Raw genomic sequence first — 56549 nt, 5'->3', positions numbered from 1 at the left:
GGCCGAGCAGGCCACGACCGCGGCGCCGCCGAGCAGGGCGACGGCGGGCACGGCGAGTCCGGGCAGTCCCCTGCGGGCCACGCGCCGCACGGCTTCGGAGAGCGGACCCGGGTCGGCGAGGTCGGCGAGGGCCTGCGCGGCCCGGTCGGTGCGCCGCGCCTTGCGGGTCACCGAGCGCAGCACCCGGCCCGCCGTGGTGTACGCCGCCGCGAAGGCGCAGCCGACGAGCAGGACGTAGAAGGTGATCCGGGGGGTGGTGACCGCGGTGAGGACCGCGATCATCGCCCAGCGCTCGCCGATCGGCAGCACGATCATCCGCCGCAGCCAGACGGTCCAGCCGACGCTGTCGAGCTTGTCGGAGAGGGCGGCGGTGGGGCTGGTGTTGGCAGTGGCGTCGTGGTTGGCCTCGGTGAAGGAGAAGTCGACCACGTGCCGGCAGGTCTGGAGGATCATCGCGCCGAGGGCGAGGGCCCACACGTCGTCGCCGCCGCGGGCGGCGCCGAGGGCGAGGCCGGCGTAGTAGGCGTACTCCTTGGCCCGGTCGAAGGTGGCGTCGAGCCAGGCGCCGAGGGTGGAGTACTTCAGGGCGTAGCGGGCGAGCTGGCCGTCGGTGCAGTCCAGGACGAAGGAGGCGATCAGCAGCACTCCGGCCGCGACGAAGCCGCCTCGGGTGCCGGTCGCCGCGCAGCCGGCCGCTATCAGGGCGGTGAGCAGCGAGGCCGTGGTGACCTGGTTCGGGGTCAGGCCGCGACGGGCGCACCAGCGGGCGATGTAGCGCGAGTAGGGGCTGATGAAGAACGTGGTGAAGAAGCCGTCCCGGGACTTCACGGCCGACTTCAGGCGGACGGCCTCGTCGTCGACGGCGGAGACGGCCTGCCGGGCCTCGTTGCGGGCCTGCGGGTCGGCGGGCACGGCGGCGACCAGGCTGCCCAGCTCGGGCCGGTGCACCGCGCCGCCGTCGGCGTCGAGGGCGTCGGCGACGCGGTCGGCGAGGCTGTCCACGGCGAGCGCGGGGGCGCCGCCGCCGGCCGTGGCCGTACCGCCGGGCGCGGCGGTCTCGCGGGCCACGGCCCGGGTGAGCGCCGGCCGGGCGTCCGGCTGGGCGGTGACGGCACCGGGGACGGCGGCGACCGGGAAGCGCGGGTCGGTCAGGCCGAGGCGCAGCGCGTGCAGGTGGCCGACGAAACGGGCGTCGACGAGGGCCACGCGCCGGCCGGCCGGCACGGCCGCGAGCAGGGACTCCGTCTCGGCGGCGTCGGCGGCCACGCGCACGTCGAAGCCGAGGGACCGCAGATCGTTCTCCAGTGACGATCCGGGGACCGGCTGACCGGTGACGATGGCGGTCGACAACCGAACTCACTCCCTGGGTGCCGGCGCGCGGGCGCCGGTCTCTTGCGTGGTGGGGCGCCCTGCCTGCGGCACCCGGGCGGCATGTCGGCAGAGGGTATCGGATGGTCCGGAGCCGGTGTTCACCGGCCGTTCACGGTCCGGCCCACGGGGGCTGCCCCGGCCTTTGCCGCGATCATCATCGGGGATGCGGGGGCCGGCCCACAAACCCGTGGGGCAGACCCGGGCAACCGGGACACCGGGCCGTTCGGCATAGGGTGGAGGACCATGACGTGGCTGATCACCGGCGGAGCCGGATACATCGGGGCGCATGTGGCACGCGCCATGGCGGGCGCCGGGGAGAGCGTCGTGGCGCTGGACGACCTGTCGGCCGCCGTGCCCGCGCGACTCCCGGCCGAGGTGCCGCTGGTCCAGGGCTCGACACTGGACGGGGCGCTGCTGAAGCGGGTCTTCGCGGAGTACGGCGTGACGGGCGTCGTCCATCTCGCGGCGCGCAAACAGGTCGCGGAGTCGGTGGCCCAGCCCACCCGCTACTACCGGGAGAACGTGGGCGGTCTGGCCACGCTCCTGGAGGCGGTGGCCGAAGCGGGCATCGGCCGTCTGCTGTTCTCGTCGTCGGCGGCGGTGTACGGCAACCCGGACGTGGACCTGATCACCGAGGACACCCCGTGCGCCCCGGTGAACCCGTACGGCGAGACCAAGCTGGCCGGTGAGTGGCTGGTGCGGGCGGCGGGGCGGGCGCACGGGATCTCCACCGTGTGCCTGCGCTATTTCAACGTGGCGGGCGCGGCGGCGCCGGAGCTGGCGGACACGGGAGTGTTCAACATCGTGCCGATGGTCTTCGACCGGCTCACCCGGGACGAGGCCCCGCGCATCTTCGGCGACGACTACCCGACGCCGGACGGCACCTGTATCAGGGACTACATCCACGTCGCCGATCTGGCGGAGGCCCACCTGGCGGCGGCCCGCCGGCTGGCCGCCGGCGACCTCACCGGTGACCTGACGCTGAACATCGGCCGGGGCGAGGGGGTCTCGGTGCGCGAGCTGATCACGGTCATCGGGGAGGTCAGCGGGGACCGCCGGGCGCCCGTGGTGGAGGGCCGCCGCCCCGGCGACGCGCCGCGCGCGGTGGCCTCGGCCGAGCGTGCCGCCGAGGCGCTGGGCTGGCGGGCCCGGCGCGGGGTGCGGGAGATGATCGAGTCGGCGTGGGCCGGCTGGCGGCTGCACCACGGCGGCTGACCAGGCCCACCGGCCCTGACCTGCGGAACGTTTCCGCAGGTCACAGCACATGACAACGGTGTTCAGTGCCGCGTTGCCCCATACCCCCGCCCCGTAGTTCACTGGCTTACCTGGCAGCCACTTGGAAGGCGGTAGTCATGGGGGCAGGGCACGACCACGGGCACGCGCACTCCCACGCGCCGGCCACGGGTACGGCCACGGCCGCGTACCGGGGCCGGCTGAGGATCGCGCTGGGCATCACGCTCATGGTGATGGTCGTCGAGATCGTCGGCGGCCTGGTCGCGGACTCGCTCGCGCTGATCGCGGACGCGGCGCACATGGCGACCGACGCGGTGGGCCTCGGCATGGCCCTGCTCGCCGTGCACTTCGCGAACCGCCCGGCGAGCACCAACCGCACCTACGGCTACGCCCGCGCCGAGATCCTCGCGGCCCTGGCCAACTGTCTGCTGCTGCTCGGTGTGGGCGGGTACGTCCTGTACGAGGCGGTCCAGCGGTTCATGGAGCCCGCGCAGACCCGGGGCGGCCTGATGGTCGTGTTCGGTCTGATCGGCCTGGTGGCGAACTCCGTCTCGCTGATGCTGCTGATGCGCGGGCAGAAGGAGAGCCTGAACGTGCGCGGTGCCTTCCTGGAGGTGGCCGCGGACGCGCTGGGCTCGGTGGCGGTGCTGATCTCGGCCGCGGTGATCCTGGGCACCGGCTGGCAGGCGGCGGACCCGGTCGCCTCGCTGGTCATCGGGCTGATGATCGTGCCGCGGACGCTGAAGCTGCTGCGCGAGACGCTGGACGTGCTGCTGGAGGCGGCCCCCAAGGGCGTCGACATGTCGGACGTCCGGACGCACATCCTGGCCCTCGACGGCGTGGAGGACGTCCACGACCTGCACGCCTGGACGATCACCTCGGGCATGCCGGTGCTGTCGGCGCACGTGGTGGTCAGCTCCGAGGTGCTGAACGCCATCGGGCACGAGAAGATCCTGCACGAACTCCAGGGCTGCCTGGGCGACCACTTCGACGTGGAGCACTGCACCTTCCAGCTGGAGCCGGGCGGGCACGCGGAGCACGAAGCGCGGCTGTGCCACTGACCGTGCGCACTGCCGTTCGGCGCACCCCCGGACGGTTCCCCGCGACCTGCTCCGGGCACGATGGTCTACCGGGTCCGGCTCCCGGTTCCGCGCCGCGCGCGGACGTGCGCTCGTGCCGGGAGTGCCGGATTCGTACGGCAGACTTGGGGTGCGAAGACCGAGGCGAAGGATGGGTATGCCGATCACACCTGCCACCGCGACGCACAGTTCGTCGGAGGGCACCGCAGAGGCGATTTTGCTGGAACTGGTCGACGAGAAGGGTGTGACGATCGGTACGGCGGAGAAGCTCGCCGCCCATCAGCCGCCGGGGCAGCTGCACCGGGCGTTCTCGGTGTTCCTCTTCGACGAGCAGGGCCGGCTGCTGCTCCAGCAGCGGGCGCTCGGCAAATACCACTCCCCCGGCGTGTGGTCCAACACCTGCTGCGGTCACCCGTACCCGGGCGAGGCGCCGTTCGCGGCGGCGGCCCGGCGCACGTACGAGGAGCTGGGCGTGTCGCCGTCGCTGCTCGCGGAGGCCGGCACGGTCCGTTACAACCACCCGGACCCCGCCTCCGGCCTGGTGGAGCAGGAGTTCAACCATCTGTTCGTCGGCCTGGTGCAGGCGTCGCCCGGGCCGGACTCGGAGGAGGTCGCCGAGGTCGCCTTCGTGACGGCGGCCGAGCTGGCCGAGCGGCACGCCCGGGACCCGTTCTCGTCCTGGTTCATGACCGTCCTGGACGCGGCCCGCCCGGCGATCAGGGAACTGACGGGCCCGGCCGCCGGCTGGTAGCCGCCACGGCGGTGCGGCGGTCCCGTGGCCGGCAGGGGGCGGCCGGCGGGCGCTACGGCAGGGAGGGGGGCTTGAGCGGGAGCGCGGCCCAGATCACCTTGCCGCCGCTCGCGGTGTGCTCCACGTCGACCACCCCGCCCGCCTCCCGCGCCACCTCGCGGACCAGCAGGAGCCCCCGGCCGCCGGTCCGGCCGTGGTCGGCCTCCAGGGCCGTCGGCCGGTAGGGGTGGTTGTCCTCCACGGACACCCGCACCCACTCGGCTCCGACGGCCACCTCCACGGCCAGCACCGGCGACAGCAGCGCAGCGTGCCGGACCGCGTTGGTGACCAGCTCGGAGACGATCAGCAGCAGCCCGTGCACCAGGTCGTCGGAGACCGGCACCCCCTGGCGCAGCAGCAGGTCCCGCACCGCGTGCCGGGCCTGCGGGACCGAGGCGTCCACCGCGGCCGCGGTGAACCGCCAGACGCCTTCGTACGGCAGTGGAGCCGGCGGCCCGTCGCCGCCCCCCGCTGGGCGCGGGCCGTCCTCGCGCCCGTGGTTGTCCATCGTCCGGTCGCCACCCTCGCGCTCGATTGTCACCACACGTCGAGTGTTGGTAACGATTCGCTCCGGTCCGGATGCCTGAACACAAGTCGGCAGGTATCGAACGGTTTCTGACCGACTCCGCATGACCTGGTCCCGGTCGGGACTGTTCCTGCTCCCCGGGCGCCGGTTCGCGAACTAGTCGGGTTGTCGGAGGCCGGCGCTACGATCCCCGCATGGAGCCCCAGCTGTCCCACCAGGTCACCGACTCCGTCGCCACCGTGGTGATCCGTCATCCCGCCAAGCGCAACGCCATGACGACGGCGATGTGGCGGGCCCTCCCCCCGCTGCTGGACACGCTGGCCCGGGAGCCGGGGGTCCGCGCGCTGGTGCTCACCGGTGAGGGCGGGACCTTCTGCGCGGGTGCCGACATCTCCACGCTCCGGGACGCACCGGAGGAGGCACCGGCCCTCGCGGTGGCCGCCGAGGAGGCCCTGGCCGCGTTCCCCAAGCCGACCGTCGCCGCGGTGCGCGGCCACTGCGTGGGCGGCGGGGCGCAGCTCGCGGCGGCCTGTGACCTGCGACTGGCCGAGGAGGGAGCGCTGTTCGGGGTGACGCCGGCGCGGCTCGGCGTCGTCTATCCGGCCTCCTCGACCCGCCGGCTGGTGTCCCTGGTCGGCCCGGCCACGGCCAAGTACCTGCTCTTCACCGCCGAGTTGATCGACGCGGGGCGGGCCCTGCGCACCGGCCTGGTGGACGAGGTGCTGCCCGAGGGGGAACTGGACAAGCGGGTCGCGGAGCTGACCCGGGTCCTGGTGTCCCGTTCGCAGCTCACCCAGGCCGCCGCCAAGGAGTTCGCCGCCGGCCGCACCGACCGTGACGCCCACTGGGCCGCCCAGGCGCGCGGCAGCGGCGATGTGGCGGAGGGAGTCGCCGCGTTCCTGGAACGCCGGCAGCCGCGCTTCACCTGGAGCGTGTCCGCGTCGGGGTGAAGCGGCCCGCGGCACGCCACCCGGAGTCCACGCCCGCCTTTTCCGCCACCGGGGTGCGGGGTTTCCGCGTGCCGCCCCGGGTTTCCCGCGCCGTCCGGAGGTACCCGGGGTGAGGACAGCCCACGACGAGAGGAGACCGTCCCGTGTTCCGTGCCATCGCAGACGTCCTGCGGCAGATCGGCGGCGCCATCGCCACGGTGGTGACGCTGCCGTTCCGGGCGCTCGCCCGGTTGTTCGGCGGAGCTTCGTCCTCCGCACGGGGGAGCCGGGCCTGACGCCGGGCCCGGCGCCCCGCCGGGAGCCGCCCTGATCCCCGGTCGTCCGTGTCACCTGCCACAATTGCCGCGCAACCTCAGTGGAGAAGGCGGTACGGGATCGTGACGACACCCGGGTCCCTCGGAGCAGGGTCCATCGAAGGCAGGATCGCCGAGGAGCTCGGCGTACGGGAGCGGCAGGTGAAGGCCGCGGTGGAACTGCTCGACGGCGGTTCGACCGTGCCCTTCATCGCTCGCTACCGCAAGGAAGCGACCGAGATGCTCGACGACGCGCAGCTGCGCACGATCGAGGAGCGGCTGCGCTACCTGCGGGAGCTGGAGGAGCGGCGGACCGCGATCCTGGAGTCGGTGCGCGAGCAGGGCAAGCTCACCGAGGAGCTCCAGGCGCGGATCCTCGGCGCCGAGACGAAGGCGCGCCTGGAGGACATCTACCTCCCCTACAAGCCCAAGCGGCGCACCAAGGCGCAGATCGCGCGCGAGGCGGGCCTGGAGCCGCTGGCGGAGGGGCTGCTGGGCGACCCGTCGGTCGAACCGCTGGCGGCCGCCGCCGCGTTCGTGGACGCCGACAAGGGCGTCGCCGATCCGCAGGCCGCGCTGGAGGGCGCGCGGGCGATCCTCACCGAGCGGTTCTCCGAGGACGCCGACCTGATCGGCGAGCTGCGCGAGCGCATGTGGGTGCGCGGGCGGCTGGCCGCGAAGGTGCGGGAGGGCAAGGAGGAGGCGGGCGCCAAGTTCGCCGACTACTTCGACTTCGCCGAGCCGTTCACCGAGCTTCCCTCGCACCGGATCCTGGCGATGCTGCGCGGGGAGAAGGAGGAGGTCCTGGACCTCGTCCTGGAGCCGGAGGAGGCCACCGAGGGCCCGTCGTCGTACGAGGGGATCATCGCGTCGAGGTTCGGGATCGCCGACCGGGGCCGCCCGGCCGACAAGTGGCTGACGGACACGGTCCGCTGGGCCTGGCGCACCCGCGTCCTGGTCCACCTCGGGATCGACCTGCGCCTGCGGCTGCGCACGGCCGCCGAGGACGAGGCGGTCAACGTGTTCGCGGCCAACCTGCGGGACCTGCTGCTGGCCGCCCCGGCCGGCACCCGTGCGACGCTCGGCCTGGACCCCGGTTTCCGCACGGGCGTGAAGGTCGCCGTGGTCGACGCGACCGGCAAGGTCGTCGCCACGGACGTGATCTACCCGCACGTCCCGGCCAACAAGTGGGACGAGGCGCTCGCCAAGCTGGCGCGGCTCGCCAAGGAGCACGCGGTCGAGCTGATCGCCATCGGCAACGGCACGGCGTCCCGCGAGACCGACAAGCTCGCCGGTGACCTCATCGCGAAGCACCCGGAGCTGAAGCTCACCAAGGTGATGGTGTCCGAGGCGGGCGCGTCGGTGTACTCCGCGTCGGCGTACGCCTCGCAGGAGCTGCCGGACATGGACGTGTCGCTGCGCGGCGCGGTCTCCATCGCCCGGCGCTTGCAGGACCCGCTGGCCGAGCTGGTGAAGATCGACCCGAAGTCGATCGGCGTCGGCCAGTACCAGCACGACCTGTCCGAGGTGAAGCTGTCCCGGTCGCTGGACGCGGTCGTGGAGGACTGTGTGAACGGCGTCGGCGTGGACGTCAACACGGCGTCCGTGCCACTCCTCGCGCGGGTGTCGGGCATCTCGTCCGGCCTGGCGGAGAACATCGTCGCGCACCGGGACCAGAACGGCCCCTTCACCTCCCGTGCGGAGCTGAAGAAGGTGGCGCGGCTCGGCCCGAAGGCATACGAGCAGTGCGCGGGCTTCCTGCGCATCCGCGGCGGCGACGACCCGCTGGACGCCTCCAGCGTGCACCCCGAGGCGTACCCGGTGGTGCGCCGCATGGTGAAGACCACGGGCCAGGAGGTGGCGTCCCTCATCGGCAACACGGGTGTGCTGCGCTCGCTGCGGCCGGCCGACTTCGTGGACGACACCTTCGGTCTGCCGACGGTCACCGACATCCTCAAGGAGCTGGAGAAGCCGGGCCGCGACCCGCGTCCCGCGTTCCGGACGGCCACCTTCAAGGAGGGCGTGGAGAAGATCTCCGACCTGTCCGCGGGGATGGTCCTGGAGGGCGTGGTCACCAACGTGGCCGCCTTCGGCGCGTTCGTGGACGTCGGTGTCCACCAGGACGGTCTGGTCCACGTGTCGGCGATGTCGAAGTCGTTCGTCAAGGACCCGCGCGATGTCGTGAAGCCCGGCGACATCGTCAAGGTGAAGGTCCTGGACGTCGACATCCCGCGCAAGCGGATCGCGCTGACGCTGCGTCTGGACGACGAGGCCGCCCCGCAGGGCCAGGGCGGCGGCCGGCAGCAGCGCGGCGGTGCCCGTCCGCCGCAGCAGCGGCAGGGCGGCGGCCAGCGGCAGGGCCGCGGCGGCGGCGACCGCGGCGGCCGGCAGGCCCCGGCACCGGCCAACAGCGCGATGGCGGACGCACTGCGCCGCGCGGGCCTGCTGGACCCGAAGAAGCGCTGACGGGCGGGGCGGGACCGGGCGGGCCGAGCCGCCCGGCCCCGCCCCGCAGACCCCGGCCGGCGTCGCGCGCCACCGGTCCTGAGCCCTGTCGTCCCACTCCCGTCGTCCGCGCTCAGGGCGGACGACGGGAGTCTGACGGCGGGGCCTAGCGCTCCGTCACCTTCCCGTCGGCCACCTCCAGGCGGCGGGTCACCCGGACCGCGTCCAGCATGCGCCGGTCGTGGGTGACCAGCAGGAGGGTGCCCGGGTAGCCGTCGAGGGCCGACTCCAGCTGCTCGATGGCCGGCAGGTCGAGGTGGTTCGTCGGCTCGTCCAGGACGAGGAGGTTGACGCCCCGGCCCTGGAGCAGGGCGAGCGCGGCGCGGGTGCGTTCGCCCGGGGAGAGGGTGGCGGCCGGGCGCAGCACGTGGCCGGCCTTCAGGCCGAACTTGGCCAGGAGGGTGCGGACCTCCGCCGGTTCGGTGTCGGGGACGGCGGCGCAGAACGCGTCGAGCAGGGTCTCGGGGCCGTGGAACAGCCCACGGGCCTGGTCGACCTCGCCGACCAGGACCCCGGAGCCGAGGGCCGCGTGCCCGGAGTCGAGCGGGACGCGGCCCAGCAGCGCGCCGAGCAGCGTGGACTTCCCGGATCCGTTGGCCCCCGTCACCGCGATCCGGTCCCCCCAGTCGATCTGCAACGAGACCGGGCCGAAGGTGAAGCCGCCGCGCCGGACCTCGGCGTCCCGCAGCGTCGCCACCACCGCGCCCGAGCGCGGCGCGGACGCGATCTCCATCCGCAGCTCCCACTCCTTGCGCGGCTCCTCCACCACGTCCAGGCGCTCGATCATGCGCTGGGTCTGCCGGGCCTTGGCGGCCTGCTTCTCGCTGGCCTCGCTGCGGAACTTGCGGCCGATCTTGTCGTTGTCGTTGCCGGCCTTGCGGCGGGCGTTCTTCACGCCCTTGTCCATCCAGGCGCGCTGCATCTGGGCGCGGTCCTGCAACGCCGCCTTCTTGTCGGCGTACTCCTCGTACTCCTCGCGGGCGTGCCGGCGGGCCACCTCCCGCTCCTCCAGGTAGGCCGCGTAACCGCCGCCGTAGAGGTTGATCTGCCGCTGGGCGAGGTCGAGTTCGAGCACCTTGGTGACCGTGCGGGTGAGGAACTCGCGGTCGTGGCTGACGACGACCGTGCCCGCGCGCAGTCCGGTGACGAACCGTTCCAGACGCTCCAGGCCGTCGAGGTCGAGGTCGTTGGTGGGCTCGTCCAGGAGGAAGACGTCGTAGCGGGACAGCAGCAGGGAGGCGAGGCCGGCGCGGGCCGCCTGGCCGCCGGAGAGGGCGGTCATCGGCTGGTCCAGGTCCACGGCGAGGCCGAGGGAGTCGGCGACCTCCTCCGCGCGCTCCTCCAGGTCGGCGCCGCCCAGGCCGAGCCAGCGCTCCAGGGCGGCGGCGTAGGCGTCGTCGGCGCCGGGCGCGCCGTCGACCAGCGCCTGGGTGGCCTCGTCCATGGCGCGCTGGGCCTCGGCGACCGCGGTGCGGCGGGCCAGGAACTCCCGGACGGTCTCGCCCGGCCGGCGCTCCGGTTCCTGCGGCAGGTGGCCGACGGTCGCGGCCGGCGGGGACAGCCGCAGTTCGCCCTGCTCGGGCGGGGTGAGTCCGGCGAGCATCCGCAGCAGGGTCGACTTCCCCGCGCCGTTGGCACCGACCAGCCCGATCACGTCGCCGGGCGCGACGACCAGGTCGAGCCCGGAGAACAGGGAGCGGTCGCCATGTCCGGCGGCGAGGTTCTTGGCAACGAGGGTGGCAGTCATCAGGACGCCGATCCTAGTGGCGGTGCGCGCGCGTCCCCGCCAGGTTTTCCGCCGGTCACCGGGGCGGACCCCGGGCTGACGGGGCCGGCCGCGCAGGACCTATCGTCCTGACGTGGACAGTGAGCCGAGTGACGAAGTGATCGTGGTCGGGAGCGGGATCGCCGGGCTGACGACGGCCGTGCTGCTGGCCGAGTCGGGCCGGCGCGTGCGGGTGTGGGCGCGGGAGCCGGCCGAGCGGACGACCTCGGCGGTCGCCGGCGGTCTGTGGTGGCCGTACCGCATCGAACCTGAGCCGCTGGTGGGCGCGTGGGCGCTGGAATCCCTGACGGTGTACGAGGAACTGGCGGACCGGCCGGAGGAGACGGGGGTGCGTCTGGTCGACGGGGTGCACCACGGGGCCCGGCTGGACGAGCTGGGCCCGTGGGCGGGCCGGGTGCCGGGGCTGCGGGCGGTGGCCGAGGGGCTGGCGGCGCGGCTGCCGGTGATCGACATGCCGGTGCATCTGGCCTGGCTGCGGCAGCGCCTGGCGGAGGCGGGGGGCACGGTGGAGGTCCGCGAGGTGACCGACCTGGCCGCCGTGCCCGCCCCCGTGGTGGTCAACTGCACGGGGCTCGGGGCCCGCTCCCTGGTGCCGGACCCGGCGGTGCGGCCGGTGCGCGGGCAACTGGTGGTGGTGGAGAACCCGGGCGTCACGAGCTGGTTCACCTCGGTCGACCACGCCTCGGCCGCGTCCGCCTACTTCATCCCGCAGCCGGGCCGGCTGCTCCTGGGCGGCACGGCCGAGGAGGACGACTGGTCCCTGGCGCCGGACCCGGCCACGGCCGAGGCGATCGTCGCCCGCTGCGCGGCCGTCCGGCCGGAGCTCGCCGGCGCACGGGTCCTCGCGCACCGGGTGGGACTGCGGCCGGCCCGGGAGTCGGTACGGCTGGAGCGGCAGCCCCTCCCGGACGGCCGCGTCCTGGTGCACAACTACGGCCACGGCGGCGCCGGCGTCACGGTGGCGTGGGGCTGCGCGAGGGAGGCGGCCGGGTTGGCGTACCGGACCGCCTGACCTGTCAGCCCCCGGCCCGCGATGGCCCGCGGCCGGACCCGACGGCCAGGCGCCCCGGACCCGTGCCGCAGTGGCGTGGGACGTCAGCCCACCGGAACGTGCCGCACGGTACCCGGTGCCCCGACGCCGTCCAGCGCCCTCGGCGCGGGCGCCCCGGCGCTGCCGGAGGTGGCCCGGGCGAACGCCCCCGCGCCGCCCACCAACGGCACCGTCGCCGTCGTGCGGGACAGGTCCACGGTGAGCGTCGGCCGGCTGGACGGAGGGTCGATGAGGTCCTTGTCCGTCCCGGCGATGATCAGGGCCAGCCGGTGCCCCGCGGGGACGACGTGGTCGGTGGCCGCGAGGTCCAGGGTGATGGTGTACGCCCTGCCCGGCGTCAGCGGCACGCCCCGGGCCGGCCAGGCGTAGTGGCCGAGGTCGGCCCAGCCCCGGCTGACCACGGTGTAGTCGACGGGGGCCGTCTTCGCCGCGGTCTCCTTGAAGCAGGCGCTGTCCCCGGCCGTGCTCCCGCCCCAGCAACTGCGCTCGGCGAGGGTGGTGATGCCCTCGGCGCGGTCGGCGTAGTCGCGGATGGTGTCCGGGCCGACGTCGACCAGCACGGCGGACAGATGGGCGGAGCCGGTCGTCGGGGTCGCGGTGACCGTGACCGTGGAGGAGCCGGACAGGCGCAGGTCCCGGGTGAGCGGCGCCGTGAGGAAGCCGGCCTTCTCGGGTGTGGCCGTGGTGAGGTGCGCGGCCCAGTCGGTCTCGCTCAGCGCCGGGTCGTCCGTGAAGCTCTCGGTGCCGGTGCCCGGACGCGGGCCGAGGGTGCCGACGCCGGCCTGGTCGCCGGCGGCCGGGTGCAGGACGGCGGCGCGGGTGCCGCGCGGGGGCCAGGCGGCTGAGGTGACCCACTGGTCGGGGTGGCGTTCGATGTCGGCCATCGGCTCGCGGTCGATGCCGTTGTCGTAGCCGAGGAGTTCGTGGTCGAACCAGCGGTGCAGGGTGTCGACCCAGGCGCCGCGCCGGTAGTCGAAGGGGTCGACGTGCCCGGTCTGGGAGAGCCAGATCTTGCGCTCCACACCGTGCCGGGCGAGGGCGTCCCACCACTGGCCGAAGTGCTTGGTGCGGACGTTGAGGTCCTGCATGCCGTGCACCAGGAACACGCTGGCGCGCACCTTCGCCGCGTCCTTGACGTAGTCCCGCTCGGTCCACAGCGGGGTCCAGTCGCCGCTGCGCGGGCTGCCGTCGGCGAGCTTTCGCTGCACGGCCGCGCAGTGGGCCTGCGCGTCGGCGCTCTCGACGTAGCCGGCCAGTTCGTCGGGGCCGCCCTCGTAGAGCGGGGCGCCCTGCGCGAAGTAGTAGTCGTACCAGGAGGAGATCGCGCTGATCGGGACGATCGTCCGCAGGCCCTTGACGCCGGTGGCGGCGACGCCGTTGGCGATGGTGCCGTCCCAGCTCTTGCCGATCATGCCGGTTCTGCCGTTGGTCCAGCCGGCCGTCACCGGGGTGCCGCCCGTACGGCTGGTGTAGGCCCGGGCACGGCCGTTCAGCCAGTCGACCACGGCCTTCGCGGACAGGATGTCGGACCGGCCGCCGACGTCGACGCAGCCGTCGGAGCGGTTGGTGCCGGCGAGGTCGACGCCGACGAAGGCGTAACCGCGGGGCACGAAGTAGTTGTCGTAGAACAGCGGCATCTGCACGACGCGGCCCTGGGCGTCGTACGTCTTGCGCTGGCTCTCGTTGCCGCGCCCGCAGCAGGAGTAGTAGGGGCTGGCGTCCATGACGACGGGCACCTTGCGGCCCTCCCGGGCGGGTTCGGCGGGCCGGACGATGTCGGCGGCGACGCGGTCGGTCCGTCCGTCGCCGTCCTCGTCGAGTCCGGTGTCCACCCACACGGACTCGTGCACGGCGTCGGCGTAGGAGTAGACGGGTCTGCTCTCCTGCGGCCCGGCGGCCCGGGCGGCGGCCGGGGTGAGGAAGGCGGCGGTCAGGGCGGCGACGGCAGCGGTGACGAGCGTTCTCCGGATCGTGGAGCGCGTGCGTTTCGGCATGCGCGGACGGTACCCCCGTCAACGCCCGTACAGAAGAAGGCCTTCCGGTGCGCGTGACGACTGAATGGCGATCGTGTGACAGAAGGGGCCATGGACAGGTCAGGGGCCACAGGGACTGAATAGGCTCCGAGGAGATCTCCGAACAGATCTCCGAACGGACGCACCGTCCCTACGACTTGGAGCTGACGTGCACCGCAGAATCATCGCACCGGGCGCGCTCGCGGCGGCCTCCCTCCTGCTGGCGATCCCGGCATCGGCCGCGAGTTACTCCCCCGGCGCACCGGGCATCGGCGACCCCTACTACCCGTACTACGGCAACGGCGGCTACGACGTCTCGCACTACGACCTGAGGCTCCAGTACCAGCCGAAGACGGACGAGTTGCAGGGCACGGCGACGATCCTGGCGAAGACCACCCAGGACCTGTCCAGCTTCGACCTGGACTTCCTGCTGGACGTGAGCGAGGTGCGGGTCAACGGCGCCAAGGCGTCCTTCGCTACGTCCGGCCAGCACGAACTGGTCGTCACCCCCAGGACCCCGCTGGCCAAGGGCACCGCGATCACGGTCGTGGTCCGCTACAGCGGGGTGCCGTCGACGAAGAGCGCCTACGGCTTCTCCACCTGGCACCGCACGCCGGACGGCGCGGTGGCCGCCGACGAGCCCGAGGCCGCCTGGTGGTGGTTCCCGAGCAACGACCACCCGAGCGACAAGGCCACCTACGACGTGTCGGTGGCCGTGCCGGACGGCACCCAGGCCATCTCCAACGGCACGCTCCAGTCGACCAGTTCGAAGCTGGGCTGGACCCGCTACAACTGGCGGCAGAACAAGCCGCAGGCGACCTATCTGACCACGCTCGCGCTCGGCCGGTTCGACATCACCACCAGCACCTCCGACGGCGGCGTGCCCGTCGTCAACGCCTACAGCAAGGACCTCGGCGACAACGACGGGGCCGCTCGGGCCAGCGTGGAGCGCACCGGTGAGATCGTGGACTGGCTGAGCGGCTACTTCGGGCCGTATCCGTTCGGTTCGGCGGGCGGCTACGTGCCGAACACCACCACCGGCTACGCGCTGGAGACCCAGACCCGCGTCTACTACAGCCCGCGTCAGTTCGCGAACGGCTCCAACACCTCGGTGGTCGTGCACGAGCTGGCCCACCAGTGGTACGGCGACGACGTGTCGGTCAAGGGCTGGAAGGACATCTGGATCAACGAGGGCTTCGCCCGGTACGCGCAGTGGCTGTGGTCCGAGCACGAGGGCGAGGGCACCGCGCAGGAACTCGCCGACTACGTCTACGCCTCGCACCCGGCCGACGACGCCTTCTGGACGGTGAAGCCCGGCGACCCGGGTCCGGACGAGCAGTTCGGCGCCGCCGTCTACGACCGGGGCGCCCTCGCCATCCAGGCGCTGCGCAACGAGATCGGTGACGACGCGTTCTTCGCGATCCTGAAGGGCTGGCCGAAGGAGCACGCCTACGGCAACGCCTCGGTCGCCGACTTCCAGAAGTACGCCGAGCGGGTGTCCGGCAAGCCGCTGGCCGCGCTGTTCGACACCTGGCTGTTCCAGCCGGAGAAGCCGGCGTCGCCGGCGGTGCGGGGCCTGGCGAAGACGGGTACGGCGGTGGAGCGGCCGAAGTCCTGGAAGAAGATCGAGGCGACGAACTCCGTCCACGGGCACTGAGCCGGGCCCGCGCCCCGGCACCCCGGTGCCTCAGCGGCCCGGTTCCGACGCCTCTCGCAGCAGCTCGTCCCGGCCTATCGCGTCCGCGCGGGTGGCCGGGACGGTGCACGCGTAGGCGCCCGCGACCGCGCCGTACCGGGCGCATCGCCGAGGTGGCTCGCCGCTCAGCCGGCCGTAGAGGAACGCGGCGGCGAAGGCGTCGCCCGCGCCGTTGGAGTCCACCACCGGCGCGGGCGGGGTCACCGCCGGTATCCGGGTCAGCTCGCCGTCGGCCAGCAGCAGGGCGCCCTCCGCTCCGGCGGTGGCGACGACGGTCCCGGCCCGCCCGCGCTCGGCGATGCGCCGCATGGTCCGCTCGGGGTGGGACAGGTTCGCGGCCGACAGGAAGACGACGTCGGCCGCGAGCGCGAAGGGCTCGTGGTACGGGTTCTCGCCGTCCCAGTCGTGCAGGTCGGTGGAGAGCGGCAGGCCCGTCTCGCGCAGGACCGGCAGGGCGTGGGCGCAGGGCTGGGTGATGGTCACGTGCACATGCCGGCTCGCGGCGGCCAGCGCGCGCAGACGGGCCTCGGGGAAGCGGTCGTCGGGGTGGGCGCGGCTGGTGTCGTACAGGGACAGCCGGCGGCCGTCCGGGCCGACGAGATTGACCGCGCGCTTGGTGCCGGCCGGCTGGGGCAGGGCGGTGAGGGCGATGCCGTGCTCGCGGTGCAGGGCGCGCACGAGGTCGCCCTCGGGGTCGTCGCCGAGCAGGTCGAGGTGGTGGGTGCGCAGTCCGAGCCTGGCCAGTCCCAGGGCGACGAAGTCGCCGGTGTGGCCCGCGCGGGTGCGGATCCCCGAGTCGATCATGTAGCTGTCGGCGTACGGCAGGGGGAGCTCGGGGACCGGGATGATCGTGTCCACACCGGCCCCGCCCAGCACCAGCACGTCCGTCGTGTCCGTTCGCCCGGTCATCCCGCGTCCTCCCCCTCCGCGCGCCCCCTCCGGGAGGGCCCCGGGACGCCCCCGACGGTTCGGTGGCGCCGCACCGGAGCCGCGTGATCTCCGGTACGACGCCACCGTACGCGACGCCACTGACAGTGGCGCCGGACCGCTACTTCGACAGCTCGGTCAGCTCCTGGCCGGTGCTGTCCGCCACCCGGCGGCGGACGCCGAACCAGCCGGCGACCAGCATGACGGCGATCACCGGGAGGAGGAGCAGGGTCTTGCGGCCGACCTCGGCGTCGTTCCACATCATGCCGAGGCAGACCAGCAGGAACACCACGGTGGCGATCTCCGTGACCGGGCTGAACCTCAGCTGGAAGTGCGGACGGGTCACCAGGCCCGCGCGGGCGCGGCGGACGAAGACCAGGTGGCAGATCATGATGATCACCCAGGTGCTGATGATGCCGAGCGAGGCGACGTTGAGCACGATCTCGAAGGCCTGGCTGGGCACCAGGTAGTTCAGGCCGACACCGAGCACGCAGACCGCACAGGTCAGCAGGATGCCGCCGTAGGGCACCTGGCTGCGGTTCATGCGGGCCGTGAACTTCGGCGCCGAGCCGGCCGTGGCCATCGAGCGCAGGATGCGGCCGGTGGAGTACAGGCCGGAGTTGAGCGAGGACATGGCGGCGGTCAGCACGACCAGGTTCATCACGTCGCCGGCCGCCGGGACGCCGATCTTGGACAGCACGGTCACGAACGGGCTCTGGTCGGCGGAGTACACCGAGCCGGGCAGCAGCAGGGCGAGGAGCACGACCGAGCCGACGTAGAACAGACCCACACGCCACATGATCGAGTTCACCGCGCGCGGGACCACCTTCTCCGGCTCGGCGGTCTCGCCGGCGGCCACGCCGACCAGTTCCAGGGCGGCGTACGCGAAGATCACGCCCTGCATGACCAGGACCACCGGCATCAGGCCGTGCGGGAGGACACCGCCGTGGTCGGTGATGACCCCGAGGCCCGGCTTGCTGCCGCCGACGTCGTGCTGGGTCGCCAGCAGGAAGACGCCGATCAGCATGAAGCCCACGAGGGTGGCGACCTTGATGATCGCGAACCAGAACTCCATCTCGCCGAAGATCTTCACCGAGATCAGGTTCACGGCGAGGACGACCGCGAGGGCGATCAGCGCCAGCACCCACTGCGGGATGGACGTGAACATGCTCCAGTAGTGCGTGTAGAGCGCGATCGCGGTGATGTCGGCGATGCCGGTGGTCGACCAGTTCAGGAAGTACATCCAGCCGGCGACATAGGCGCCCTTCTCGCCGAGGAACTCGCGCGCGTACGACACGAAGGAGCCGGAGGAGGGCCGGTACAGGACCAGCTCGCCCAGGGCCCGGACGACGAAGAACGCGAAGACGCCGCAGACCAGGTAGGCCAGGGCGAGTGCCGGGCCCGCGTTGTGCAGGCGTCCGCCGGCGCCCAGGAAGAGGCCGGTGCCGATGGCGCCGCCGATGGCGATCATGTTGATGTGGCGGGCCTTGAGGTCCTTGCTGTAACCGGCGTCGCCCGCGTCCGCGGGCGTCCGGGCCACCTGGGGGTGGGTGGTGACCTGTGCCGGTTCCACGGCTTCCTTGCTCACGGGTGGGATCCACTTCCTGGTGCGCCCGGACCTCATGGGCCGGGGTTCGTGCAGGTCTCGGCCCGCACCACCCTCGTGCCGCGGTACAGACCAAGGCAGCAGTTTCCCAGGAGGACCGTCCGGCATGCGATGGTCCAGGTCACACAGCGGTTCTTCTCACACGGTCCTCACGGCCTCGCCCCGGGTTTCACACCATTGGTGAGACAGCGATACTGCTGCACATGACGACCGACGCCGGCGAGCCCACCCTGACGATCGACGAGCTGGCCGCGCGGGCGGGCGTCACGGTGCGCACGGTCCGCTTCTACGGCACCAAGGGGCTGCTGCCGCCGCCGGTCATCGGCCCGCGCCGGGTGGGCCACTACGGCCGGGAGCACCTGGCCCGGCTGGAGCTGATCGAGGAGATGCAGCACCAGGGCATGACCCTCGCGGCGATCGAACGGCATCTGCGGCAGCTGCCGGCCGACCTCGGTCCGCACGATCTGGCGATCCAGCGGGCGGTGGTCGCCTCCTGGGCGCCGGACACCGTCGAGACCGTGTCCCGCGCGGAGCTGGAGCGGCGGGCGGGGCGCCGGCTGGCCGGCGAGGACGTGGACCGGCTGGCCGCGATGAACGTCGTGACGCAGGACGGGGAGTCCTTCCGCGTGGACTGCGGTCTGCTGCGGCTCGCGGTGCGGCTCCTCGACGTACCGCTGTCGCAGGAGACCATCCTGGCCGCCCGGACCGTTCTGACCGACCACGCGCGTGCGGCGGCCCACGAGCTGTCGGACCTGCTGCGGGAGGCCGTCGCCGAACGCGACACACGGGACGTGAAGTCGCTGTCGGCCCATATGCACCCGCTCGTGGTGCAGGCGCTGCTCACCACCTTCCAGCGGTCGCTGAAGGAGGAGCTGCGCCAGTGGCTGGACGGCGCGGCGGACCGGGAGACCCCGTCCGGGGGCACGGCGGCCCCGGAAGCGGGGTCCCGGGGCACGCCGTCCGGCTGAGGCGCGTCAGCGGGCGTCGGTGAACGTCTCCCCGTTCCCGGCCTTCGCCACGAGCAGCGCGGGCGGGGCGAACCGCTCGCCGTACCGCTCGGCCAGCTCCCGCGCGCGGGCCACGAATCCGGGCAGGCCCCCTTCGTAACCGTTGATGTACTGGAGCACACCGCCGGTCCAGCCGGGGAAGCCGATGCCGAGGATCGAGCCGATGTTGGCGTCGGCGACGGAGGTCAGGACGCCCTCTTCGAGGAGGCGTACGGTGTCGAGCGCCTCGGCGAAGAGCATGCGCTCCTGCATGTCCCGGAACGGGATCTCGTACCCGGGCCTGGTGAAGTGCTCGCGCAGGCCCGGCCAGAGCCCGGCCCGCTTGCCGTCCTCGGTGTAGTCGTAGAAGCCGGCGCCGCCGCTGCGGCCGGTGCGGCCGAACTCGTCGACCATGCGGTCGATGACCGCCTCCGCCGGGTGCGCCGTCCAGGTGCCGCCGGCCTCCTCCACGGCCCGCTTGGTCTCGCCCCGGATCTTGCGCGGGAGGGTGAGGGTCAGCTCGTCCATGAGGGACAGCACCTTGGCCGGGTAGCCGGCCTGGGCGGCGGCCTGCTCCACGGAGGCGGGCTCGATGCCCTCGCCCACCATGGCGACGCCCTCGTTGATGAAGTGGCCGATCACCCGGGAGGTGAAGAAGCCGCGGGAGTCGTTGACGACGATCGGCGTCTTGTTGATCTGCCGGACCAGGTCGAAGGCGCGGGCGAGGGTCTCCTCACCGGTGCGCTCGCCCTTGATGATCTCGACCAGCGGCATCTTGTCGACCGGCGAGAAGAAGTGCAGTCCGATGAAGTCGCTCTGGCGCTGCACGCCCTCGGCGAGGGTGGTGATGGGCAGCGTGGAGGTGTTGGAGCACAGCAGCGCGTCGGGGGCGACGACGGCCTCGATCTCCTGGAACACCTTGTGCTTGAGGGCGGTGTCCTCGAACACGGCCTCGATGACCGCGTCACAGCCGGCGAGGTCGGCCACCTCGGCGGTGGGGGTGATCCGGGCGAGCAGCGCGTCCGCCTTCTCCTGGCTGGTGCGACCCTTGGCGACGGCCTTGGCGCACAGCTGCTCGGAGTAGCCCTTGCCCTTGACGGCCGCTTCCAGGGAGACGTCCTTGAGGACGACGTCGATGCCCGCGCGGGCGCATGCGTAGGCGATGCCGGCGCCCATCATGCCGGCGCCCAGGACGGCCACCCTGCGGACCTGGCGGGGCTCGACGCCCTGGGGGCGGTTGGCGCCGGAGTTGACCGCCTGGAGGTCGAAGAAGAACGCCTGGATCATGTTCTTCGAGGTCTGCCCGGCGGCCAGTTCCACGAAGTAGCGGGCCTCGATGACCTGGGCGGTCTCGAAGTCGACCTGGGAGCCCTCGACGGCGGCGGCGAGGATGTTGCGCGGTGCCGGGTAGGGGGCGCCGCCCGTCTGCTTGCGCAGGTTGGCCGGGAAGGCGGGCAGGTTGGCGGCGAACTTCGGGTTGGCCGGGGTGCCGCCGGGGATCCGGTAGCCCGGCGTGTCCCAGGGCTGCCGGGACTCGGGGTTCGCGTCGATGAAGGCCCGGGCCTTGGCGAGCAGTTCCTCGGGGGTGGCGGCGACCTCGTGGACGAGGCCGTTCTCCTGGGCGCGCCGCGCGTTGTACTGCCGGCCCTGGAGGAGCACCTTCAGCAGGGCGTCCGCGATGCCCAGCAGCCGGACGGTACGCACGACTCCGCCGCCGCCGGGGAGCAGGCCGAGGGTGACCTCGGGACAGCCGATCCTGGTGCCGGGGGTGTCCAGGGCGACCCGGTGGTGGCAGGCCAGGGCCAGTTCGTACCCGCCGCCGAGGGCCGCGCCGTTGATGGCGGCGACGACCGGCTTGCCGAGGGTCTCGATGCGGCGCAGGTCGCGCTTGATGGCGAGGCCGCCGTCGAACAGTTCCTGTGCGGTCTCGGGCGTGACCCGGATCAGGTCGCGCAGGTCGCCGCCCGCGAAGAAGGTCTTCTTCGCGGAGGTGAGGATGATGCCGCGGATGTTGTCCCGCTCCGCCTCCAGCCGGTCGGTGATCACGGCGAGGGAGTCGCGGAACGCCTGGTTCATGGTGTTCGCGGACTGGTTCGGGTCGTCCAGGACGAGGGTGACGACACCGGTGTCGTCCTGCTCCCAGCGGATGGTGGTGCTCTCGGTCATGACAGTCGTCTCCGTAGAAGTCTTCAGGGCGCTTGGTTCCGCGGGGAGTTCAGACGCGTTCGACGATGGTGGCGATGCCCATGCCGCCGCCGACGCAGAGGGTGGCGAGGCCGTAGCGCTTGTCCTGGCGCTCCAGTTCGTCGACGAGCGAGCCGAGGATCATGGCGCCGGTGGCGCCGAGCGGGTGGCCGAGGGCGATGGCTCCGCCGTTGACGTTGACCTTGTCCAGGGACAGGCCCATGTCCTTCACGAAGCGCAGCACGACCGCGGCGAACGCCTCGTTGATCTCGACCAGGTCGATGTCGTCGATGGTGAGGCCGGCCTTCGCCAGGGCCTTGCGGGTGGCGGGGGCGGGGCCGGTGAGCATGATGGTCGGCTCGGAACCGGAGACGGCCGCGGCGACGATCCGCGCGCGGGGGGTGAGGCCGTAGCGCTCGCCGACCTCCTGGGAGCCGATCGCGACGAGCGCGGCGCCGTCCACGATCCCGGAGGAGTTGCCGGCGTGGTGGACGTGGTCGATCTTCTCCACCCAGTGGTACTTCTGGAGGGCCACGGCGTCGAAGCCGCCCAGGTCGCCGATGTCCGCGAAGGAGGGCTTCAGCTTGGCCAGGGAGTCGGCGGTGGTGCCGGGGCGCATGTGCTCGTCGTGGTCGAGGACGACCAGGCCGGTGCGGTCCTTGACGGGGACCACGGACTTCTCGAAGCGGCCCTCCTTCCAGGCCGTGGCGGCGCGCTCCTGGGACAGGGCCGCGTACTCGTCGACGTCCCGGCGGGAGAATCCCTCGATGGTGGCGATGAGGTCGGCGCCGATGCCCTGCGGCACGAAGTTGACGGCGAGGTTGGTCATCGGGTCGTTGAACCAGGCGCCGCCGTCCGAGGCCATCGGGACCCGGGACATGGACTCGACACCACCGGCGAGGACCAAGTCCTCCCAGCCCGCGCGGACCTTCGCGGCGGCCAGGTTGACGGCCTCCAGGCCGGAGGCACAGAAGCGGTTCTCCTGGACGCCCGCGACCGTGTCGGGCAGCCCGGCGGCGAGGGCGGCGATCCGGGCGATGTCCGAGCCCTGGTCGCCGACGGGGCCGACGACACCGAGCACGATGTCGTCGATGGCGGCCGGGTCGAGGCCGGGGAAGCGGGCGCGGATCTCGTGGATGAGGCCGACGACCAGGTCGATGGGCTTCGTGCCGTGCAGGGCGCCGTTCGCCTTGCCGCGGCCGCGCGGGGTGCGGATCGCGTCGTACACGTACGCTTCGGTGCTCACTGGTGTGCCTTTCGGGAGGGTGGGCCGAGCGGGGTGGGCGGGGTCAGCCGCCGTCGGTGACCAGGTCGTCGGGGTCGCCGAGGTCGTCGGGGTCGTCGGGGTCGTCGGTCGGGGGCGCCGGCAGGCCCCAGTCCCGGGCGACCTCGGCGGTGTCCGCGCCGGGCCGGGCGGGGCCGGTGCGGACGGCGGTGGGGGTCGCGGAGAAGCGGGGGGCGGGGGCGGGCTGGGTGATGCCGCCGTGGTCGGTGAAGGTGCCGCGCGCGGCCAGGTGCGGGTGGGCCGGCGCCTCGCGCAGGCTGAGCACGGGCGCCACACAGGCGTCGGTGTCCGCGAAGACGGCCGTCCACTCCGCCCGGCTGCGGGACTTGAAGGCGGCGGCGATCCGTTCGCGCAGCTCGTCCCAGCAGGTCCAGTCCTTGCGGGCGGGCGCCAGGTCGTCCAGGCCGAGCAGGCGCAGGAACTCCGCGTAGAACTTGCCCTCCAGGGCGCCCACCGCCATGTACCCGCCGTCGGCGGTCTCGTAGGTGCCGTAGTAGGGACAGCCGCCGTCCAGGAGGTTGGCGGCGCGGCGGTCCTGCCAGCCGCCGGCGGCGAGCATGCCGTGGATCATCGCGGACAGATGGGCCGTGCCGTCCACGATGGCCGCGTCGACCACCTGGCCGGTGCCGGTCGCGCGCGCGTGGTGCAGGGCGGCGAGGACGCCGACGACCAGGTAGAGGGAGCCGCCCGCGTAGTCCCCGAGGAGGTTGGCGGGCACCGCCGGGGGTTCGTCCGGGCGGCCGATCATGCCGAGGGTGCCGGTGAGCGCGATGTAGGCGATGTCGTGGCCGGCGCGCTGGGCGAGCGGGCCGGCCTGGCCCCAGCCGGTCATGCGGCCGTACACCAGGCGGGGGTTGCGGGCGTGGCAGTCCTCGGGGCCGATGCCGAGCCGCTCGGCGACGCCGGGGCGGTAGCCCTCGATGAGGATGTCGGCCCGCTCGGCGAGGTCCAGGACGCGCGCGGGGCCGTCCGGTGCCTTCAGGTCGACCACGATCGAGCGCTTGTTGCGGTTGGTGACGTCGAACGCCGGGTCGATCGCGAGGCCCGGACCGCCCGGACGGTCCACCCGGACCACGTCGGCGCCCAGGTCGGCCAGCAGCATGGCGGCGAACGGGCCCGGGCCGATGCCGGCCAGCTCGACCACGCGCACGCCGTGGAGCGGGCCGTCGCCCGGCGTCGGCGTCCCTGCCGTTGTCATCCGTCCAGCCCCCAGGCGTGTATGACACCAATGATGTAACACCGGTGATGCTAAGAACGCGTTCCACCGGGCACAAGACCTGAACGAGCAAGCGCTTAGCCAAGTGCCCGTCGCGCCGACGTTCACCCGGGAGAGTGACCGGCGCTGCGCCGGGCCCTCCGCAGCGGCGGGCGTGCGGGACCGTCACGCGGTCCGCGCGCCCGGTCCCCGCACCCGGGCCCGGGGCGGTTTCTCCCGCTTCTTCACGGCATTCCTGGCTACGGCCACCGCTGCCTCCGGGCTGGTCGTCGGGCTCCCCACTGCTCACGCTAGCCTCGGCCACCGACAGCGGCGCGGGCTGCGCGACGGGCCGCACGGACCAAGGGGTGTCATGAGCAGGATGAGCAGGACGGACCGGCCGTACGACCTCGTGCTCTTCGGAGCCACGGGCTTCGTCGGCACGCTCACCGCCCACTATCTCGCCGCGCACGCCCCGCGGGACCTGCGCTGGGCGGTCGCCGGCCGCGACGAGGGGCGGCTGGAGCGGCTGCGCGAGGACCTGCCCGGCGGCGCGGACGTCGGTGTGCTGCGGGCCGACGTCACCGAACCGGCCACCCTGCGCGCCCTCGCCGAGCACGCGCGCGTGGTCGCCACGACCGTGGGCCCGTACGTCCTGTACGGCGAGGAACTCGTCGCCGCCTGCGCCGACACCGGCGCCGACTACCTGGACCTCACCGGCGAGCCCGAGTTCGTCGACCTGATGTACATCCGGCACGACGCACGCGCGCGGGAGACGGGCGCGCGCCTGGTGCACGCCTGCGGTTTCGACTCGGTGCCGCACGACCTGGGCGCGTACTTCACGGTCCGGCAGCTCCCCGAGGGCGTGCCGCTGACCGTGGACGGCTATGTGACCGCCGACGCGGCCTTCTCCGGCGGCACCCTCGCCTCGGCGCTGAACCAGATGGCCCGCGGGCGGCGGATGCTGGCCGCCGCGCGCGAGCGGGCCCGGCACGAGCCGCGGCTGCCGGGCCGCCGGGTGACCGCGCCGGCGGGCGCGCCGAGGTACGCGGCGGAGGTCGGCGCGTGGGCGCTGCCGCTGCCCACCATCGACCCGCGGATCGTGCGCCGTTCGGCACGGGCGCTGGAGCGGTACGGCCCGGACTTCCGCTACCGGCACTACGCGGCCGTGCGGCGCCTGCCGGTCGCCCTCGGCGGGGTCGCGGCCGTCGGCGCGGTGGCGGCAGCCGCCCAGCTGCCGCCCGCCCGGCGCTGGCTGTCGGACCGGCTCAAGCCGGGTGACGGACCGAGCGCTGGGAAGCGGGCGAAGAGCTGGTTCTCGGTGCGGTTCGTCGGCGAGGGCGGCGGCCGGCGCGTGTTCACCGAGGTCGCGGGCGGCGACCCCGGGTACGACGAGACGGCCAAGATGTTCGCCGAGGCGGCCCTGTGCCTGGCGTTCGACGACCTGCCGCCGACAGCGGGCCAGGTCACCACGGCCCAGGCGATGGGCGACGCCCTGACCGAGCGGCTGCGCGCGGCGGGGATCACCTTCCGGGTGGCGGCCCAACGCTAGCGGCAGCCGCCCGTCACCGCCGCCGTCGTGAACGGGTGCGACGGGGGCTCGTACCGGACGAGGGCAAGGAGGCGGAACGGTCGTGGAGTTCGGGCGCGACGCGGAGTGTCAGGAGGACGGCGCCCGGCGCGTCGCCGGGTCCTGATCCCCGCCGCCGGTCACGCCCTGTGCCGCCTCGCGCAGCGCGCGCCGGCACAGGGCGTCCGCCCGGCGGGTGGTCTCCGGCAGCCGGTACCGCGGGGTCAGCGCCAGGGTGTGCGCCACGGCGTTGTCCAGGCTCACCCGGTGGCCGACCGAGACGAACACCGGCTTGACGCCGTCCCGGGTGCGCAGCGCGCGCCCGACCTCCTCCGTCCCGGCGAGCAGCGGTGCCCAGCCGCCCCGGGCCGGTTCCGGATCGTCGTACGCGAAGGTGAACGGGTTCTTGGCGACCCCGACGGTCGGCAGGTCCGTGAGCACGCCCAGGTGGCTCGCCAGGCCGAAGCGGCGCGGGTGGGCCAGGCCGTAGCCGTCGCACACGACCAGTCCGGGCGGGCACGGCAGCCGGTCCAGGGCGGCGCGGACGGTGGGGATCTCACGGAAGGCGAGGAGGCCGGGCACGTACGGGAAGGAGACCCGGCCGACGGCCGTCGCCTCCGCCACGACGTCCAGGGTGGCGGCGTCCAGCACCACGGCCGCCGCCGCAACCAGGTCCAGGCCGTCGTCGTAGGCGACGTCGACCCCTGTGACCAGGCCCGTCCCGGGCCGTGGTCCGGGCTCGTCCAGCACCACCCGCCCGCGCAGCTCGTCCTGTACGGCGCGGGCCTCGTCCTCGGTCGCGGGCCAGTTCGCGGGTACGCCAACGATCGTCATGCCGGGTGACTGTACGGTCCCGCCGCGGGCCGCCGGCCGGGCGGGGTAGGCTCGTGATCATGTTCGTCCTGGAGCTGACCTACACCGCGCCGCTCGATGCCGTGGACGCCGTCCTGCCGGACCATGTGGCCTGGCTGGAGGAGCAGTACGAGAAGGGTCACTTCCTGGCCTCGGGACGCAAGAACCCCCGCGACGGCGGGGTGATCCTCGCTGTCGCGGGGGACCGCGCCCGCATCGACGAGATCGTCGCGGGCGACCCGTTCACCGTCGCCGGTGTGTGCGCCTACCGCGTCACGGAGTTCATCGCCACGAAGACGGCCCCGGAGCTGGCGCACCACCGGCAGACACTGGACTGACGTCGGTCTGTCGACCTCCTCGGGCGTCGGGCCTGGCGGGCCGTCAGCCCTTCTTGGCGTTCAGCGCGCGCTGGAGTTCGTCCTTGTTCATGTGCGAACGGCCTTCGATGCCGCGCTGCCTCGCCTCGTTGTACAGCTGGTCGCGGGTCGGGCCGTGCGAGCCGACCCGGTTGCCCGACCGCTGACCGCCACGCTTGCTCGACGACATGTCCTGCGTCGAGCTGCGGCTGGCGGTCTTGGACTCGCCGGAGCGGGCGCGTTCCTTGTTCACCGTCCGCGCGGCGATCTCCTTGGCACGCCCGGTGCTCTCGCCCCGGTCCTGCGCGCTCTTCTTGATGTGCTCGTACTGACGCTCACGCTTGGGGCTGGAACCGGCTGGCATGATCGCTCCCTTCCTTTGCGACGGGGAACGAGTACCCGCGTTCCGCCGCGCTTACCTCACCGGTCCGGCCGTGCCTCACCGTTCGAGCCGTGCCACCCGTCCCTGCTCGCCCGCCGCCCAGCAGCTCAGGTCGGGGGTGCAGGTGACGGTGTCGTAGGAGCCGGTGTCGATCGTCCGCCAGCTACGGCCGCCGTCGGTGGTCAGGTCGGTGCCGGTCGGGCCGACGGCCAGCGCGGCGGTGCGGCTGTGCGGGAGCCAGGCGGCGCCGGAGCGGTACGCGGGTGGCGGGGTGGTGGCGGGGCGCCAGGTGCGTCCGCCGTCGGCGGTGACCGCGGCGGCCTGCGGCGAGGGCCGGCCGGGGCGGTAGTCGCCGCCGACCGCGATGCCGTGGGTGCGGTCGCGGAAGGCCAGCGCGAAGACGCCCTTGGCCGGATCGCCCGCGGGGACCGGCGTGTCGGCGGCCGTCCAGGTGAGCCCGCGGTCGGCGGAGTGCAGCACGCGCGCGTGGGCGCCGCCGCCGGTGGCGAGCCAGACGTCCTTCGGGCCGGCGGTGACGAGGCACTGGCCGCTCGCGGCGAAGCCCGCCTCGCCGTCCAGCGCGGGCGGCATGCCGTCCGCGGGCAGCACGCGCCAGGAACGTCCGCCGTCGGCGGTGGACAGGACGCGGAACTTCCCGTCCACGGGGTCGCCCAGGGCGAGGCCGTGGCGGCGGTCGAAGAAGGCGAGGCAGTCGTAGAAGGCCCTCGGGTCGGTGTTGCGGAAGGACTCCGTCCAGGTCGCACCGCCGTCGTCGGTGCGGTAGACGCGGGAGGCCTCGCCCTCGCCGATGGCGAGCACCACCGCGCGCCGGGCGTCGAACGCCGTCACGTCCCGGAACTGGAGGCCGGACGCCCCGGGCGGCGAGACGTTCCGCCAGCTCGTGCCGCCGTCCGTGGTGCGCAGCACCGTGCCTTCGGTGCCGGCCAGCCAGGCGGTGCGCCGGTCGACGGCCGCGAGGCCCCGGAAGCGGACGCTCGGCGTCCCGGAGTCCTTCACCGCCCAGTGCACGCTTGCCGTGCCGGACTCCCTGGCCGCTCCGTGCACGCTTGCCGTACCGGAGTCCTCGGCCGCCCGGTTCGCGCGTTGCGTGTCCGGGACCGGCTGCCCCGCGCTCACCCGGCCGGCGGTGCCGTGGGCGAGCGGACGGGCCTCGGCCGCCGGGACCGTCAGGGCGGCCAGCGCCGCCCCGCAGGCCACTCCCGCCGCCACCAGCCGGCTCGTCCGTCCCCTGCGTCGCGTGCTCCCCAAGCGCCTCATGGCGGGCGAAGCTAGCCGCACTCCCCCGGCCCCGTCCAGTGGGCCGCCGTGTCCCGCGCGGCCGACGGGCGGGAACGGCCGTGCGTTCCCCGTGCATGAACGCGGTGACCGAGGTCACTCGTTTCCCGTGTGCACGCATCGGCCGTTTCCGTCGTCTCTTCCAGTGCCGGGTGCCGCACATCCGGGCGCAGTCCATCCGTCACGAGGGAGCAAGGCGTTGTCCACCGTCATCGAGCAGCCCGTAGAGGCCCGTCTCGTCGCCGCCGCACCGCGCATGCCGAGCATTCCCGCCACGCTGCGCTACGACCGGCGCGACCCGTTCGCCGTCCGTATGACGTTCCCGGCCCCGGCCACGCTGGAGGGCGTCGAGGTGTGCTGGACCTTCTCCCGCGAACTGCTCACGGCCGGTCTCAAGGGCCCCGAGGGCCACGGTGACGTCCGGGTGCGGCCGTACGGGTACGACCGCACGGTGCTGGAGTTCCACGCCCCGGAGGGCACCGCGATCGTGCACGTGCGCTCGGGTGAGATCCGGCGGTTCCTGGAGGCGACCAGCGACCTGGTCCCCGTCGGCCTGGAACACCTCCAGTTCGACCTCGACCACGGTCTGGCCGAGCTGATGCGGGACGCCTGCTGAGTGCCGGTCGGTGAACGCCACGCGCGCGTGGGGCGGCGCGGCGAATAATCACGTTGACAGCTCTTCCGGCTCTTCCTACAGTGTACAGCGGTTCTGTTGCCGTCGATTGGAGAAGGACGTTGTTCGTCTGAGGTCCTGGGACACCGCGTCGCACCGGTGAGGTGTGCGTGGCGTACGACCTCGGCGTCCGAGCCGTCCTTGGCACAGGCCGTTTTCCATGGCCCCTTCCGTGCCCCAGACCTTCGGTTTCCGCCTCGCGGTGTCTCGACACGCGTCCACCCGAACGCACCCGTCCCTCGCGAGGCGCCCATGTCTGCTTCCCTCATCTGCACGTCCCTCTCCTTCACCTGGCCCGACGGCACCGCCGTCTTCGACGGCCTGGACATCGCCTTCGGCCCGGGCCGGACCGGGCTCGTCGGCGTCAACGGCTCGGGCAAGTCCACCCTGCTCAAACTGATGGCCGGGGAACTGGCTCCGGCCGACGGCACCGTCAAGGCGGCCGGCGAGATCGGCTACCTCCCGCAGAACGTCACGCTCGACACCGCGCTCCGCGTCGACCAGGCCCTCGGCATCGCCGGCCGGCGGGCCGCCCTGCACGCCATCGAGGCGGGCGACGTCGCCGAGGAGCACTTCGAGACCGTCGGCGACGACTGGGACGTCGAGGAGCGCGCCCTGGTCACCCTCGGCGAACTCGGTCTCGGCCACATCGGCCTGGACCGGACCGTCGGCGAGGTGTCCGGGGGCGAGTCGGTGCTGCTGCGGCTCGCCGCGCTGCTGCTGCGCCGCCCCGACGTCCTGCTGCTGGACGAGCCCACCAACAACCTCGACCTGTACGCGCGCCGGCGGCTGTACCAGACGGTGGCCTCCTGGCCGGGCGTGCTGGTCGTGGTCAGCCACGACCGGGAACTGCTCGACCTGGTCGACCAGATCGCGGAGCTGCGCTCCGGCGAGGTCGCCTGGTTCGGCGGCAACTTCTCGGCCTACGAGGAGGCGCTGGCCGTCGAGCAGGAGGCGGCCGAGCGGATGCTGCGCGTCGCCGAGGCCGATGTCCGCAAGCAGAAGCGCGAACTGGTCGACGCCCAGGTCAAGCTGGCCCGCCGCAAGCGGTACGGGCAGAAGATGTACGAACAGAAGCGCGAGCCGAAGATCGTCATGGGGGCGCGCAAGCGCGCCGCCCAGGAGTCGGCGGGCAAGCACCGCATCATGCACGAGGAGCGGCTCGCCGAGGCCAGGGACCGGCTGGACGAGGCGGCGGAGGCCGTACGGGACGACGACGAGATCCGTGTCGACCTGCCGTACACGGCCGTACCGCCCGGCCGGCAGGTGCTCACCCTGGAGAAGCTGGAAACGGCCTACCAGGCGCGCGTGCCGGGCATCCTCGACCTGCGCGGACCGGAGCGGATCGCGCTCGTCGGCCGCAACGGCGCCGGCAAGACGACGCTGCTGCGGACCGTCGCCGGGGAGCTGGCGCCGGTGTCGGGCACGGCGACGGCCCATGTCCCGCTGCGGTTCCTGCCCCAGCGGCTGGACGTGCTGGACGACGGCCTGTCGGTGGCCGAGAACGTCGCCCGGTTCGCGCCGGGCGCCACCAACAACCGGGTCCGGGCCCGGCTCGCCCGCTTCCTGTTCCGGGGCGCGCGGGCCGACCAGAAGGCGGCCACCCTGTCGGGCGGTGAGCGTTTCCGGGCGGCCCTGGCCGCGCTGATGCTCGCCGAGCCCGCGCCCCAACTGCTGCTGCTGGACGAGCCCACCAACAACCTCGACATGGCCAGCGTCCGGCAGCTGACCACGGCTCTGGAGTCGTACGAGGGCGCGCTGATCGTCGCCAGCCACGATCTGCCGTTCCTGGAGTCGATCGGGATCACACGGTGGCTGCTGATGGAGGGAGGGGAGCTGACGGAGACGACGCCCGAGACGCTGTGGGACCCGGCGTGACCGGCCGGTGAGGCCCGCCCCGGCCGGCCGGCGCCGGTCTCGGGAGAGACGCGCCGGGTACCGGGGGGTTTGGCCGTGGCGGGAGCGCCCTGCATGATGACGGACCGGCGCCGTGTGAGCGGCGCCGGACCGCACCATCGCACCGACCGATACGAAAGGCCCCTCGTGCCCAGCAAGAAGGCCCTCGTCCGTCGCCCCAGTCCCCTCCTGGCCGACGGCCTGGTGACGCACATCCAGCGGGAGAAGGTCGATACCGGGCTCGCCGGCGAGCAGTGGGAGGCGTACGTCGAGGCCCTGCGCGCGCACGGCTGGGAGGTCATCGAGGTCGAACCGGCCGACGACTGCCCGGACTCGGTGTTCGTCGAGGACACCGTCGTCATGTACAGGAACGTCGCGTTGATCACCCGGCCCGGCGCCGAGTCGCGGCGGGCGGAGACCGCCGGCGTCGAGGAGGCGGTGGCCCGCCTCGGCTGCTCGGTGAACTGGATATGGGAACCGGGCACGCTGGACGGCGGTGACGTCCTCAAGGTCGGCGACACGGTGTACGTCGGCCGTGGCGGGCGGACCAACGCGGCCGGTGTGCAGCAGCTCCGGGCGGCCTTCGAGCCGCTGGGCGCCCGGGTGGTGGCCGTACCCGTGAGCAAGGTGCTGCACCTGAAGTCGGCGGTGACGGCGCTGCCCGACGGCACGGTGATCGGGCACATCCCGAAGATCGACCGGCCGTCGCTGTTCCCGGGCTTCCTGTCGGTGCCGGAGGAGTCCGGCGCGCACGTGGTGCTGCTCGGCGGCGGCAAGCTGCTGATGGCGGCGAGCGCCCCGAAGACCGCGGAGCTGCTGACCGATCTGGGCCATGACGTGGTGACGGTCGACATCAGCGAGTTCGAGAAGCTGGAGGGCTGTGTGACCTGCCTCTCGGTGCGCCTGCGGGAGCTGTACGCCTGACCGGGTGATCCCCTCGCCCCGGCAGCTCCGGGACCTGCGGGTCGGGGGCTGCCGGGCGCGCCCGGGCACGGCCGTCGGGGCGGGCTGATCAGCGAGTTCTTTACAGCCCTCTTAACCTACGGCTTCGTAACCTACGGGTTCGTAGCCTACGATCACGTAGGTTTCCCGGCACCGCTCGCCGGACCGTCCCCTTCCTCCCCCCGTTGTTCGGCGTCCCCCTGGAGTTCCTGTGACGATCACCTCCCCCCACCTCGGCAGCCCGACCGCCTGGACCGACGCGCGGCTGCTGTACGCACTGGAGGAAGTGGTCGAGAAGGAGTTGAACCGGCACCTGAAGGTCGCCAAGGACTGGATGCCGCACGAGTACGTGCCGTGGAGCGACGGCCGCAACTTCCCGGGCCTGTTCGAGGACGGGGAGGCCTGGGACAAGGACCAGTCCCAGGTGACGGAGATCGGCCGGATCGCCCTCGTGGTGAACCTGCTGACCGAGGACAACCTGCCGAGCTACCACCACGAGATCGCCTCGCTGTTCGGCCGCGACGGCGCCTGGGGCACCTGGGTGCACCGCTGGACGGCCGAGGAGGGCCGGCACGGCATCGTGATGCGGGACTACCTGCTGACCTCGCGCGCGGTGGACCCGGACAAGCTGGAACGTTTCCGTATGTCGCACATGAGCGAGGGCTTCGAGTCCGACAACCGGCACTCGATGCTGCACTCGGTGGCCTACGTCGCCTTCCAGGAGCTGGCCACGCGGATCTCGCACCGCAACACCGGCCACCAGTCCGGGGACCCGGTCTGCGACCGCATGCTGGCCCGCATCGCGACCGACGAGAACCTGCACATGGTGTTCTACCGCAACCTGCTGAAGGCCGCGTTCGAGCTGGCGCCCGACCTGACCATGCAGGCGGTCCGGGACGTCGTCGTGAACTTCCGGATGCCCGGTCACGGCATCCCCGGCTTCGAGCGGGCCGCCGCGCAGATGGCGATCGGCGAGGTGTACAACCTGCGCATCCACCACGACGACGTGTTGCAGCCGGTGCTGCGCTTCCTGAAGGTCCTGGAGATCGACGGCCTCGGCCCCGAGGGGCGTCAGGCGCAGGAGGAACTCGGCCTGTACATGGGCGGGCTGGATGCGGAGGCCGCGAAGTTCGACGAGAAGCTGGCCGCGCGGAAGGCCCGGATGGCGGCGCGCGCCGGGGGCTGACGCCCCGCGCGCGAGGCCTTGCCCGGCGCCCGGGCCGACGGTCGGCCCACGGCTTCACAGGGTGTCAGCGGGCGGCACGGCGCAGGGCGAGGCGCTCCTTCTCCGACAGGCCGCCCCAGACGCCGAACCGCTCGTCGTTGGCCAGCGCGTAGTCCAGACAGGCCGGGCGCAGCTCGCACATGGAGCAGATGCGCTTCGCCTCGCGCACCGAGCTGCCCGGCTCGGGGAAGAAGAAGTCCGGCCCGGTCTGCGCGCACAGCGCCTGCGCCTGCCAGGTGTCGTCGGCCGGGGTGAGGGTTTCGTAGTGCATGGCCAGAAGCCTGCCGCACGGCGAAAAACGTTCGATCAACGCCGGCGAAACGGCGTTGATCGGGGCCTCCGGCCGCCCCGATGATGCTCCCCGCGGCCCGGCGCGCGCACGGCGGCGCGCCCAGCCGGGTGAAACCCGGGAGGACGCGTGCCGTCACGCTGGGTGAGGGCGGGGCGGTCCGGCGGGTCCCGTACTCCGGCAGCGATTGTCAGTGGGCGGTGAAAGACTCGGCAGTGCACAGGACGGACCCCCTTGCGAGGAGGGCGAATGCTCACCACCCGTTTCGTCGACGGCGCGCCCAACTGGATCGACGTCGGCAGTCCCGACATCGACGGCGCCGCCTCTTTCTACGGCGCTCTGTTCGGCTGGCGGTTCCGGTCGGCGGGGCCGGACGCCGGCGGTTACGGCTTCTTCCAGCTGGAGGGGAAGACCGTCGCGGGCGGCGTGCAGACCGGTCCCGGCCAGGGGCCCGCGGCCTGGACGGTGTACTTCCAGAGCGAGGACGCCCGGGCCACCGCGAAGGCGGCCGAAGAGGCCCACGGCAGAGTGCTGTTCCAGCCCACGGACGTGATGGGCCAGGGCCACATGGCGGTCCTCGCCGACCGGGCGGGCGTGCCGTTCGGGATCTGGCAGCCGGGCCGGACCAAGGGCGTGGAGCTCGCGAGCGAGCCGGGCTCGCTGCGCTGGGTGGAGCTGTACACGCCGGACATCGCGGCAGCCGCCGCGTTCTACCGCCGGGTGCTGGGCCTGGAGACCTCCGCGCCGTTCCCGGGCGGGACGTACACCTGTTTCAACCCGGACGGCGCCGGTGACGACGCGATGTTCGGCGGAATGGTGCCGCTGGCCGACGACCCCACCGAGGCGGAGGCGGGGCCGTACTGGCTGCCGTACTTCGAGGTGGAGGACACCGACGCCGTGGTGGAACAGGCGCGGCGCCTGGGCGGGACGGTGCGGGTGCCCGCGACGACCGTGGAGGGCGTGGGCCGCACGGCCAGGCTCGCCGACCCCTACGGGGCCCGCTTCGCGGTGATCAGGAGCGAGCCGCCACGGGGCTGAGCCCGCGGCGCGCGCCCGGCAGCCGACGGCTTCGGGGGTGGTGCGGCGCTCAGGCCGAGGCGCGGCGTATCAGGGTGGTCGGCAGGATCACCTCCGACGGAGGTGCCTCCTGGGCGCCGGCCGTCGTGTCCGTCCCCTCCCGGGCGCCGGACAGGCCGCGCAGCAGCAGACGGGCCATCAGCCGGCCCATTTCCTCGATGTCCTGACGGACCGTCGTCAGCGGGGGGTCGGCCTGTTCGGTGACCGGCACCATGTCGTCGAAGCCGACCACGGCCACGTCCTCGGGCACACGCCGGCCCCTCGCGCGCAGCACCCTGAGGGCGCCGAGCGCGGTGAGGTCGTTGGCGGCGAACACGGCGTCGACGTCCGGGCAGCGGTCGAGGAGTTCCCGCATGGCGCGTTCGCCGCCGGACGGGGTGAAGTCGCTCTCCTCGACCAGCCGGGGATCGTACTCGCCCAGGACGTCGGTCATGACGTCCCGGTAGCCGTCGAGCCGGTCCACCGCCGAGGTCTGGTCCAGCGCTCCGGTGATGTGGGCGACGCGGCGGCGGCCGAGGTCCAGCAGGTGCCGGACGGCAGCGCGGGCCCCGCCCCGGTTGTCGCAGTCGACGTACACCACGCCCGGGTCCGCCGCCCGGGTGTCCGCGCCCCAGTCGGGGCGCCCGCCGAACACGGTGGGCACGCCGGCGTCGTGGATGAGGCCGGGCAGCGGGTCGTCCAGGTGCAGGGAGAAGACGAGCGCCCCGTCGACATGGCCGCCGGCCAGATAGCGGGCCACGCGCGCGTGGTCGGCGCGGCCCTCGGTGAGCAGCAGCACCAGCTGGTTGTCGTGCGCGGTCAGTTCCTTGCTGATGCCGCGCAGCTGGAGGGCGAAGAAGGGGTCGGTGAAGACCCGGGTCTCGGGCTCGGCGATGACGACCGCGACGGCGTCGTGCCGCCGGGTGACGAGGCTGCGCGCCGCCTGGTTGGGGACGTAGCCCAGCTCCTCCACGGCCCGCCGGACCCGCTCGGCCAGGGGTTCGCGGACCCCGTCGCCGCCGTTGACCACGCGGGACACGGTGGCCCGGGACACCCCGGCCCGCGCGGCCACGGCCTCCAGCGTGGGACGCGACACTGCCTCGGTCACTTCGGGACTCCTCATCGGCGGCTGCCGATCAGGATAGCCGCGGGACACGGGACCGGCCGGTGCCGGACGGACACGCGCAGCCGAGCGGTTCTCAGGGCGACGGCTCGCGGCGGGCGCGGCTCGGCTGCACCCGTTTCGGTTCGCCGGGCATCTTCGGGTACTCCGGCGGGTACGGCAGGTCGCCCAGGCCGTGGTCGTGTTCGTCCTGGCGGGCCAGTTCCAGCAGCGCGTCCAGGGAGAAGGCGTGGTCGTCCATGTCGGCGTGCACGTCACCGAGTTCGGCGAACCGGGCCGGCATGGTGGCGAGGTCGAAGTCGCGGGGTTCGGCGACCCCGACCTCCTCCCAGCGCAGCGGCGCCGAGACGGGGGCGTGCGGGCGGGGGCGTACCGAATAGGCGGAGGCGATGGTGCGGTCCCTGGCCGTCTGGTTGTAGTCGAGGAAGATGCGGCTCCCACGCTCCTCCTTCCACCACTTGATGGTCACCCGGTCCGGCATCCGGCGCTCCATCTCCCGGCCGACCGCGATCGCCGCGCGGCGCACCTGGGTGAAGGTCCAGCGCGGTTCGATGGGGACGAAGACGTGCAGGCCCCGGCCGCCGGAGGTCTTCGGCCAGCCGCGCAGCCCGCCGAACTCGTCCAGGACGGCCCGCAGTTCCCGGGCGGCGCGGGCCGCGTCGGCGTAGTCGGTGCCGGGCTGCGGGTCGAGGTCGATGCGGAGTTCGTCGGGATGGTCGACGTCGGTGGCGCGGACCGGCCAGGGGTGGAAGGTGAGGGTGCCGTACTGGGCGGCCCACACCACGGCGGCCTCCTCGGTGGGGCACATCTCGTCGGCGCTGCGCCCGCTGGGGAAGGTGATGTGGGCGGTCGGGATCCAGCCGGGCATGCCCTTCGGCGCTCGCTTCTGGTAGAACCACTCGCCGCCGACGCCGTCCGGGTAGCGCTCCAGGGTGGTGGGGCGGTTGCGCAGGGCGCGCAGGATGCCGGGGCCGACGGCGGCGTAGTACCGGGCGAGGTCCAGCTTGGTGAAGCCCCGCTCCGGGAAGAACACCTTGTCCGGGCTGGACAGTCGTACGGTCCGGCCCGCCACCTCCAGTTCCACCGCATCGCCCATGCGGCCACGGTAGGCGCAGCCCGCATCGCTCGCATACTGGGCGAAGCCGTATGTATGTGAGCGGAAACGGATGTATGCGAGCAGAATCGGAGTCATGGATCTGCCCGTCATGCCGCCCGTGAAGCCGATGCTCGCCAAGTCGGTGGCGAAGATCCCGCCGGGGATGCACTACGAGGCCAAGTGGGACGGCTTCCGGTCGATCGTGTTCCGGGACGGGGCCGAGGTCGAACTGGGCAGCCGCACCGGAAAGCCGCTGACCAGGTACTTCCCCGAGCTGGTCGAGGCGCTGAAGGAGCGGCTGCCCGAGCGGTGCGTGCTGGACGGGGAGATCGTCATCGCGCGGGGCGGCCGGCTGGACTTCGACGCGCTGACCGAGCGGATCCACCCGGCGGCCTCCCGGGTACGGATGCTGGCGGAGAAGACCCCGGCCTCCTTCGTCGCCTTCGACGTGCTCGCCCTGGACGACCACGCCCTGCTCGACGTGCCGCTCACCGACCGCCGCGCCCTGCTGGACCGGGCCCTGGCCGGGGCGACCCCGCCGGTACACGTGGCGCCGTCGACGACCGACATCGAGGTGGCCCGGCAGTGGTTCGAGCAGTTCGAGGGCGCCGGTCTCGACGGGGTCGTCGCCAAGCCGCTCACCTTGCGCTACCTCCAGGACGAGCGGGCCATGTTCAAGATCAAGCACGAGCGCACGGCGGACGTCGTCGTCGCCGGGTACCGCTTCCACAAGAGCGGCCCGGTGGTGGGCTCGCTGCTGCTGGGGCTGTACGACGAGCAGGGCCGGCTCCAGCACGTGGGCGTGTCGGCCGCGTTCTCCATGAAGAAGCGCGCCGAGCTGGTCGAGGAGCTGGAGCCGCTGCGCATGGACGACGTCTCCGGGCACCCGTGGGCCGCCTGGACGGACGAGACCGCGCACGAGACGGCCCGGCTGCCGGGCGCGCCGAGCCGCTGGTCGGGCAAGAAGGACCTGTCCTGGGTGCCGCTGCGGCCGGACCGGGTGGCCGAGGTGGCGTACGACCACATGGAGAACGGCCAGCGGTTCCGGCACACGGCCCGCTTCCGCCGCTGGCGCCCGGACCGCACCCCGGAGAGCTGCACGTACGCCCAGCTCCAGGAGCCGGTCCGGTACGACCTCGCGGAGATCCTCGGCGAGAAGGACGGCGGCTGAGCGGGGCGGAGCACGGGTACCGGCGCCTGCCCCCAGCCGGCCACAGCCACAGCTACCGCCACAGCCACAGCCACAGCCACAGCTACGGCTGCATGAGGATCTTCACCGCGCCGTCCTGCTTGCGCTGGAACATCTCGTACGCGTGCGGCGCCTCCGTCAGCGGCAGCCGGTGCGTGGCGAAGTCCTGGACGCCGAGCGGGTCCTCGTCCGTCAGGTAGGGCAGGATCTGGTCGGTCCACCGGCGGACGTTGGCCTGGCCCATGCGGAGCTGGATCTGCTTGTCGAAGAGGGTCAGCATCGGCATCGGGTCGGCCATCCCGCCGTAGACACCGCTGAGCGAGATGGTGCCGCCCCGGCGGACCAGGTCGATCGCCATGTAGAGGGCGCCCAGCCGGTCGATGCTGAAACGCTCGGCGAGCGGGGCGCTGAGCTTGCGGGGCATGAGCGCGGTGGCCTGCTGGGCGAGCTTGGCGGCGGCGCCGCCGTGGGCCTCGGTGCCGACGGCGTCGATCACGGCGTCCGGGCCCCGCCCGCCGGTCTCCTCCTGGATCGCGTGGACCAGCGACTTCTCGTTGTCGAAGGCCCTGAGGTCGTACGTCTCCACCCCGCGCCGCTGCGCGCGGGCGAGCCGTTCCGGCACCAGGTCCACGCCGAAGACCCGCTCCGCGCCCCGGGCCCTGGCGATCCGGCAGGCCATGTCGCCGATCGGGCCGAGGCCGAGGACCGCGAGGGTGCCGCCGGGCGGGACGGCCGCGTACTCGACGGCCTGCCAGGCGGTCGGCAGCACGTCGGAGAGGTAGACGAACCGGTCGTCCGGCGGCCCCTCGGGCACCTTGATCGGGCCGAACTGCGCCTGCGGGACGCGCAGGTACTCGGCCTGGCCGCCGGGGACGGAGCCGTACAGGCGGCTGTAGCCGAAGATGGCGGCGCCCATGCCCTCGCCGGTGACCTGGGTGGTCTCGCACTGGGTGGGCAGCCCGGTGCCGCACATGAAGCAGTGGCCGCAGGCGATCTGGAACGGCACCACCACCCGGTCGCCGGGCCGCAGGCCGGACACCTCGGAGCCGACCTCCTCCACGATGCCCATGGGTTCGTGGCCGAGGACGTCGCCCGGGCTCATGAACGGGGTGAGCACTTCGTACAGGTGCAGGTCGGAGCCGCACAGTCCGGTGGAGGTGACGCGGATGACGGCGTCCGTGGGTTCCTCGATCCTCGGGTCGGGCACGTCCTCGACCCGGACGTCCCGCTTGCCCTGCCAGGTGACTGCCTTCATGGGGTCGTGCTCCCTTGGTCGCGTACGGCTGGTGTCGCGTGCAGCCGCGTACCGTGTGTGCGCCCCCGGGTACCCCCCGCTCACCGCCGCCGAACCCGAAGCGACCGGGTACGGCCAGTGATGAGCGAATGAGCGGATGAGCGGATGAGCGCGCCATCGGACCACACGAACGGGATGGCGACGGTGGGCATGAGACGAAGGGCGCGCACGCGGCGCGCCGCGCTGACGGCGGTATGGCCGGCCGGCCCCCTGACGGCCGCCCTCACGGCGGACTGCTCCGGCCACGGCGGGGGCGGCGAAGGCCGCGCCCGCCGTGGCACACCCCGACACCGGCGTCGCGCGGCACACCCCGGCACCGGCGCCGAGCCGCTCGGCCCCGGCCGGCTCACCGCTCGCCGGGAAGATCGGCCATGTGCGCGCGGCCCGCAGACCGGGCTCGGCGCGGCGGACGTGGTGGACGTGGAGCAGGTGGAGGGCGGCCTGAGCCGGTCGTCGGCGGTGTACGCGACACGGCTGCCGAGACCGTGGGACCGGTGCGCAGCGTCCGGGAGTCCGACCTGGAACTGCTGCGACCACGGGTTTCCGCCGCGGCCCCGCCCCCTCCGGCGGCACCCCCGTCTCCGCGCGGACCGTGCGCTACCCGGCCGCCCGCCTCACCTTCACCTGGTCCGCCGGGCGCGGCGGCTGGCTGGTGGCGATGGACGGCACCCCGGTGCACACCACCGACAGCGGCCGGCCGGCACCGCCGACGGTGGTCGTGCAGACCGTGAAGGTCCGTACCTCGCGCTGCCACGACGTGCTCGGCAGTCCCACGCCGTACACCGAGACGACCGGCTCCGGGCGGGCTGAGGTGCTGCCGGGACGCACGGTCCTTCGACGGCTTCCGGTCACGGCCGACGGCGACGGACGGAACGGCGTTCACCGCGGCGGACGGCGGCGGGCTGGACTTCGCCGCCGGGCAGGTGTGGGTGGTGTTCGTACCGGCGCCGTGAGGGGGCCGGTGCCCCGAAGGCCGGTACCGGTGCCGTCAGCTCTGCGCGGCCAGGGGGCCGGCCGGGTGGCGCAGTTCCTCGGCCGCGTCCGCGACCCGGCGGATCAGGTCGAAGAACACGGCCTGTTCCCCGGCGGACAACGGGGCGAGGAACACCTGGTTCATCCGGGCGGTCCGCACGGTCAGTCTGCGGTGGGTGCGCAGGCCGTCGTCGGTGAGGCGGAGCAGGAAGCGCCGGCCGTCCTCGGGGTCGCGCACCTTGTGCAGCAGTCCCCGGCGGTCGAGCCGGCTGATGACCTCGGCGATGGTGGAGCGGTCGAGGCCCACCCGCTCCCCCACCGTGCGCTGGTCGAGCCCGGGCTCGGCGACGAGGGCGTTCATGACCGCGAACTGCGGCGAGGTGATCTCCTCCGAGACCATCGTGTTCCACAGCAGGTAGTGCGCCTGCTGGAGCCGCCGGGCCAGGTGCCCGGGATGGGTGGCGAGGTCCACCGCGGCCATGTGCGCTCCCCTGGTCGATTCGTTGGTGCACTGAACAATACTCGGCGCCCGACCCCCTGTCTCCTTCCGTCGGCCGTACAGGGGCCAGCTCTTGACGGTGACCGTCTCCGGTGGCAGCGTGAGCAGCGCCTCGCCGAAATAGTCAGTGCCCTGACTGTCTGCCCTTGATGAACCGGAGAGACCTCCTCCTCGAACGCCTAGGAAGCGTCAGGTATCCCATGCCTCTCACCCAAGCCGACATCGACCGGGAAATCGCCGCCGCGCACGCCGCCTACGAGAAGCGCGTGGCCGACGGCGCTCCCGTCGAACACCACCCGCGCCGCGACTACGCGCCGTACCGCTCCTCCGTGCTGCGCCACCCGAAGCAGCCCCTGGTGGCGATCGACACCAGCCAGGACCCCGAACTGGTGGAGCTGCACTCGCCCGCCTTCGGGGAGCGCGACCTCACCGAGGTCGACAACGACCTCACCCGGCAGCACACCGGGGAGCCCATCGGCGAGCGGATCACCGTCTCCGGGCGGCTGCTGGACCGGCACGGGCGCCCGGTCCGCGGCCAGCTGATCGAGATCTGGCAGGCCAACTCGGCCGGCCGCTACGCCCACCGGCGCGAGCAGCACGACGCCCCGCTGGACCCGAACTTCACCGGCGTCGGCCGCGCCCTCACCGATGCCGAGGGCCGCTACCACTTCACCACCATCCAGCCGGGCCCCTACCCGTGGCGCAACCACGTCAACGCCTGGCGCCCGGCGCACATCCACTTCTCGGTGTTCGGCCCGGCGTTCACCCAGCGGCTGGTGACGCAGATGTACTTCCCGAACGACCCGCTCTTCCGGTACGACCCGATCCTCCAGTCCGTGACCGACGACGCGGCCCGGCAGCGACTGGTCGCCACCTACGACCACAGCCTGTCGGTGCCGGAGTTCTCGCTCGGCTACCACTGGGACATCGTGCTGGACGGCCCGGCCGCCACCTGGACGGAAGAAGGACGCTGACCGCCATGACGATCACCGACCCGAGCGGCCCGGACCAGGTGCTGCCCACCCCCTCCCACACCGTCGGCCCGTTCTACGGCTACGCACTGCCGTTCCGCGGCGGCGAGGAGATCGCGCCGCTCGGCCACCCGGACACGATCACCGTGCACGGGTACGTCCTCGACGGTGCCGGCGATCCGCTGCCCGACGCGCTGATCGAGGTATGGGGTCCGCGTCCCGACGGCACCGTCCCCCACGTGGACGGCTCCCAGCGGCGCGACCCGGCCAGTGGCGGTCACCTGGGCCGCAACGGCGTGGAGTTCACCGGCTGGGGCCGTGTCCAGACCGACGCCGACGGCCACTGGTACGCCCGTACCCTGCGGCCCGGCGCACGCGGGCGGAACGCGCCGTACCTCAGCGTCTGCGTCTTCGCGCGGGGCCTGCTCGTACACCTGTTCACCCGGATCTACCTGCCGGGCGACGAGGCGGCGCTGGCCGCCGACCCGCTGCTGACCCGGGTGGGCGACCGGCGCGACACGCTGATCGCGAGCGAGGAGGCGGGCGGCGCCTACCGTTTCGACATCCGCCTTCAGGGCGAAGGCGAGACGGTCTTCCTGGAGTTCGAGTGACATCCGCTTCCCCTCCCTACGCCGACACCGGCCTGCTCGCCCCGGAGTGGGCGCTGTCGGGCGCCGCGTCCGAGACGAGCGACCACGCGTATCTGCGCGCCCTGCTCGACGCGGAGGCCGCGCTGACCCGGGCGCAGGCCGCGCTGGGCCTCGCCCCGGCCGGGGCCGCGGCGGCGGTGACCGAGGCGGCCGTCCCGGAACGGTTCGGCATCCGCTCCCTGGCGGCACGGACCGCGGACGGCGGCAACCCGGTGATCCCGCTGGTCGCCGACCTGACCGCAGCGGTCGGCGCGGAGTACGGCCCCTACGTCCACCGCGGCGCCACCAGCCAGGACATCATGGACACCGCGACCATGCTGGTCGCCGCGCGCGCCCTCGCCGTGGTCCTGGCCGACCTCGGCCGCACCGAACAGGCGCTGGCCCGCCTCGCCGCCGCCCACCGGGACACGGTGCTGCCGGGGCGGACGCTCACCCAGCACGCCGTACCGACGACGTTCGGGCTGAAGGCAGCCGGCTGGCGCTCGCTGGTCCTGGACGCGCGCGACCGCGTCGCCCTCGTCCGGGACGCGCTCCCTGCCCAACTCGGCGGCGCCGCCGGGACCCTGGCGGCCTTCCGGGCGTACGGCACCGAGGACGAGGCCGCTCTGACGCGGGCGTACGCCCGCGAAGCCGGCCTCGCCGCCCCGGCGTTGCCCTGGCACACCCTGCGCACCCCCGTCGCCGACCTGGCCGGGTGCCTGGCGTTCACGGCGGGGGCGCTGGGCAAGTTCGCCGTGGACGTCCTGACGCTGTCGCGCACCGAGACCGGCGAGGTGAGCGAGGGCAGCGGCGGCGGCTCGTCGGCCATGCCGCACAAGGCGAACCCGGTGCGCGCCACACTCCTGGCAGCCGCCGCCCGGCGCGCCCCGCAGCTCGCGGCCACGCTGTACGGCTGCCTCGCCGCCGAGGACGAACGGCCGGCCGGCGCCTGGCACGCCGAGTGGGAGCCGCTGCGCGACCTGCTCCGGCTGGTGGGCGGCGCGGCCGGCCACGCGGCGGAGCTGGCCGGGGGGCTGCGGGTGCACCCGGCCGCGATGCGCCGGAACCTCGGCATCACCCGGGGCCTGATCGTCTCCGAGCGGCTGTCGGCCGCCCTCGCGCCCGTCCTCGGCCGGGCGCGCGCCAAGGAGCTGCTGACCGAACTGGCCCGCCGCGCCCACGCCGAGGACCGTCCGCTGTCCGGACTGCTGTCGGAGGTCGACGAGTTGAAGGACGTCGATCTCGACGACCTGCTCGACCCCGCCCACTACACCGGCTTCGCCGGTTCCCTCACCGACCGCGCCCTGGAGCGACCTTGACCGCGAAACTCCTCAACCACCTGGCAGAAGGCCCGGCCTCCGCTCCCCCGCTGCTGCTCGGTCCCTCGCTCGGCACCTCGCTGGCCCTGTGGGACCAGGTCGCGCCCGAACTGTCCGCCGCCCACCGGGTCGTCCGCTGGGACCTGCCCGGGCACGGGGGCTCGGCGGCGGGCCTGATCGGGCCGGGCGCGAGCGTCGGCGACCTGGCCGCACTGGTGCTGGAGCTGGCCGACACCCTCGGCATCGACCGGTTCGCGTACGCGGGCGTGTCCCTGGGCGGTGCCGTCGGCCTGCACCTGGCCGTCCACCACCCCGAGCGGCTGTCCTCGCTGGCGGTGCTGTGCTCCTCCGCCCACTTCGGCGGGGAGGCGCCCTGGCGGGAGCGGGCCGAGCGGGTGCGCCGCGAGGGCCTGGCCGGGCTGGCGGACACTGCCGAGGCGCGCTGGTTCACGCCCGGGTTCAGTGTGCCGGGGCTGGTCCGCGACCACCGGGAGGCGGATCCGGAGGCGTACGCCGCCTGCTGCGACGCGCTCGCCGCGTTCGACCTGCGCGACCGGCTCGGCGAGATCACCGTACCGACGCTGCTGGTGGCGGGCCGGCAGGATCCCGCGACCCCGCCCGCCCATCTGCGGGAGATCGCCGACGCGGTGCCGACGGCGACGCTGGTGGAGCTGCCCGGGGCCTCCCACCTGGCGCCGGCGCAGTGCCCGCGGGCCGTGCTGAGCGCGCTGCGCACCCACCTCGACGGACCGGCGGCGAGCGGCATGGCGGTGCGCCGGGAGGTGCTGGGCGACGCCCATGTGGATCGCGCGCAGGCCCGGCAGACCCCGTTCACGGCCCGCTTCCAGGACTTCATCTCCCGCTACGCCTGGGGGGAGATCTGGACCGACCCGACGCTGTCCCGCCGCGAGCGCAGCATGATCACGCTGACCGCGCTGGTGGCGCACGGCCACCACGACGAGCTGGCGATGCACGTCCGGGCGGCGCGGCGCAACGGGCTGACGCCGCAGGAGATCGGCGCGGTGCTGTTGCAGACCGCCGTGTACTGCGGGGTGCCGGCCGCCAACTCGGCGTTCGCGACGGCCCAGCGGGTCCTCGCCGAGGAGGAGACGGGCTGAGGGGCGAGGGTGATCCTGCTGGTCGTACTCCCGGCAGCGGCTCCCTCCCGGCGCGCGGGCGTGCCTAGGCTGGCGGTATGTCCACTGTTCTGATCACCGGCGCCACCTCGGGTCTCGGCCGGTACGTCGCCTTCGAACTGGTCCGCTCCGGTCACCTCGTCCTGGCCCACGGCCGCGACCGGGCGCGCACCGAGCGGCTGGTCGAGGAGCTGCGCACGGAGGGCGCGGCCGAGGGGTTCGTCGCCGATCTGGCCCGGCTGGCCGAGGTGCGGGAGCTGGGCGCGCGGGTGGCCGAGGCGCATCCCGGCCTCGACGTGCTGGTCAACAACGCGGGCGTGGGCGGCGGAACACCCGGCTCCGGGCGCGAGCTGAGCGCGGACGGGCATGAGCTGCGGCTCGCCGTGAACTACCTCGCGCCCGTGGTGCTGACCCGCGCCCTGCTGCCGGTGCTGCGGGCGAATCCGCCGGCCCGGATCGTCAACGTCGGCTCGGGCGGCCAGGAGCCCGTCGACGTCGCCGATCCCGAACTCACCCGCGGCTACAGCGGGATCTCGGCCTACTGCCGCAGCAAGTTCGCGCTCGCCGCGTACACGTTCACCCTGGCCGAGGAGCTGGCGGGCAGCGGGGTGTCGGTGAACGTGCTGCACCCCGCCACCTACATGGACACGGCGATGGTCCGCGAGGGCGGCATCACCCCATGGAGCTCCGTCGCCGACGGGGCACCGGGCGTACTGGCGCTGGCCACCCGGGAGACGGGCAGTGGCGGGTACTACGACGGGACCCGGCCGGCGCGGGCGCACGAGGCGGCGTACGACGCCGACGTGCGCAAGCGGCTGGCGGCGGTGACGGAGCAGTTGCTGGGCATGTGACCCCGGAGGGCGCCGGGGGGGGCGCCGGGTCGGTGCAGGCCCCGCCTGTCCCAGCAGGGCTCAGCGCAGCCCCCGCCCCGTCTCCAGCGCCTCCCGTGCCCGGGCCACCAGGTGCTCGGCGCCGCACGACCGGGCCAGGTCCAGGCCCCGGCCCAGTTCCGCGGCCGAGCGGGCGGCGATGCCGTACTCGACGCGGGCCGCCGCGTGCTCGTACTGGCAGGGTGAGGCCTCCAGGTGGGCGACGGCCCGGGCGGCGAGCCGGACCGCCCGCTGTCCCGTCGCCAGGGCGGCGGCGCAGCGCAGGGACTCGCCGATGGCGGTGTCCGTGCCGAACCGCTCGGCCTGCCGGCGGGCGTCGGCCGCGAGCTGGGCGGCGCGGTCCGGGTCCTGCCCGGCGAGCGCCTTGGCGAGGTCGACGGACCAGGGCGCGAGGACCGGGTTGTGGCCGCCGCGGGAGGCGGCGGTCTTCTCGGCGTCCTCCAGTTCGTTGATGCCCTCCTCGGTGCGGCCGACGGCGAGCAGCAGCCGTCCGCGCACGGAGCGGATGTCGGGCAGCACGATGGTGGACGGGTACGGCGGCGCGAAACCGTACCGTTCGGCGACCGACCAGGCATCCTTGACCCGGCCCCGGGCCAGCAGGGTGTCGACCAGACCGCAGACGGCCGACCAGTACAGCGGCAGGCGGCGGCCGACGCGTTCGGCGAGGACCAGGGCCTCGCGCAGGGTGGACTCGGCGTCGCGCAGGCGGCCCTGTCTGCGGTAGGCGAGCCCGAGGAAGGCGTTGGCCAGGGAGAGGTGGCCGCCGTGCCAGCCGGCCGTGGTGTAGACGCGCCGGGCTTCGGCGAACAGGCTCTCGGCGCGGTCGAGCCGGTCGGCGTAGGTGTAGGCGCTGCCGAGCATCATCAGCAGTTCCATGTCCCACTCGGTGTCGGTCCAGCCGAGGCCGGGCGCGAGGCGGCCGTTGACCAGGGCGCGGTCGCACAGGGCGATGACCTCGTCGGCGCTCTCGCCGTGGGTCATCGCGTCGAAGGCGCGCAGGACCAGTAAGACGCGTTCGGCGTTGTCGCGGCCCGCGCAGGTGCTCGCCAGCTCGGCCAGGCGCCGGGAGCGGGCCGGGGAGACGGTCTCGCCGTGGATGCCCTCCCACATGAACTGGAAGGCCTGCAACCGCATCCGGACGGGGCCCGCCTCGTGCCGGGCGGCCTCGGCCTCGACCGTGCGGACGGCCTCCTCCAGCTGGTCGTTGTGGAGCAGCGCCTGGGAGAGGCGGACGACGGCGTCGACCCGGTCGTCGTCGAGGCCGGGCATGGCGAGGGCGCTCTGGAGGTGGTCGATGGTGACCGCGGGGTTGGTCAGCAGGGTGGCGCAGCCGAGTTCGTAGAGGACGTGCGCGTGCACCTCGGGGAGGGGCGGCTCCGCCAGGGCGCGTTCCAGGCAGCGGCGGGCCGCGTCGGGCGCGCCGACGGCGAGGTGTTCGCGGGCGGCCTCGCGCAGTTGCTCGACCAGTTCCTCGTCGTCGTCCGGGTGCACCTTCAGCAGGTGGCGGGCGGCCTCGGCGGCGCCGCGGCCCCGCTCGGTGATCATCTGCGCGGCGACGCCGTGCATGGCGGTGCACACGCCGGCCGGGATGGAGTTGTAGACGGCGGTGGCGATGAGGGGGTGGACGAACTCCAGCTCGCCGTCCATGCGGTGGGTGCCGGCGGGCGGTTCGGGTGCGGTGAGGATGCGGGCGTCGCAGAGGAGTTCGGCGCACGTGCGGGCCAGCTCGTCGTTCATGGTGGCGAGTTGGGCGACCATGTCGACGGTGATGCCGGTGCCGAGGATGGCGGCGGCCCAGGCGAACCGGGTGGCCTCCAGGCCGAGGCCCTTGAGCCGGTCGACCAGTCCGCCGTCGCGGGCGGCGCGGTTGAGGGCGCGCAGCTCTCCCGCCTGTGCCTCGACGGGCGGGAGTTCGCTGTCCCGGACCTTGGCGAGGAGTTCTACGGTGTCGTAGGGGTTGCCGCCGGTGACGGCCCAGACCTCGCGGCAGAACGCGTCGTCGGCGTGCCGGCCGACGGTGGCGCGGGTGAGTCCGGCGGTGGCGTCCGGGGTGAGGGCGCTGAGGTTGTGGACGGGGCGGCCCGCGGCGGCCACCGCGTCGAGCAGGCGGGCGCTGTCCCCGCTGACCTCCCCGGGCCGGCGGGCGACCACGACGAGGACGGACAGGTCCTCCAGGCGCTCGGCGAAGGCGGCGAGCCAGCGCAGGGTCTCCTGGTCGGCCCAGTGCGCGTCGTCGACGAGCAGGACCAGCGGCCACTGGCGGCTGGAGAGCCGGCGCACCGCGGCGACGAGTCCGTCGCAGACGTACTGCGGGTCGGCCTTGCCGGCCCGCGGTTCCGCTATGCCGAGGGCGGGACCGGCGATGTCGTACCAGTCGCCGAGGTACTCGCGGGCCTCCTCGGGCAGTAAGGACAGCAGCGCGGGCTGGAGCAGCTGCCGTACGACGTGGAACGGGACGGATCTCAGCGTCTCGGCGCCGCGTGCGGACCAGACGGCGCAGCCACGGCGTTCGGCGATGCGCCGTATCTCGGCCAGCAGCGCGGTCTTGCCGAGTCCCGCTTCACCCCGGATGACCAGCAGGCTGCCCGCGGACGACTGGTCCGCGCACAGGACGTCGAGCGCCTGTGCGACGGTGGCGAGCTCGGCGTCCCGCTCCCACAGGGGAGCCGAGCCGGCCGCCGACGGCCGTCCCTGCGTCATCCCGTTACCTCCCCGGGTCGCCCGAATGACGTACGGAACCCGAGCGTAGTCGTCGGGCGGGGCCTTCGGTGGCCGCTCGCGGCAGCTGTTGCCCGGCCGGGTGAAACAGGGTGCGGGCGGGCGACGCGACCACCCGCACGACCAGCGGACGGGGTGTCAACGACGCCTGGCGGAGGGCGGCGCCGAAAAATCCGGGGAAAAATATGCCGCTTCGCCCCCTTGGCGGCGGATCCTCTCATCCCGCTTTCACGGTCGCCTCATACGGTGGGGGCATGACGCAGGTGACTCCTCCCGGGTGGTACCCCGACCCCGGGCAGACGAACGACGGTCCGCCCACCGAGCGCTGGTGGGACGGCAAGGCCTGGACGGACCAGACCCGCCCCGCCGGCACGGCCGCCGCGTGGGGTCCCCCGGCCGGGCCGGTGCCGGACGGCGGACCGCGGCCGGCCCAGCCGGCGGGCCCGGCGCCCTCGGCTCCCGCCGGGTTCGGCGCCCCTCCGGGGTATCCGGAACAGCAGGGGTACCCGCAGCAGCAGGGGTATCCGGCGCAGCCGGGCTATCCGGCGTATCCCGCCCCGCCGCCCGCCCCCTCCCGGCGCCGGCTGCGCACGGGGATAGCCGTCGCGGTGACGGCCGCGGTACTGGCGAGCATCGGGGTCGGCGTGTACGCCCTCACCAAGGACGGCGGGGGCGGCGACGACCGCGCCGGGTCGCAGCAGGGGCCGGGCGGCGGGCAGGACGGCGGCCGGGGCGGGCCGTTCGGCGGGCCCGGCGGCGGCTCGGGCGAGAGCGGCGGCTCGGGCGGGAGCGGCGGCTCCGGCGGGGCCTCGCCGTCCCCGGGTCAGTCGGAGGCGCCGAAGGTCAAGGGCGGCGGCTCGGTCCCGGACCCGGTCAACGGCATCAGCCTGCCGGTGCCGAAGGGCTGGACCGGACAGACGATCAGCGTCGGGGCGCAGGTGACCTCCGACGACGCCTACAAGTGCCCGGGCAACTCGGCCCAGACGTGCACCGCGGGCGGCGCCTACACGGCCCCGGCGGTGGCGCTCGGCATCGAGGACGACACGGCCGAGGAGGTCGCGAAGGCGGACATCGCCGCCAACGCCAAGCAGTCGTACGGCGGCACCACCTACGGCAGCATCACCTCGCACGAGGTGCTGGCCTCCGAGGCGGTGACGGTGGCCGGGCAGAAGGGCTACCTGGTGCGCTGGAAGGCGGTCACCAGCAAGGGGTCCGACGGCTATGTCGAGTCGGTCGCCTTCCCCTCCCCCGACGACGCCCGGCGGATCGTGGTGGTCCGCTTCGGCGTGGACGTCGGGCAGAAGCTGTCGGTCATCGACGAGATCCTCAAGGGGATCAAGGTCTCGTCCGGCGGCGGGAGCGGCCAGGACGTCTGAGAGACGGATCGGCCGGGCGGGGCTCCCCTCCGCTCAAGGGGAACCCCACCCGGCCGGGGGGTGCGCGCCGCCCCCGTCCCCACGGTGCGGCGCGGGCAGGTCACCGTCCAGTCATCCCGTGAACGGCGGCCTGGGTCTCATGTCAGTCCGAGCGAGGGCAGCACGGCGGCCTCCACGAAGCGGACGAGGTAGTCGGAGTCGGCGTACTGGCCGTCGAGCACCGGCCGCACGCGCAGGACGCCGAACATCATGGCCGGGATGTACTCCAGCGCCGGGTGGCCCGCCCGGACCTCGCCCCGGGCCACGCCCCGGGCCAGGATCTCCTCCAGCGCGGCGATCTCCGGGTGCACCAGCGCCTCGCGCAGCGCCTGGGCCAGTTCCTGGTCCGCCGTCACCGCGTGTCCCAGCGCCTGGAGCAGCCGGGTGTCCTTGCCGGACCAGTCGCCGGCGGCCCGCGCGGCCTGGCGCAGGTCCTCGGCGAGCGATCCGGTGTCGATGCCGGCGAACTTCACCCGGCGGTTGGCGCGCAGTGCCGCCGCGACGAACTGCGGCTTGGTCTTCCACTGCCGGTAGAGCGTGGACTTGCTGCACCGGGTGCTGGCGGCGATGCCCTCCATGGTGACGGAGTCGTAGCCGCACTCCCGGATCTGTTCCAGCACGGCGTCGAAGAACTCCCGCTCACGCTCCGGCGTGATCTTGGAGCGGCGCGAGGCGACGACCGTGTCCGGTGCGTCCGCGGCCTGCGACGTCATGCGGTGCTTCCCCTCACTCGTGCTTGTTTCCCGTGGCTGCGCGGTGCCTGGTGCCCGTGCGTGTTTCCAGTGTGGCGCACATCAATCGATACGCAAGTGTACCGGTACCGAACCGTATCGGTACACTGGCGTATCGGTACGGCAACGTATCGATGAGTTCCGGTACGGACCGGGGCTCGTCCGCACCACGACACGCACCACCGTCAGCGAGGGGGCCGGGGGATGAACGCCCGAACCGAGCCTGCGGAGACGGAGGCGGAACCGGGGACTCCGGCCCGTCCGTCTCTGATACGTGAGTTCCTGCTGGTCGCCGGGCTCTTCCTGGTCTACAAACTGGGCCGCCAACTGGCCACCGGCCACACCGCGGACGCCTTCCGCAACGCCCGGCACGTCTGGCACCTGGAGCGGAGCGTCCACCTCCCCCACGAGACCGCCGTGCAGTCCGCACTGCTGCACGGCGACACCCTGGTCCACCTGGCGAACACCTACTACGCGACCGTCCACTTCCCGGCCACGCTCGCCTTCCTGGTCTGGCTGTACCTGCGGCGGCCCGCGCACTACGTGTGGGCCCGCCGGGTCCTCGCGGTCCTCACCACGGCCGCCCTCGTGCTGCCGTTCACGTTCCCGCTGGCCCCTCCGCGCATGCTGACCGGGACGGGCCTGGTCGACACCGCCCGCATCTACGGCCCCTCCGTGTACGGCCCGCCGTCCAGCGACCACCTCTCCAACCAGTTCGCGGCGATGCCCTCGCTGCACTTCGGCTGGGCGCTGATGGTGGCGATCGGCCTGATGGCCGCCACCCGGTCCCGCCGGCGCGGGCTGTGGCTGCTGCACCCGCTGGTCACCCTGCTGGTGATCGTGGGCACGGCGAACCACTACTGGCTCGACGCGATCGTCGCCACGGCCATGCTCGGCCTCGCCCTCGCGGTCGTCCCTGCGCCGCGGCGCACGGCCACCACGGCCGGACGCGGCACCGGCCTGCTGAAGCCGCGCGAGACCGTCCTGGCGGGAGCGGGCCGATGAGCGCCGCCGCCCTGGCCGCCCTCGGCCTGTCGCTGGTGTCGGCCGTCGCCTACGCGCTCGCCGCCGTCGCCCAGGAACGGCTCGCCGCGCGCAGCGCCGGCACCGGCCTGCTGCGGCTGCTGGGCACCGGCGCCTGGTGGTCGGCGGTCGGGCTGAACGCCGCCGCCGCGCTGCTGCACGTCGTCGCCCTGAAGTACGGCCCGCTCACCGTCGTACAGCCGCTGGGCGCGCTCACCCTGGTCGCCGCCGTGCCCCTCGGTGCGCGCGCGGCCGGCCGGCGGGTCAGCGCGGTGGAGTGGCGCGGTACGGCGCTCACGCTGCTCGGGCTCGCCGCGCTGCTGGTCACCGCCTCCGGCCCGGCGCCCGCCCGGGTGCTGTCGCTGACCGAGGCCCTGGTGGTCGCGGGGACGACCGCCGCCGCGATCGGCCTGCTGTCGCGGCCCGGCGCCCGGCCGGGCCTCAGGCACGCCACCGCGTCCGGCTTCGCCTCCGGGGTCGCCTCCGCGCTCACCCAGACGGTGACCGTGGCGGCGACGGACCGCTCGGGCCCGGTGCTGAGCGCCGAGGTGATCGTGGTCGCCGTGCTCGTCGCCGCGTTCGCCGTCGGCGGACTGCTGCTGTCCCAGACCGCCTACCGCGGCGGCCTCGGCGCCCCGCTGGCCGTGGTCACCCTCACCAACCCGGTGGCCGCCGCGGTGATCGGCCTGACGCTGCTGGGGCAGGGCCTGAAGGGCGGTGCCGCCGGGGTGCTGCTGGCCCTGGCCGGCGCGGGGCTGGCCTCCTGGGGCGTGGTGCTGCTGACCCGGGCGGCCCCCGCGCCCGCCGGCCATGAGGAGGCCGGAGACGACGACGAGCACCCGGTGGCGGCCGTGCTGGCGCTGGAGCCGGGTACGGCGACCGCGGAGCCGGTCCTGCTGCCCCGGCAGCCGGAACAGCCGGGGCACCTCACGGCACTGTGACCACCCGGGCACACGGCGGCGGCCGGTGCGCGCGTTCCGCGGGCACCGGCCGCCGTCGCCGTGCTGCTCCCTGCTGTCCCGCGTGCCGGTCAGCCCCAGCCGCGCGCGTCCTGCTTGAGCGCGGTGTCCACCGTCAGCGCGGTGGCCACCACGAGGCTCAGCAGCGGTTCGGGCAGCTGGTAGTGGATCTGCAGGACGTAGTTGTCCGCCGTCGTGAACAGCGTCTTGGCGAGTCCTTCCCAGGTCTTGGTGATCCGGGCGACCTCGTTGTCGGCGTGGTCGACGATCGCGAAGTTCCAGGCCCGCCAGTTCTCGGCCTTGATCGCGCCGACCTGCTGGCCGTTCGCCGTCATCGCGAAGTTGATCTTCCCGATCATATTCTTCTGGACGATCTCGCCGACCGGCGAGCCGTCCGGGCGGGTCACGACCACCCGCGACTTGAAGATCTTCGCGGGCCGGGTCAGCAGCAGCTGCGGCTGACCGTAGGCGTCCCGGATCTCCAGCTTGTGGGTGAGGAACTGGTCCAGGCTGGAGACGAAGCGCAGGATCTTGCGCAGCACGCCCTGGCCGACCTGGGTGACCGAGCCGATCTCCCGGCCGTTCTGATCCATGACCTTGTACTCGTTGGTCAGCTCGATCAGCTTGGCCTTCTGGTTCACGACCAGGACGGGCTCGGTGAAGAGGGTGCCCCCGCCGGGGCCGCCGGCCGCGACGCCGGCCTGCTGCTGCACCTGACGCTGCACCCTGGCGTCACCGGCCTGCTGCTGCGGGAAGGCTGCCTGCTGCGGCGGAACCTGCCCGGCCTGCTGCTGGGCCGGGTTGGTGTGCTCGGTCCACTGCGTGCCGTCCCAGTAGCGGAGCGTCTGCGCCGCTCCGTGCGGATCCGGGTACCAGCCAGCAGGAGTGTTCGATTGCGTGGTCACCGGGGCACACTACCCTGATGTGACCGGTACCCGACCAGTCCGCACGGAGCGGTGTTCATCGCCCGTTCACCCCGTGACGATCGCCGGGTCGCTGACGCCGGGGCGCCCGTTCTCCACGTGCCCGGAGAAGCCGCGCAGGAAGGCCGGGTCGGCGTCGCAGGTCACGGTCAGGTCGTACCAGCGCTTGCTGGATCCGAGCGCGACGGTGTGCCGCACGGTCGCGCCGGGCCGGACCGTCACCGTCACCGGCTTGCCTCCGTAGCCGTTGACCAGCTTCAGCTTCGCCGTGCCGGAGCCCTTGTTGGTGAAGGTGAGCTCGACGTCGTCGCCCTTGTGCCGGGCGGTGACCTCGGGGCCGGCGGCCTTGTTGCGGCCCTTGAAGACGCGCAGGAAGCCGTTGGGGCCGTGCACGGCGAGGTCGTAGTCGCCGCCGGAGTACGCCGAGTTCCAGGTGTCCGAGAGGGTCTTGCCGGCCTCCGTGGTGTACGTCCAGGGGCCGTCGGCACGGTTGTTGGACGTGACGAGGAAGACCGCCCCCGCGTGCGCCCCCGAGGCGAACGTGAGCGTGAACTTGCCGGCCGCGGTGTCCGCCGAGCCGTCGACCACGGGGGCGTACTTCAGCGGGCGGGTGGGCCGGCTGCCCGGCTCCTGCCGGGGAAGGGTGCCGCCGGCGGGAGGCTTGGGCACGTAGTCGGGGTGGCGGTCGTGGTCCTTGGGCTGGTAGCCGGCCGTGGAGGGCAGCACGACCCGCGCGGTGTCCTTGCGGGAGAAGTCGAAGGCGCTCGTCAGGTCGCCGCACACGGCCCGCCGCCAGGGCGAGATGTTCGGCTCCTGGACACCGAAACGTCGCTCGATGAACCGGATGATCGAGGTGTGGTCGAGGGTCTCCGAGCAGACGTACCCGCCCTTGCTCCAGGGGGAGACCACCAGCATCGGCACCCGCTGGCCGAGCCCGTAGGGGCCGGCGGCATGGCCGGCGTCGCCCTTGAAGAGGTCCGGCGCGGGGTCGACCGTCGACTTGCCCTGGGCGGCCGAGGCCGGCGGGTAGGGCGGGATGACGTGGTCGAAGAAGCCGTCGTTCTCGTCGTAGGTGATGAACAGCGCGGTCTTCCCCCACACCTCGGGGTCGGAGGTGAGCGCGTCCAGGACCTGGGAGACGTACCAGGCGCCGTAGTTGGCGGGCCAGTTCGGGTGCTCGGTGAAGGCCTCGGGGGCGACGATCCAGGAGACCTGGGGCAGCTTGCCGGCCCGGACGTCCGCCTTCATCTGGTCGAAGAAGCCCTCGCCCTTGCGGGCGTCGGTGCCGGTGCGGGCCTTGTCGTACAGCGGGTCGCCGGGCTTGGCGTCGCGGTACTGGTTGAAGTACAGCAGCGAGTTGTCGCCGTAGTTGCCGCGGTAGGCGTCGTTGATCCAGCCCCAGCCGCCGGTCGCGTCGAGGCCGTCGCCGACGTCCTGGTAGATCTTCCAGGAGACCCCTGCCCGCTCCAGGCGCTCGGGGTACGTGGTCCAGCCGTAGCCCGCCTCGTCGTTGCCGAGGACCGGGCCGCCGCCCTTGCCGTCGTTGCCGGTGTACCCGGTCCACATGTAGTAGCGGTTCGGGTCCGTGGAGCCGATGAACGAGCAGTGGTAGGCGTCACAGATGGTGAAGGCGTCCGCGAGCGCGTAGTGGAAGGGGATGTCGTCGCGGGTGAGGTACGCCATCGTCGTGGCGGACTTGGCGGGTACCCACTTGTCGTACTTGCCGCCGTTGAAGGCGGTGTGTCCGTCGTTCCAGCCGTGCGGGAGGTCCTGGATGAAGGCCAGGCCCAGGTCGTCGGCGTCCGGGTGGAAGGGCAGGATGTCCTTCGTGCCGTCGGACTGCTTCCAGACGGACCTGCCGTTCTGGGTGACCGGACGGGGGTCGCCGAAGCCGCGGACTCCTCGCAGCGAACCGAAGTAGTGGTCGAAGGAACGGTTCTCCTGCATGAGGACGACGATGTGCTCCACATCGTCCACCGATCCCGTGCGGTGGTGGGCGGGCAGGGCCGCCGCGCGCTGGATGCTGCTGGACAGCGCCGTGAACGCCGTGGTGGCGCCCGCGATCTGGAGGAAGCGCCGCCGGTTGACTTCGGACATGGGTGAGGATCCTCTCATCCTGACGTACGCGATGCCGCCAGGTGACGGAATCCGCGCGGAGCGAGTGTTCCAAGAGCAGCAAACGTCAGGGAAGGGTGCGGTGGCGCCCACATGAAGTCGTGGATACGGAAGGAGACCGGGTGCCGCCCGGCCTCTCATCTGCCCGGCTCCCCGTTCCGCGGGGGTGCGCGGGCGCCCCGGCCCCTCGTGCTGCCGGGGCGCCCCGTCCGGTCGGCGGGACGGGCGGTCAGGACGTCTGGTACGCCTCCACCTCGCTGAACTGGCCCGCCGGCCAGCCCGTGTTGGCGGTGACGGTCAGGCGCAGGTAGCGCAGGCTGGTGCCGCTCGGCAGGGTCACGGTCGCGGTGTTGCCGGTGGCCGGGTCGAAGCGGTAGCCCTGCGCGCCCAGCACGGTCGAGTACCCGGAGCCGTCGGCGCTGCCGAGCACCGTGACGGTCTGGGTGCGGGCGCCCCAGGCCGAGGACGGCGGCAGCTTCAGCACCAGGCGGCGCACGGCGTAGGACGAGCCGAGGTCGACCGTGAGGGACTGCGGGAAGGCGTTGTTGGTGGACTCCCAGTACGAGTTCGCGTCGCCGTCGACCGCCTTGCCGGGGGTGTAGACGTCCTGGGAGCCGGTCGCGGTGGCCGGGCGGCCCTTGGCGAGGTTGCGGTTCGGGTCGGGCTCCGGGTTGCCCTGGCCGGGCTGCGGCCAGGTGGAGCAGTCCGACCAGGTGCTCGACCAGCCGGAGTTGCCGCCGCCGTCGGTGAGGGCGAAGGAGCCGGAGTTCGCCGGGTAGGGGCAGTTGTAGACGCCGGCCGCGCCGACCTGGGTGGCGGTGACGTTCTTGAAGGTCGCCGCGCCCTGCGCCTCGGCCTGGACCACGACCGTGCCGGTGTTCCGCACGGTCGCGCCGGTGACGTTGACGTTCCGCACCGGGTAGCCCTGCCCGCCGCCGGAGACGAACTCGAAGGCGCTGTAGGGGCTGTCGGTGATCGTCGTGTTGGTGATGTTGACGGTCGCGTTGATGGCGCTGTCGTAGGAGTCGACGCGCAACGCGCCCATGGGGTGGTTCCAGTTGGGGTTCATCGCGCCGGTGCGCACCAGGGTGTTGCCGTCGACCGTGATGGTGCCGGCGAGGGGGTGGAACGGGTCGAGGAACTTCTGGTTGGAGATGGCGATGCCGCTGCCGAGGGCGTTGGTGTCGGAGACCAGGTTGTTGCGTACGGCGATGTCGGTGCCGCCGTAGATGGCGATGCCGTTGGCGAGGTTGGGCTGCGAGATGGTGTTGTTCTCGAAGCTGGAGTCGGTGTCCGGGGAGTACAGCGACCACATGGCGAGGGAGTCGTCGCCCTGGTTGCGCAGGAAGTTGTTGCGGACGCGGACGCCCTTCGCCGTGCCGTTGAGGTTGAGTCCGTCGGCGGTGGTGTCGAGGATGCGGTTGTTCTCCACCACCAGGTTGTCGTTGTTGCCCGTGAGCCACAGGCCGACCTTCAGGTGCTGGATCCACATGCCGGAGACCGAACTGTTCGGTCCCAGCGAGCCGTTGACGAAG

Annotated in this window: 47 protein-coding genes and 1 pseudogene (2 of these 48 running past the window's edge); 26 read left to right on the top strand and 22 right to left on the bottom strand. The window is 73.2% G+C overall.

The window, feature by feature from the left end:
- On the bottom strand, positions 1-1350 hold the 5' portion of the coding sequence (locus AQJ11_RS06640; RefSeq protein ID WP_059262194.1) for a DUF5941 domain-containing protein. The gene continues 474 nt to the left of window position 1, outside the view; the window shows 1350 of its 1824 coding nt (coding positions 1-1350); its start codon is at positions 1348-1350; the stop codon falls past the left edge of the window.
- Positions 1351-1614: 264 nt separating this feature from the next.
- Here AQJ11_RS06640 and galE point away from each other — a divergent pair, with 264 nt between their 5' ends.
- The 3 genes from galE to idi all read left to right on the top strand — a co-directional run bounded on the left by galE (position 1615) and on the right by idi (position 4434).
- A complete protein-coding gene (galE, locus tag AQJ11_RS06635; protein WP_059262193.1) occupies positions 1615-2586 on the top strand; it encodes a UDP-glucose 4-epimerase GalE in 972 nt (323 codons plus the stop codon).
- Between the two features lie 137 nt (positions 2587-2723).
- Positions 2724-3665 carry a cation diffusion facilitator family transporter gene (locus AQJ11_RS06630; RefSeq protein ID WP_014676193.1) on the top strand — a complete coding sequence of 314 codons (942 nt, stop codon included), beginning with the start codon at positions 2724-2726 and terminating at the stop codon, positions 3663-3665.
- A 175-nt stretch (positions 3666-3840) separates the two neighbouring features.
- Complete coding sequence (gene idi, locus AQJ11_RS06625; RefSeq protein WP_059262192.1) at positions 3841-4434, top strand: isopentenyl-diphosphate Delta-isomerase; 594 nt, start codon at positions 3841-3843, stop codon at positions 4432-4434.
- Between the two features lie 52 nt (positions 4435-4486).
- Here idi and AQJ11_RS06620 read toward each other — a convergent pair whose 3' ends face one another.
- Positions 4487-4981, bottom strand: coding sequence for an ATP-binding protein (locus AQJ11_RS06620; RefSeq protein WP_058084149.1), 495 nt, complete (start codon positions 4979-4981; stop codon positions 4487-4489).
- A 212-nt stretch (positions 4982-5193) separates the two neighbouring features.
- Between AQJ11_RS06620 and AQJ11_RS06615 the strand changes: the two genes are divergently transcribed.
- The 3 genes from AQJ11_RS06615 (at position 5194) to AQJ11_RS06610 (ending at position 8708) form a co-directional block, all read left to right on the top strand.
- Positions 5194-5949, top strand: a complete 756-nt coding sequence (locus AQJ11_RS06615) for an enoyl-CoA hydratase/isomerase family protein (protein ID WP_059262191.1) — start codon at positions 5194-5196, stop codon at positions 5947-5949.
- A gap of 143 nt (positions 5950-6092) precedes the next feature.
- Complete coding sequence (locus tag AQJ11_RS52100) at positions 6093-6224, top strand: LPFR motif small protein (protein WP_014676189.1); 132 nt, start codon at positions 6093-6095, stop codon at positions 6222-6224.
- Positions 6225-6326: 102 nt separating this feature from the next.
- The gene (locus AQJ11_RS06610) at positions 6327-8708 is read left to right on the top strand and encodes a Tex family protein (protein WP_014676188.1); all 2382 of its coding nucleotides are present in this window, start codon (positions 6327-6329) and stop codon (positions 8706-8708) included.
- Positions 8709-8853: 145 nt separating this feature from the next.
- Here the strand turns inward: AQJ11_RS06610 and AQJ11_RS06605 are convergent, their stop codons facing one another.
- Positions 8854-10494: an ABC-F family ATP-binding cassette domain-containing protein gene (locus AQJ11_RS06605; RefSeq protein WP_059262190.1), complete on the bottom strand. Its 1641-nt coding sequence runs from the start codon at positions 10492-10494 to the stop codon at positions 8854-8856.
- Positions 10495-10630: 136 nt separating this feature from the next.
- Here AQJ11_RS06605 and AQJ11_RS06600 point away from each other — a divergent pair, with 136 nt between their 5' ends.
- Positions 10631-11545, top strand: coding sequence for an FAD-dependent oxidoreductase (locus tag AQJ11_RS06600; protein ID WP_059262189.1), 915 nt, complete (start codon positions 10631-10633; stop codon positions 11543-11545).
- An 83-nt stretch (positions 11546-11628) separates the two neighbouring features.
- On the opposite strand, the gene AQJ11_RS06595 is transcribed toward AQJ11_RS06600, so the two are convergent.
- Complete coding sequence (locus AQJ11_RS06595; protein WP_059262188.1) at positions 11629-13578, bottom strand: Xaa-Pro dipeptidyl-peptidase; 1950 nt, start codon at positions 13576-13578, stop codon at positions 11629-11631.
- Positions 13579-13765: 187 nt separating this feature from the next.
- On the opposite strand from AQJ11_RS06595, the gene AQJ11_RS06590 reads away from it, so the two are divergent.
- The gene (locus AQJ11_RS06590) at positions 13766-15253 is read left to right on the top strand and encodes a M1 family metallopeptidase (protein WP_059262187.1); all 1488 of its coding nucleotides are present in this window, start codon (positions 13766-13768) and stop codon (positions 15251-15253) included.
- 30 nt (positions 15254-15283) lie between these two features.
- Here AQJ11_RS06590 and AQJ11_RS06585 read toward each other — a convergent pair whose 3' ends face one another.
- Entirely contained in the window at positions 15284-16201 is a 918-nt protein-coding gene (locus AQJ11_RS06585; RefSeq protein WP_058082810.1) for an adenosine kinase, read from the bottom strand.
- Positions 16202-16340: 139 nt separating this feature from the next.
- On the bottom strand, positions 16341-17807 hold the full coding sequence (locus AQJ11_RS06580; RefSeq protein ID WP_059262186.1) for an amino acid permease: 1467 nt from the start codon (positions 17805-17807) through the stop codon (positions 16341-16343).
- Positions 17808-18028: 221 nt separating this feature from the next.
- Between AQJ11_RS06580 and AQJ11_RS06575 the strand changes: the two genes are divergently transcribed.
- Positions 18029-18793 (top strand): MerR family transcriptional regulator, encoded by a 765-nt coding sequence (locus tag AQJ11_RS06575; protein WP_059262185.1) that lies wholly within the window; start codon positions 18029-18031, stop codon positions 18791-18793.
- Between the two features lie 6 nt (positions 18794-18799).
- Here the strand turns inward: AQJ11_RS06575 and AQJ11_RS06570 are convergent, their stop codons facing one another.
- From AQJ11_RS06570 to AQJ11_RS06560, 3 genes are read right to left on the bottom strand one after another with little or no spacing between them, the layout of a single operon-like run.
- Entirely contained in the window at positions 18800-20977 is a 2178-nt protein-coding gene (locus tag AQJ11_RS06570) for a 3-hydroxyacyl-CoA dehydrogenase NAD-binding domain-containing protein (RefSeq protein WP_059262184.1), read from the bottom strand.
- A 49-nt stretch (positions 20978-21026) separates the two neighbouring features.
- Positions 21027-22241 (bottom strand): acetyl-CoA C-acetyltransferase, encoded by a 1215-nt coding sequence (locus AQJ11_RS06565; RefSeq protein ID WP_058082806.1) that lies wholly within the window; start codon positions 22239-22241, stop codon positions 21027-21029.
- A 43-nt stretch (positions 22242-22284) separates the two neighbouring features.
- Positions 22285-23478, bottom strand: a complete 1194-nt coding sequence (locus tag AQJ11_RS06560) for a CaiB/BaiF CoA transferase family protein (protein ID WP_059262183.1) — start codon at positions 23476-23478, stop codon at positions 22285-22287.
- 370 nt (positions 23479-23848) lie between these two features.
- On the opposite strand from AQJ11_RS06560, the gene AQJ11_RS06555 reads away from it, so the two are divergent.
- A complete protein-coding gene (locus tag AQJ11_RS06555) occupies positions 23849-25027 on the top strand; it encodes a saccharopine dehydrogenase family protein (RefSeq protein ID WP_208616449.1) in 1179 nt (392 codons plus the stop codon).
- Positions 25028-25135: 108 nt separating this feature from the next.
- On the opposite strand, the gene AQJ11_RS06550 is transcribed toward AQJ11_RS06555, so the two are convergent.
- Positions 25136-25879: an endonuclease V gene (locus tag AQJ11_RS06550; protein WP_059262181.1), complete on the bottom strand. Its 744-nt coding sequence runs from the start codon at positions 25877-25879 to the stop codon at positions 25136-25138.
- 59 nt (positions 25880-25938) lie between these two features.
- Between AQJ11_RS06550 and AQJ11_RS06545 the strand changes: the two genes are divergently transcribed.
- Positions 25939-26235, top strand: coding sequence for a YciI family protein (locus tag AQJ11_RS06545; protein WP_086011676.1), 297 nt, complete (start codon positions 25939-25941; stop codon positions 26233-26235).
- A gap of 43 nt (positions 26236-26278) precedes the next feature.
- On the opposite strand, the gene AQJ11_RS06540 is transcribed toward AQJ11_RS06545, so the two are convergent.
- Together AQJ11_RS06540 and AQJ11_RS06535 are read right to left on the bottom strand one after the other, a co-directional pair.
- Positions 26279-26617 carry a hypothetical protein gene (locus AQJ11_RS06540; protein WP_014676172.1) on the bottom strand — a complete coding sequence of 113 codons (339 nt, stop codon included), beginning with the start codon at positions 26615-26617 and terminating at the stop codon, positions 26279-26281.
- Positions 26618-26692: 75 nt separating this feature from the next.
- Complete coding sequence (locus AQJ11_RS06535; protein WP_398780099.1) at positions 26693-27913, bottom strand: WD40/YVTN/BNR-like repeat-containing protein; 1221 nt, start codon at positions 27911-27913, stop codon at positions 26693-26695.
- Positions 27914-28130: 217 nt separating this feature from the next.
- Here AQJ11_RS06535 and ssgD point away from each other — a divergent pair, with 217 nt between their 5' ends.
- From ssgD to AQJ11_RS06515, 4 genes are all read left to right on the top strand, one after another.
- Positions 28131-28547 carry a spore wall synthesis regulator SsgD gene (gene ssgD, locus AQJ11_RS06530; protein ID WP_014676170.1) on the top strand — a complete coding sequence of 139 codons (417 nt, stop codon included), beginning with the start codon at positions 28131-28133 and terminating at the stop codon, positions 28545-28547.
- Positions 28548-28856: 309 nt separating this feature from the next.
- Complete coding sequence (locus AQJ11_RS06525) at positions 28857-30482, top strand: ABC-F family ATP-binding cassette domain-containing protein (protein ID WP_059262180.1); 1626 nt, start codon at positions 28857-28859, stop codon at positions 30480-30482.
- A 165-nt stretch (positions 30483-30647) separates the two neighbouring features.
- Positions 30648-31424, top strand: coding sequence for a dimethylargininase (ddaH, locus tag AQJ11_RS06520; RefSeq protein ID WP_014676168.1), 777 nt, complete (start codon positions 30648-30650; stop codon positions 31422-31424).
- A gap of 229 nt (positions 31425-31653) precedes the next feature.
- Entirely contained in the window at positions 31654-32628 is a 975-nt protein-coding gene (locus AQJ11_RS06515; protein WP_014676167.1) for an acyl-ACP desaturase, read from the top strand.
- A gap of 64 nt (positions 32629-32692) precedes the next feature.
- On the opposite strand, the gene AQJ11_RS06510 is transcribed toward AQJ11_RS06515, so the two are convergent.
- Positions 32693-32938, bottom strand: a complete 246-nt coding sequence (locus tag AQJ11_RS06510) for a WhiB family transcriptional regulator (protein ID WP_059262179.1) — start codon at positions 32936-32938, stop codon at positions 32693-32695.
- A gap of 267 nt (positions 32939-33205) precedes the next feature.
- Here AQJ11_RS06510 and AQJ11_RS06505 point away from each other — a divergent pair, with 267 nt between their 5' ends.
- The gene (locus AQJ11_RS06505; RefSeq protein ID WP_059262178.1) at positions 33206-33994 is read left to right on the top strand and encodes a VOC family protein; all 789 of its coding nucleotides are present in this window, start codon (positions 33206-33208) and stop codon (positions 33992-33994) included.
- A 49-nt stretch (positions 33995-34043) separates the two neighbouring features.
- Here the strand turns inward: AQJ11_RS06505 and AQJ11_RS06500 are convergent, their stop codons facing one another.
- Together AQJ11_RS06500 and ligD are read right to left on the bottom strand one after the other, a co-directional pair.
- Positions 34044-35120 (bottom strand): LacI family DNA-binding transcriptional regulator, encoded by a 1077-nt coding sequence (locus AQJ11_RS06500; RefSeq protein WP_014676164.1) that lies wholly within the window; start codon positions 35118-35120, stop codon positions 34044-34046.
- A gap of 91 nt (positions 35121-35211) precedes the next feature.
- On the bottom strand, positions 35212-36231 hold the full coding sequence (gene ligD / locus AQJ11_RS06495) for a non-homologous end-joining DNA ligase (RefSeq protein ID WP_189887035.1): 1020 nt from the start codon (positions 36229-36231) through the stop codon (positions 35212-35214).
- A 94-nt stretch (positions 36232-36325) separates the two neighbouring features.
- Between ligD and AQJ11_RS06490 the strand changes: the two genes are divergently transcribed.
- Positions 36326-37402, top strand: a complete 1077-nt coding sequence (locus AQJ11_RS06490) for an ATP-dependent DNA ligase (RefSeq protein ID WP_014676162.1) — start codon at positions 36326-36328, stop codon at positions 37400-37402.
- Between the two features lie 82 nt (positions 37403-37484).
- Here the strand turns inward: AQJ11_RS06490 and AQJ11_RS06485 are convergent, their stop codons facing one another.
- Positions 37485-38675 carry a zinc-dependent alcohol dehydrogenase gene (locus AQJ11_RS06485; protein ID WP_059262177.1) on the bottom strand — a complete coding sequence of 397 codons (1191 nt, stop codon included), beginning with the start codon at positions 38673-38675 and terminating at the stop codon, positions 37485-37487.
- A 631-nt stretch (positions 38676-39306) separates the two neighbouring features.
- Between AQJ11_RS06485 and AQJ11_RS53085 the strand changes: the two are divergent.
- Positions 39307-39471 (top strand): annotated as a pseudogene (locus AQJ11_RS53085) (DUF3048 domain-containing protein); the annotation flags it as partial.
- Between the two features lie 231 nt (positions 39472-39702).
- On the opposite strand, the gene AQJ11_RS06475 reads toward AQJ11_RS53085, so the two are convergent.
- On the bottom strand, positions 39703-40167 hold the full coding sequence (locus AQJ11_RS06475; protein WP_014676160.1) for a MarR family winged helix-turn-helix transcriptional regulator: 465 nt from the start codon (positions 40165-40167) through the stop codon (positions 39703-39705).
- A 218-nt stretch (positions 40168-40385) separates the two neighbouring features.
- On the opposite strand from AQJ11_RS06475, the gene pcaH reads away from it, so the two are divergent.
- From pcaH to AQJ11_RS06450, 5 genes are all read left to right on the top strand, one after another.
- Positions 40386-41159: a protocatechuate 3,4-dioxygenase subunit beta gene (gene pcaH / locus AQJ11_RS06470; protein WP_059262175.1), complete on the top strand. Its 774-nt coding sequence runs from the start codon at positions 40386-40388 to the stop codon at positions 41157-41159.
- Positions 41160-41164: 5 nt separating this feature from the next.
- On the top strand, positions 41165-41767 hold the full coding sequence (gene pcaG, locus AQJ11_RS06465) for a protocatechuate 3,4-dioxygenase subunit alpha (protein ID WP_014676158.1): 603 nt from the start codon (positions 41165-41167) through the stop codon (positions 41765-41767).
- The gene (gene pcaB / locus AQJ11_RS06460; protein ID WP_059262174.1) at positions 41764-43104 is read left to right on the top strand and encodes a 3-carboxy-cis,cis-muconate cycloisomerase; all 1341 of its coding nucleotides are present in this window, start codon (positions 41764-41766) and stop codon (positions 43102-43104) included. The genes pcaG and pcaB overlap by 4 nt, the downstream gene beginning before the upstream one ends.
- Positions 43101-44222, top strand: a complete 1122-nt coding sequence (gene pcaDC / locus AQJ11_RS06455; RefSeq protein ID WP_059262173.1) for a bifunctional 3-oxoadipate enol-lactonase/4-carboxymuconolactone decarboxylase PcaDC — start codon at positions 43101-43103, stop codon at positions 44220-44222. Before pcaB ends, pcaDC begins: the two co-directional genes overlap by 4 nt.
- A gap of 77 nt (positions 44223-44299) precedes the next feature.
- Complete coding sequence (locus tag AQJ11_RS06450; protein WP_059262172.1) at positions 44300-45091, top strand: SDR family NAD(P)-dependent oxidoreductase; 792 nt, start codon at positions 44300-44302, stop codon at positions 45089-45091.
- Between the two features lie 60 nt (positions 45092-45151).
- Here AQJ11_RS06450 and AQJ11_RS06445 read toward each other — a convergent pair whose 3' ends face one another.
- Entirely contained in the window at positions 45152-47830 is a 2679-nt protein-coding gene (locus tag AQJ11_RS06445; protein ID WP_059262171.1) for an ATP-binding protein, read from the bottom strand.
- Between the two features lie 272 nt (positions 47831-48102).
- On the opposite strand from AQJ11_RS06445, the gene AQJ11_RS06440 reads away from it, so the two are divergent.
- Positions 48103-49224, top strand: coding sequence for a DUF2510 domain-containing protein (locus AQJ11_RS06440; protein ID WP_014676153.1), 1122 nt, complete (start codon positions 48103-48105; stop codon positions 49222-49224).
- A gap of 137 nt (positions 49225-49361) precedes the next feature.
- Here the strand turns inward: AQJ11_RS06440 and AQJ11_RS06435 are convergent, their stop codons facing one another.
- Positions 49362-49976 (bottom strand): TetR/AcrR family transcriptional regulator, encoded by a 615-nt coding sequence (locus tag AQJ11_RS06435; protein ID WP_014676152.1) that lies wholly within the window; start codon positions 49974-49976, stop codon positions 49362-49364.
- Positions 49977-50198: 222 nt separating this feature from the next.
- Here AQJ11_RS06435 and AQJ11_RS06430 point away from each other — a divergent pair, with 222 nt between their 5' ends.
- Positions 50199-50999 (top strand): phosphatase PAP2 family protein, encoded by an 801-nt coding sequence (locus tag AQJ11_RS06430; protein WP_059262170.1) that lies wholly within the window; start codon positions 50199-50201, stop codon positions 50997-50999.
- Positions 50996-51958, top strand: coding sequence for a DMT family protein (locus tag AQJ11_RS06425; protein WP_059262169.1), 963 nt, complete (start codon positions 50996-50998; stop codon positions 51956-51958). The genes AQJ11_RS06430 and AQJ11_RS06425 overlap by 4 nt, the downstream gene beginning before the upstream one ends.
- An 89-nt stretch (positions 51959-52047) precedes the next feature.
- Here AQJ11_RS06425 and AQJ11_RS06420 read toward each other — a convergent pair whose 3' ends face one another.
- The 3 genes from AQJ11_RS06420 to AQJ11_RS06410 form a co-directional block, all read right to left on the bottom strand.
- Positions 52048-52881 (bottom strand): LURP-one-related family protein, encoded by an 834-nt coding sequence (locus AQJ11_RS06420; RefSeq protein ID WP_059262168.1) that lies wholly within the window; start codon positions 52879-52881, stop codon positions 52048-52050.
- A 66-nt stretch (positions 52882-52947) separates the two neighbouring features.
- Positions 52948-54996: a phosphocholine-specific phospholipase C gene (locus AQJ11_RS06415; protein ID WP_059262167.1), complete on the bottom strand. Its 2049-nt coding sequence runs from the start codon at positions 54994-54996 to the stop codon at positions 52948-52950.
- A gap of 247 nt (positions 54997-55243) precedes the next feature.
- Positions 55244-56549: the 3' portion of a discoidin domain-containing protein gene (locus AQJ11_RS06410; protein ID WP_059262166.1), read on the bottom strand. The gene runs 872 nt beyond the window's last position; the window shows 1306 of its 2178 coding nt (coding positions 873-2178); its start codon lies off the right edge, out of view; the stop codon is at positions 55244-55246.

This window comes from Streptomyces corchorusii, assembly GCF_001514055.1.
Taxonomy (GTDB): Bacteria; Actinomycetota; Actinomycetes; order Streptomycetales; family Streptomycetaceae; genus Streptomyces; species Streptomyces olivaceoviridis.
Note: the sequence above shows the minus strand (reverse complement) of the source record. Positions and strands in the feature narration are given on the sequence as shown.

Bases quoted from the DNA above. Each gene is read 5' to 3' on its own strand.
- galE (WP_059262193.1), top strand. From the start codon at position 1,615: ATGACGTGGCTGATCACCGGCGGAGCCGGATACATCGGGGCGCATGTG.
- AQJ11_RS06630 (WP_014676193.1), top strand. From the start codon at position 2,724: ATGGGGGCAGGGCACGACCACGGGCACGCGCACTCCCACGCGCCGGCC.
- idi (WP_059262192.1), top strand. From the start codon at position 3,841: ATGCCGATCACACCTGCCACCGCGACGCACAGTTCGTCGGAGGGCACC.
- AQJ11_RS06620 (WP_058084149.1), bottom strand. From the start codon at position 4,981: ATGGACAACCACGGGCGCGAGGACGGCCCGCGCCCAGCGGGGGGCGGC.
- AQJ11_RS06615 (WP_059262191.1), top strand. From the start codon at position 5,194: ATGGAGCCCCAGCTGTCCCACCAGGTCACCGACTCCGTCGCCACCGTG.
- AQJ11_RS06605 (WP_059262190.1), bottom strand. From the start codon at position 10,494: ATGACTGCCACCCTCGTTGCCAAGAACCTCGCCGCCGGACATGGCGAC.
- AQJ11_RS06595 (WP_059262188.1), bottom strand. From the start codon at position 13,578: ATGCCGAAACGCACGCGCTCCACGATCCGGAGAACGCTCGTCACCGCT.
- AQJ11_RS06585 (WP_058082810.1), bottom strand. From the start codon at position 16,201: ATGACCGGGCGAACGGACACGACGGACGTGCTGGTGCTGGGCGGGGCC.
- AQJ11_RS06575 (WP_059262185.1), top strand. From the start codon at position 18,029: ATGACGACCGACGCCGGCGAGCCCACCCTGACGATCGACGAGCTGGCC.
- AQJ11_RS06570 (WP_059262184.1), bottom strand. From the start codon at position 20,977: ATGACCGAGAGCACCACCATCCGCTGGGAGCAGGACGACACCGGTGTC.
- AQJ11_RS06560 (WP_059262183.1), bottom strand. From the start codon at position 23,478: ATGACAACGGCAGGGACGCCGACGCCGGGCGACGGCCCGCTCCACGGC.
- AQJ11_RS06555 (WP_208616449.1), top strand. From the start codon at position 23,849: ATGAGCAGGATGAGCAGGACGGACCGGCCGTACGACCTCGTGCTCTTC.
- AQJ11_RS06550 (WP_059262181.1), bottom strand. From the start codon at position 25,879: ATGACGATCGTTGGCGTACCCGCGAACTGGCCCGCGACCGAGGACGAG.
- AQJ11_RS06545 (WP_086011676.1), top strand. From the start codon at position 25,939: ATGTTCGTCCTGGAGCTGACCTACACCGCGCCGCTCGATGCCGTGGAC.
- AQJ11_RS06540 (WP_014676172.1), bottom strand. From the start codon at position 26,617: ATGCCAGCCGGTTCCAGCCCCAAGCGTGAGCGTCAGTACGAGCACATC.
- AQJ11_RS06535 (WP_398780099.1), bottom strand. From the start codon at position 27,913: ATGAGGCGCTTGGGGAGCACGCGACGCAGGGGACGGACGAGCCGGCTG.
- AQJ11_RS06525 (WP_059262180.1), top strand. From the start codon at position 28,857: ATGTCTGCTTCCCTCATCTGCACGTCCCTCTCCTTCACCTGGCCCGAC.
- AQJ11_RS06510 (WP_059262179.1), bottom strand. From the start codon at position 32,938: ATGCACTACGAAACCCTCACCCCGGCCGACGACACCTGGCAGGCGCAG.
- AQJ11_RS06505 (WP_059262178.1), top strand. From the start codon at position 33,206: ATGCTCACCACCCGTTTCGTCGACGGCGCGCCCAACTGGATCGACGTC.
- ligD (WP_189887035.1), bottom strand. From the start codon at position 36,231: ATGGGCGATGCGGTGGAACTGGAGGTGGCGGGCCGGACCGTACGACTG.
- AQJ11_RS06490 (WP_014676162.1), top strand. From the start codon at position 36,326: ATGGATCTGCCCGTCATGCCGCCCGTGAAGCCGATGCTCGCCAAGTCG.
- AQJ11_RS06485 (WP_059262177.1), bottom strand. From the start codon at position 38,675: ATGAAGGCAGTCACCTGGCAGGGCAAGCGGGACGTCCGGGTCGAGGAC.
- AQJ11_RS06475 (WP_014676160.1), bottom strand. From the start codon at position 40,167: ATGGCCGCGGTGGACCTCGCCACCCATCCCGGGCACCTGGCCCGGCGG.
- pcaH (WP_059262175.1), top strand. From the start codon at position 40,386: ATGCCTCTCACCCAAGCCGACATCGACCGGGAAATCGCCGCCGCGCAC.
- pcaG (WP_014676158.1), top strand. From the start codon at position 41,165: ATGACGATCACCGACCCGAGCGGCCCGGACCAGGTGCTGCCCACCCCC.
- AQJ11_RS06450 (WP_059262172.1), top strand. From the start codon at position 44,300: ATGTCCACTGTTCTGATCACCGGCGCCACCTCGGGTCTCGGCCGGTAC.
- AQJ11_RS06445 (WP_059262171.1), bottom strand. From the start codon at position 47,830: ATGACGCAGGGACGGCCGTCGGCGGCCGGCTCGGCTCCCCTGTGGGAG.
- AQJ11_RS06440 (WP_014676153.1), top strand. From the start codon at position 48,103: ATGACGCAGGTGACTCCTCCCGGGTGGTACCCCGACCCCGGGCAGACG.
- AQJ11_RS06435 (WP_014676152.1), bottom strand. From the start codon at position 49,976: ATGACGTCGCAGGCCGCGGACGCACCGGACACGGTCGTCGCCTCGCGC.
- AQJ11_RS06430 (WP_059262170.1), top strand. From the start codon at position 50,199: ATGAACGCCCGAACCGAGCCTGCGGAGACGGAGGCGGAACCGGGGACT.
- AQJ11_RS06425 (WP_059262169.1), top strand. From the start codon at position 50,996: ATGAGCGCCGCCGCCCTGGCCGCCCTCGGCCTGTCGCTGGTGTCGGCC.
- AQJ11_RS06415 (WP_059262167.1), bottom strand. From the start codon at position 54,996: ATGTCCGAAGTCAACCGGCGGCGCTTCCTCCAGATCGCGGGCGCCACC.